Here is a 53,443-nt window from a genome sequence, read left to right as displayed (position 1 = left end):
CGCTGTACAAGGGGCGATGGCATGTCGAGTTGGACTTGCGAAATCTCAAGGCCACACTGGGCCTTGGAAGGTTGAGCTGCAAAACCCCGGGCATGGCGGTCAAGGAGTTATGGGTCTATCTGTTGGCCCACAATCTGATCCGAATGCTCATGACCCAATCGGCTCTGTTAGCGGACTGCTTGCCTCGCGAACTGAGCTTCAAACACAGCCTTCAGCTATGGCTGGCGCTACGACAATATGGGAGTCCTGAAGACGAGGATGGTCTGGCGAACTTACTGATGCTGATAGCGCAAAGACGCGTTGGAAATCGACCTGGTCGTATCGAACCGCGAGCCATAAAACGAAGACCTCAGGCCTACCCCTTGCTGACCAAGTCACGTCGGTCAGCAAGGGCTGAGGTCAGGAAAAACGGGCATGCTAAACATGTTAAGTAAGTGCCATTCGGGACTGAATTATTTCATTCAGTCCCCTTTGTTTCTTAACCCGCGTCGCCGCTATCTGGCGCTGAAGGCGCATCCGGACATTCATCAGCCCATCGCGTTACCGTCATGTCTTTGAGCTGCTCACCCATGATGTCGACGCGCAAGCAGGCACCTTTCTTCGAATAGAACAGGATGCAGCGCGAGCTATCAAAAGAGCAGGTATCGAGTTCCAGGAAATTGTGAGCGGCCAGCTCGCGCTCGATACCACTGTATTCGTAGCCATCGCTGGTGTGCATCCGGGTTGGCTTCCATCCTTGTTTGATCAGCTTGGATCTGGCCGACACCAAGGGCTCATCGACGGCGATGCCTACTGGCCCGTGCTTGACGTTTATCGCTTGCGAGCCGCTGGCAAACGCAAAGCTTGTAACTGTGCAATACATTGCGAGGAGCAGGAGGATCGGGGTCTTCATTTGATCGTTCCACAAAAAAGGAACAGATTTCTGTTCCCTTTGGTTTCTGGCTTCAATCCTTTTCGGGACATTTGAGGTTCCAGGAATAAATCTTCATGTCTTTGATTTCTTCTCCGACAGTTCCTACACCTAAACAATCTCCGTTCTTGATGTAGTTGAAGCTGCAGTAACGGACGCCTTCCGTGCAAGACTCGATTTCACTGAAGCCTTTTCTTTGGATGACGCTTTCAACTCCGAACTCACCTGAGTAGGTCGGATTCGGCTTCCAGCCATTTTTGAGCAAGGCTTTTCGGGCTTTCGAAAATGGCATTCCTTCTTCGATAGGAAGGTCTGCTGCGTTGGAAAACAAACTGACGCAACATAAAAGGCTGATGGCTAATGTTTTTAGTTTCATTTAACAGAGCCGCTGACAATAGGATTTTTGCCGTGCCCCGAAAGCGGGCAACTGGTGGGATCTGTCACTCGGGCTGCAGGTTTGCCACTCATGGAAAATTCCTTTTCAAAGATTCAGTTGTCCTTGGCCTGATTGGATTAGAAATTCCGGCCACTGAGATAGTGCGGTCATCAAACGTTTGACAGAGCAGGAAAGAGTGCTTTGGTGGAACTCTGCCACCCATGTATGTTTGCGTCGCACAGGATGCCTGAGGCAAATGTGGCGCTCAACATTTCTTGCAATTATTCGGTTGGCGGGCTGTGAATGATCTTGAAACGACTAGTCCCTAACGCCCTCGCGTTCGGATCGATTGAACTTTTGGTACAGAGAAAAACGCATTTGGGGGTAGGTCTTCGCATGGCCACCATAAGACAAATGCCGAAAGGGTATCTGCGGATGTAAAAAGAAGGTCGTTTATCACTAATCCCTGATAGCTAGACGTTAATAAGGGTCGTGTGCGTTATTTCATATGGATCTAAAAACCTGTAACTTCTGACAGGTTCGTTTTTTTTAAAATAGTGGAATTATTCCTTTTCCTTAAGTCAATGTGATCCAGGAAAAATTATGGGAACTCAAACAGAAGTGGTGATCGAGAATATTCCACCGTCGATGACCGATAACGCCATTAAAGCCGCGGTGGCCAAGACCTTCAAAGGTGTTGAGATTATTTCGTTGGTTAGAAACGGTCCGTATGCAAACATAGTCTTCGGAGTGTCAATAGCTCGAGGCCCTGAAGGCAGGATGAAATGGACCGATTTCTCAGGATGAGCATATATGGAGAAGCGATTATGTATTTCGCTACTTGCCCCCCCTTTATCAAACGATAAAAAGGATTTGCACCTATTAGCTGGTCTTGAGCCAAGGTTAATGGTTGTTCTTTTTTGAATGAGGTTGTCAGTCACACCTGACAACCTCGGCCATTTTCTTTCCGGCTATTGAGCGACAGCAATCAGTCGCTTACGCCTTCACCTCAATATGATCCAAAGCCTGATTCACCGCCAGCTCACTCAACATCACCAACTGCGCAATCCCGATCGCAGTCTTGCGATGGGCAGGCTCCAGCGTGGCCGCAAAGTTATTGAGCATTTCGCTCGCCGATCCCAATGATTCGCTGGCGTTAGCCAAGAGGGATTCAGTGTTGTATGCCGGGTTGGCCATGTACATGGGATCGTGTTTGTGATGGCTGCCCATGATGCGTTGTTGGGGAGTGAGGTAGTGGTCGAGGGCGCGTTCGGCGGCTTCGTTCAGGGTTCGGGAGTCGGGGAATTTGTAGGGGGAAACTGGGTCGGTTTCTGGTGGGTTTGGTGTTGGTTTGAACATAGATGTAGCTCCATATGGGACTTAAGGAGCCATCACTCTCGCTACCAAACGAGTGGTGGTGGCCATACGAAGGTTGGTAGACCGGCCCATATGGAAAATCCGGCGCGCCCGAGGGCGCCCTGCGCATGGCCACCATAAGACAAATGCCGAAATGGCATCTGCGCTAGGTGACGTTATGCGTCATATGGGAGGTCGGGCTACCAAACCCGATCACTGTTTTTCAGTGACCCGGAAACGATAAGACCCGCACTCCAGACGCACAAGCCGGCGGATTCTGGCGTAGTCGTAGGCAATGACGCAAGGCGTTGTAGCCTTGAGGAGGTAACGGTGGGTGTCTTTAAACAGAGTTCAGGCAGTCAGTTAAACGGGTGGGTCAAAAGCGGCCCTCGCCCTGGCCCTCCCGATACGTCGGACCGCCCGGAGGGAGAGGGGACTGACCGGGTTGGCTGGCGCCATACATCGACCTGAACGTCCGAGGCTGCTATGGATTCAGAGGCAAGCTCTCTAGTTGTTGGATCACGCCCCATCCCATAGGACATCGGCGTCGTGGCGTGACCGAAACAAATATGCATAAATGCATTGACTAAGTATGCGCTAATGCATATTTTTACCTCCAGCCGGCTTCACAAGCCGTCAAAAAACGAATCTCTCCAACCCATCGCAACTCGTCCTCAACACCTCAGGTTGCCAACGAGGTCCCGCCAGGCACGGGAGTTTTTCCCACACAAAAGGATTTATGCCCAATGACAGAAAACATCACAAACAGCGTCGCCCAGATTGATTGCATGACGGTCGATATCCTCGAAGATCTACGCGCCGTTAGTTCGGCCACGTACAAGAAGGTTTCAACGCTTGGTTTTTATGCCCGCGGAGATGGAGGGCATGCCGAGTACGTTTTGGACACAACAGGCACGACGACCGACGAGGCGATCCCCATGGTCATCAAGGCGTACGACGGTGGCCAATGGAGGTTGATGCACGACGGTGATGTCACCGCTGAGCAGTGTGGATTCAGGCGAGATGGCGTTCTGAATGAGCAAAAGAAGCTGAACCGGGCGATTGCGGCAGTCACTGCCGCAGGCGCGAGAATCGTGTGGGGTTACGGCACTTACGTCTGTGAGTTCATCCAGATCATTCCTAACATGTCTTGGGTTGGCAAAGGGCAGTTCTTTACCATTCTCAAGGCCAATGGTGGCTTGAACACGGATTTCATTTCTTCGAATTTCAACGTCAACACGAACAACGTTTCGATTGTCGGTATGCAGTTCGACGGCAACCGGGCCAACAACACCAGCGGAAACACCTTTGCCCTCAAAGGCGCCAAGCAGAGCCTGCGACAGGTCACGATAACGCAGTCTGCCTACCATGGGTTGGTTACTGATTTCGACATCATTGACGGTGAGCGCAAGCTCGGTTTTGAAAGCACGTATGAAGACATTCTGATTGACACGACGGGTCGCCATGGCTGGTTGTACAACGGTCCGACCGACTCCTCGATGACTAACGTCACGTTGCTGGACTGTGGAGTTTCCGCGGATAACTCCTTTTTTGGGTTGTACGCGAGCAGGAACTTCAGAGCGGATAACCTGCATCCCTGGAACCGGTCTTCCACCAGCAATGTTCCAGCGGCGTCGGTTTATATCGAGGACACTGCACCAGGTTGTACGGCCGTCAATTCACACTTTGAGGGAGGTCACTGCCCACTCAAGATTCGCAGCAATCAGAACTCATTCAGCGACTGTGACTACTACGCGACCCGTGGCACCTACTGTATTGAAAACTATGGAACGGCGAACAAGATCAGCGGTGTGCTTGGCGCGACAGCAGCGGCGGTGAACCCTAATTACCGGGGTATTCTGATGAATGGCGCAGGTAACATGGTCGATCTCACTGACGGTGGATGTGTGAACGGCGCGATCAACTTCAAAGGCAGCAAGGGCGGCAACTTTGTCAGGATTTCCGGCTATAGAAGTACGGGTGTTCCGTATGTCGAAAATCCTCACCCAGCAGACGACGTGCTTCTGGTCATTCTCGGTGCAGGCGGCGGGGTGCTTTCAAAACCCTACTCGGCTTGATCCATTGGGCCGAGGTTGTCAGCTAGATCTGGCGACCTCGGCCATTCAGTCCTGCGGCCGGTTCAACAACGTCTCCAACCGAGCCAACGCCGGCGCTTCCTTGCTGCGATCAAAAACCTGCACCCCCACCTTCAACAACCGCCCATTCTCAGCACCCCCAATCACCTGCTCACACCGCAACAACAACCTCCCCTGATCACACTCCATCGCCTTGACCCCCATCGGTAATCTCCCTTCCAACCGAAGTTCAGCCATCCGACTCTGCGCCGCAATCATCGCAATCGAGCGATCCCGCAAAACCCCGCTGCTCTGCGTCATCAACCCCGCCACGCGCACAGCGGCGGACATGGCCACGGCGATGATCGCCAGCGCGACGAGTACTTCAATCAGGGTGAATCCGGCTTGCGGGGAGGAGGTGCGCATCGGGGGCTCGGGCAGTCGGGCAGCCCTTGACGCTAACGCCCGTGCTTGACGGCTTGACGACGAAAACACCCGAGGATTTTCAACATCCCTGACATATCTTCTTGCAACACTGCGCGTCGAATCGAATCAAGCCAGGGAATGACGAGATGGATATCGCGCAGTTCAAACAGCCCAATCGACCGAGCCGGATGCCCCGTGGGCAGCAGGGTTTCACGCTGATCGAGATCATGGTGGTCGTGGTGATTCTCGGGATTCTGGCGGCGATGGTGGTGCCCAAAGTGCTCGACCGGCCGGATCAGGCGCGGGCCACGGCGGCGAAGCAGGACATTGGTGGGTTGATGCAGGCGCTGAAGTTGTATCGCCTCGATCACGGCACTTACCCGAGCCAGAGCCAGGGCCTGAAGGTGCTGGTGGAGCGGCCGGCCGATGCAAAGAACACCAACTGGCGCTCGTACCTGGAGCGCCTGCCGAATGACCCGTGGGGTCGTCCTTATCAGTACCTCAATCCCGGTGCCAACGGCGAGATCGACATCTTTTCCCTCGGCGCCGACGGCCAGCCTGACGGCGACGGCGTGAATGCCGACATCGGTTCCTGGCAGTTGTAAGGCCGGTCATGAACAGCCAATCGAACCAGCAGGGGATGGCGATCATCAGTGCGCTGCTGATCGCGGCGGTGGTCGCGGTGATCGCCGCCGGCATGCTGACCCGCCAGAGCGTTTCGACCCGGGCGCTGGAAGCCGAACAATTGCGCGTGCAGGGCCGTTGGGTGTTGCACGGCGGGTTGGAGATCAGCCGGCAATTGTTGTGGGACGCCCGGCAGCGCGATCCGCTGACCCGACTCGATCAGCCGTGGGCGCAGCGCTTGAACACTCAGGGTTTCGAGGGGCGGCTGGAGGACGAGCAGGGCAAGTTCAACCTGCGCAATCTGGTGGCCAACGAGCGGATCGATGATGCGCAGGTGCAGGCGTTCGAGCGCTTGTGCGAGTTGATTGGTGTCAGCAGCGGCTTGAGCCGGCGCATCAGTCAGCGGGTGATCGGCTCTTATCCGCACCTGTTGAATGCCCAAGTGGTGGACAAGCCTGTGGCGAAAAACACCTTCGACAGCGGGCGCGCGACGTCGCCGTCCGCGTCGCGCAAACCGCAATCGCCGACCTTGCCGATGCTGCGCACGCTTGACGATCTGCGCAGTGTCGACGGGGTCAACGATGCGCTGTTGGCGAAACTGGCGCCGTACCTGACGGTGATTCCGGCGACCACTTGGCTCAACGGCAACACGGCCACCGCGCCAGTGCTGGCGGCTTATGTGCCGGGGTTGTCGCTGGAGCGGGCGCAGGCGTTGATCAATGAGCGTGACGCCGGGCGCTGGTTTATCAATCGTGGGGATTTCGTCAATCGCCTGCGCCTGCCGCAACTGGAGATCACCAGCGTCAAGGTCGGCATCACCAGCGACTGGTTCCGGCTGCGCGGGCAGGCGCGGCGCGATCAGCGGCGGGTCAGCCTCGATGCGTTGCTGCATCGCAGTCAGGATCGGTTGCCACAAGTGATCTGGTCGCGGGTGGGCGTATGAGCCCGTTGCGCGTGAGTTTGCCGCCGCTGGCGGAGCTGAGTCTCGACAGTGACGTGGATTGTGCGTGGCTGGATCGTCAGGGGCAGGTCACCCGCCAGGAGCGCGTGCGGCTCGGCGCGCTGCCGAAGCAACCGCTGGTGTGCTTTCTGCACCCGTCGGACAGCCTGCTGGCGAGCATCGATCTGCCGCCGCTGCCTGCGAACAAAACCGCTGCAGCTGTGCAATGTGCGGCGCAGGCCTTGATGCTCGGTGACAGCGCCGAGATGCACATCGCCCACAGTGCCCGCAATGAAAGCGGCCAGGTGCAGATTGCCTGGGTAGCCCGCAAGGATTTGCAGCACCTCGGGCAATTCGGTTTGAACCTCAAAGGCCTGTACCCGGCGGCCTACAGCTTGCCGGTGATGGCCGGCGGTGTCGGCTGCTTGCACGACGATCATCTGTTGCTGCGCCACGGCCTGAATGCGGCGCAGGTGCAGCCGATGATCGACGAAGCGTGGCTGCTGGAAACCGGTCTGCCGGCGCACTGGATCGGTGACGGCGCGCCGGAAGCGGTGCAATCGACATTGGCCGACACGCAACGCTGCTCCGGCCCGTTGCCGAATTGGGGCCTGCACGGCGGCCTCCAGCAACCGGGCACCGAACATCGCGGTTGGGGCAGGGCGCTCGGCTGCTGTGCGCTGGCATTGGCGGTGTGGGTGATCGGTTTGAACCTGTACGCCGCCCGCGAGGCCGGGCAGGGCCAGCAGCTCAAGGCGCAGATGGCGCAGAGGGTGAAGCAGGCGTTCCCCGAGTTGCCGGTGATCCTCAATCCGCTACAACAGGCGCGTCAGCAAATCGCGGCGCGCCAGCAGGGCGCGGTGGATGCACCGGGTCAGGATTTCACGCGGCTGGTGTCGCAGGCCGGCAGTGGCATGCCGTCCATGGCGGGCACGGTGCAGCGGCTGGAGTTTGTCGACGGTGCGTTGCAATTGAGCCTGCTGCCCGAGGCCCGGCGTTCGGGCAACGACAAGGACTGGCAAGGCACGCTGGTCCAGGCCGGCATCAGCATCAGCCCGAATGACGACGGCTGGGTCCTGCGCCCGGCCGGCGAGGCGACCGCCGCCACCGATAACGACGACAGCAGCGGAGCCGAAGATGAATAGCCCATCGCTTGCGAAATACCGCGCCGGTTGGCAGCGCTTCAATGCTCAGTTGCACGCCCGTTGGCAGCCGTTGGCGCTGCGGGAAAAACGCATGGTCGGCGGGATGGCAGCGCTGTTGCTCGGGCTGTTTGTGTGGGTGGCGTTGGTTCAGCCGCCGCTGAAGAAGATCGCCGCATCGCAAGTCGAAACGCCAAAACTGCGCGCCCAGGCCGAAGCGCTGGAAGTGCTGTTGCGCGACGTCAGCGTGCGCCCCGACGGGCAAAACCTGGAGCAGTCGCTGCAACAAACCTTGCAGGCCAGCGGACTGGGCGGCCATTACCAATTGGCGGCCGCGTCCGCCGGTTGGCAGTTGACCTTCGATGCGGCACCGGCCGACGCCGTGCTCGACTGGCTGCTGAGCCAACCCCGGAATTTTTCACTGCAAGTGGTCGAGGCCCGTCTGCAACGCGCAGACGACGCCGCGACCGATGACACCGCCGGCACTCTGTCGGGCACCGTACGCATGGATCAGGCGCTGGGCGCTAAGGAAGCTTCATGAAGGGGTCAGGATCCAAACGCATGGCGTTGCCGATGCTGTTGATGGCATTGAGCGCGTGCAGCAACACCACGCCACCGAATCAACCGCCGCTGCTGGTGGACAGCGAACTCGGCCGGCCGCTGGCCAGCACTCAGCGCAGTGGCGACGCGGTGCTCGACCGCGAGCGCGCGCAGGCTCAGGTAAAACCGGCGCCGAAGCAATTGCACAACATCACCGAACGCGCTCGCAGTGGCGGCTCGGCGCGGGGCGCGACATTGCCGGCCAACCCGTTGGGCGATCAACCGGTGACGCTGAATTTCGTCGATGCCGATATTCAAGCGGTAGTGCGGGCGTTGTCGCGCTCGACCGGTCAGCAGTTTCTGGTGGATCCTCGGGTCAAGGGCAATTTGACGCTGGTCTCCGAAGGCCAGGTGCCGGCGCATCAGGCTTACGACATGCTGCTGGCGGCGCTGCGCATGCAGGGTTTCAGCGTGGTGGATGTCGGCGGCGTGGCGCAGGTGGTGCCGGAGGCCGACGCCAAGTTGCTCGGCGGGCCGATCTACAGTGCCGACAAACCGGCCGGCAACGGCATGCTCACCCGCACGTTCCGCCTGCAATACGAGAACGCGGTGAACCTGATCCCGGTGCTGCGCCCGATCGTGTCGCCGAACAACCCGATCAACGCTTATCCCGGCAACAACACCATCGTCGTCACCGACTACGCGGAGAACCTGACGCGGGTCGCGCAACTGATTCAGGGCATCGACACCCCGAGCGCCATCGACACTGACGTGGTGCAGATCCAGAACGGCATCGCCGCCGACATCGCGCCAATGGTCGCCGACCTGCTCGACGCACCGGGCAATGACCCGACGCAGAAAATCGCAGTGATCGGCGACCCGCGCTCCAACACCATCATCATCCGCGCCGGCAGCCCCGAGCGCACGGAGCTGGCGCGCAACCTGATCTACAAACTCGACAACGCCCAGAGCAATCCGAGCAATCTGCACGTGGTTTATCTGCGTAACGCTCAGGCCGGCAAACTGGCCCAGGCACTGCGCGGATTGTTGACCGGCGAGAGCGACAGCGGCACCAGCGACAATGCGCGTTCGGTGCTCAGCAACATGGGCAGCTCCACCAACTCGGGCGGTGGGCAGAACGGCCAGAGCGGTACGCAAACCAACGGCAGCACGTCGACCACCAACAGCGGCAGCACCGGCGGCGGCTACGCCCAGGGCAGCAGCGCCACCAGCGGCAGCAGCAACGCGCAAAGCAGTGAACAGAACGTGGCCTTCAGCGCCGGCGGCGTGACTATTCAGGCCGACGCGACCACCAACACCTTGCTGATTTCCGCGCCGGAGCCGCTGTATCGCAACCTGCGCGAAGTCATTGATCTGCTCGACCAGCGCCGCGCACAAGTGGTGATCGAAAGCTTGATCGTCGAAGTCGGCGAGGACGACGCCAGCGAATTCGGCGTGCAATGGCAGACCGGCAATCTCGGCGGCAAAGGCGTGATCGGCGGCGCCAACCTTGGCGGTTCGGGGATCAACGTCAACGGCAAGACCAGCCTCGATGTGCTACCGCAAGGCCTGAACCTCGGCTACGTCAACGGCACCGTCGATATCCCCGGCATCGGCAAGATCCTCGACCTGAAAGTGCTGGCCCGGGCGCTGAAGAGCAAGGGCGGCACCAACGTGCTGTCGACGCCGAACCTGCTGACCCTGGACAACGAAGCGGCGAGCATTTTCGTCGGCCAGACCATCCCGTTTGTCAGCGGCAGCTACGTCACCGGCGGCGGGGGCACCAGCAACAACCCGTTCCAGACCGTGACCCGTGAAGAGGTCGGTTTGAAGCTTAACGTGCGGCCGCAGATTTCCGAGGGCGGTACGGTGAAGCTCGACATCTATCAGGAAGTCAGCAGCATCGATGAGCGCGCCTCGGCAGCAGCCAATTCGGCGGGGATCGTCACCAGCAAACGTGCGCTCGACACCAGCATCCTGCTCGACGACGGCCAGATCATGGTGCTAGGCGGTCTGCTGCAGGATGGCTACAGCCAGAGCAATGACGCGGTGCCGTGGTTGTCGAGCATTCCGGGGATTGGCGCACTGTTTCGCAACGAACGCCGCTCGATCACCAAGACCAATCTGATGGTGTTCCTGCGCCCGTACATCATCCGCGACAGCGCGGCGGGGCGCAGCATCACGCTGAACCGCTACGATTTCATGCGCCGTGCTCAGGGCGGTCTGCAACCTGAGCGCAGTTGGGCAATGCCGGACATGCAGGCGCCGCAGTTACCGGCCACTGCCCAAGGCGTGCCGGCACCGGTGTCCGGCCCCCGCGCGACGATCAAAGCGGTGCCGCTGCAATGAGCGCATTGCCTTACGCCTGGGCCAAGGCGCAGCGGATTCTGCTGCGCGACGGCGTGCTGACGGTATGCCCGTCGACGCCGGGCTGGTCGATCAGCGAGGTGCGCCGGCAGTTCGGCGCGACCAGGCTTGAGCGGGTACGCGACGACGAACTCGACGGCTTGCTGGCCACTGCCTATGCCGATACCGGCAGCGCGGCGGCGGTGGTCGGCGCGGCGGAAAACGAAGTCGACCTTGACCGCCTGATGCAGGACATGCCGGAAATCACCGACCTGCTCGACACCCAGGACGGCGCACCGGTGATCCGCATGATCAACGCCTTGCTCACCCAAGCGGCGCGGGACGAAGCCAGCGACATTCACATCGAACCGTTCGAAACCCATTCGGTGGTGCGCTACCGGGTCGATGGCACCCTGCGTGATGTGGTCTCGCCGCGCAAGGCGTTGCACGGTGCGCTGGTGTCGCGGATCAAGATCATGGCGCAGCTCGATATCGCCGAAAAACGCCTGCCGCAGGATGGCCGCATTGCGTTGCGTGTGGCCGGGCGGCCGATCGATATTCGCGTCTCCACCGTGCCCACCGGCCATGGCGAGCGGGTGGTGATGCGTTTGCTCGACAAGCAGGCCGGGCGTCTGCATCTCGAAACGTTGGGCATGGACGCGCAGGTGCTGGCCAAACTCGATCACCTGATCCGCCAGCCCCACGGCATCGTGCTGGTCACCGGCCCGACCGGTAGCGGCAAAACCACCAGCCTGTATGCGGCACTGGCGCGGCTGGATGCGAGCACCAGCAACATCCTCACCGTGGAAGATCCGGTGGAATACGACCTGCCGGGCATCAGCCAGATTCAGGTCAACGCCAAGATCGACATGACCTTCGCCCTGGCCTTGCGCGCGATTCTGCGGCAAGACCCCGACATCATCATGATCGGCGAGATCCGCGACCTCGAAACCGCGCAGATCGCGGTGCAGGCTTCGTTGACCGGTCACCTGGTGCTCGCGACCCTGCACACCAACGACGCGGTGTCGGCGGTCAACCGCTTGGTCGACATGGGCGTCGAGCCGTTTCTGCTGGCCTCGTCGATGCTCGGAGTTCTAGCGCAGCGGCTGGTGCGGCGCTTGTGCAATCAGTGCAAACAGGAAGACCCGGCTACGCCCGGCACCTGGCGCCCGGTCGGTTGTGCGGCGTGCAATCACACCGGTTACAGCGGCCGGACCGGCATTCACGAGTTGTTCTGCATCGACGACGACATTCGCACCCTGATTCACCAAGGGGCAGGGGAGCAGGCGTTGCGCGCGGCGGCGAGCAAGGCCGGAATGTTCAGTCTGCGCGAGGACGGTGAACGCTGGATCCGCAGCGGTGCCACGGCGCCGGAAGAAATCCTTCGTGTGACACGGGACGCTTGATGAATCGCTATCGTTTTGAAGCCGCCGATGCCAGCGGCAAGATCGAATCCGGGCATCTGGAGGCGGACAGTCAGGGCGCTGCGTTTGGCGTGCTGCGCGGTCGCGGTTTGACGGCGCTGTCGGTGGAGAAGGAAAGCAACGTCTCCCAGCACGGCGGCGGTGGAATGTTCAGCGCCAGGATGTCGGATAACGATCTGGCCTGGGCCACACGGCAACTGTCGAGCCTGCTCGGCGCCAGTCTGCCGCTGGAAGCTGCACTGAGCGCCACCGTCGAACAGGCCGAGAAAAAACACATCGCCCACACCCTCAGCGCCGTGCGCGCGGATGTGCGCAGCGGCATGCGCCTGGCGGAAGCGCTGGCGGCGCGGCCACGGGATTTTCCGGAGATTTACCGGGCGCTGATTGCGGCGGGCGAGGAGTCCGGCGATCTGGCGCAAGTGATGGAGCGGCTGGCGGATTACATCGAGGAACGCAACAACCTGCGCGGCAAGATTCTCACCGCGTTCATCTATCCGGGCGTGGTCGGGCTGGTGTCGATCGGCATCGTGATTTTCCTGCTCAGCTACGTGGTGCCGCAGGTAGTCAGCGCGTTTTCCCAGGCGCGGCAGGATCTGCCGGGGCTGACGCTGGCGATGCTCAATGCCAGTGATTTCATCCGGGCCTGGGGCTGGTTGTGCGCGGGCGTCATGGCCGGTGCGTTCTGGAGCTGGCGCCTGTATCTGCGCAATCCGGCGGCGCGCTTGAACTGGCATCATCGGGTGCTGAAGTTGCCGCTGATCGGGCGGTTTGTGCTGGGGCTGAATACCGCACGGTTCGCCTCGACCCTGGCGATTCTCGGCGGCGCCGGGGTGCCGTTGTTGCGCGCGCTGGAGGCGGCGCGGCAGACCTTGTCCAATGATCGCTTGAGCCTGAGCGTCAATGAGGCTACCGCCAAGGTGCGAGAGGGCGTCAACCTGGCGGCCGCGCTGAAAGTGGAGAACGTGTTCCCACCGGTGCTGATTCACCTGATCGCCAGCGGCGAGAAAACCGGCGCTCTGCCGCCGATGCTGGAACGTGCGGCGCAAACCCTGTCCCGCGATATTGAGCGCCGGGCGATGGGTATGACGGCACTGCTTGAGCCGCTGATGATTGTGGTGATGGGCGGGGTGGTGCTGGTGATTGTGATGGCGGTGCTGTTGCCGATCATCGAGATCAATCAGTTGGTGCAGTAGTGCTGTGCCTGATGTCTGGAGGTTGCCTGTTCCGGCCTCTTCGCGGGCAAGCCCGCTCCCACAGTGGTCGGTGTTGTTAATGCAATTTTCTTCCCAACACAAAAAACTGTGGGAGCTGCGGTGCGACGATTCGACTTGCCAGCGATAGGGCCAGTCAGAGCAATAAATAATTCAGCATTTTTGCAAAGGATTCTCCATCACCCGAGCCTCGATCCAGCCATCCTCGGGTTCTCCTTTCTGTCATCTGCAACGGCCCTTCAAGGGCTGTGGCCGATTCCCCCGAAAAGCTTGCCGTAGACACTCCGCATAACCCTGAAAACACCCGAGAAAATCCCTCGAAAATCAGCCTGCACCTCCCGAGGTTTTTTCCTTTATCTGTCACCGGAAACTGCGAATTTCTCAGTGCGACTTAACCACGGACCCCGCAATGCGAAGGTCGGCGGTGAGTCTTCCCAGTGTCATGCAAGACCCCTGAAAACCTGTGTTCACACCCAACGTTGAAAAGGAGATTCTTCATGTTCAAGCGCACTCTGATCGCAGCTTCCCTGACCGTCGCTGCCCTGGCTTCCGCCCAGGCCATGGCCGCCAACGTAACCGGTGGTGGCGCGACTCTGCCTGCCGCTCTGTACAAAGGCTCTAGCAACAGCATCCTGCCAGCCAACTTCAGCTACCTGGGTACCGGGAGCGGTACCGGCAAGACCGCTTTCCTGACCAACAACTCGGCACTGTTCAGCACCACCGGTTCGGTTCACTTCGCCGGTAGCGACTCGATCCTCAGCGCTTCGGAAATCAGCACCTACAACACCAACTTCGGCGCTTCGTACGGCCCGCTGATCCAGCTGCCTTCGGTGGCCACTTCGGTTGCCATTCCGTACAAGAAATCCGGCCAGACCGCTCTGAACCTGACCAGCGCTCAGCTGTGCGATGCTTTCTCCGGCGCCAAAACCACTTGGGGCGATCTGCTGGGCACTTCCGACACCACGCCGATCCGCGTTGTTTATCGCAACGTTTCCAGCGGTACTTCGGAAATCCTGACCCGTCACCTGAACGCGATCTGCCCGACCAAATTCGCCACCAACTCCACCTTCACCAATGCGCGTCTGCCAGCCGGTTCGACCCTGCCTTCGAACTGGGTAGGCGTGGCCGGTACTGCTGACGTGGCCACTCAGGTCAACGCCGTTGACGGCTCCATCGGTTACGTCGGTCCGGACGGTGTGAACGCCGCCAGCAACGCAGTGGTTGCTCGCGTCAACGGCGTACAGCCAACCACCGCCAACGTTTCGCTGGCACTGGGTTCGGCGGCTCTGCCAACCACCCCTTCGAACCCTTCGCAGTGGGTTCCGGTTGTTCCTAACCCAGCCAGCGGTTACCCGATCGTGGCTTACACCAACTTCATCTTCGGCCAGTGCTACAAGGACGCCAGCGTGGCCGCGGATGTCAAAGCCTTCCTGACCACTCACTACAGCAACCCGGGCAACAACGCTGCCACCATCGCTCACAGCTTCACTCCGGTTCCAACCAACTGGAAAGCGGCTGTGACTGCCAACTTCGTCACCAACACCTCGGGCAACAACCTGGACATCAACAACGCCAGCGTCTGCAACGCTATCGGCCGTCCTTTGTAAGCCTCGCTTCACGGCAATGAAATGGCAGCAGCCTTCGGGCTGCTGCCATTTTTTTTGGCCGATCTACACCTCGTTCATGAAGTTTGTGTGACATCCGTTCGGTCGCGGCCCCCGCCAACCGCCTATGTCGTAACAGCAGGGGCAAGCCGACCTGCGGCCTCATGTGGCAAACAAAAAGGATCTCGTAGTGATGCTCGCTCGCCCATCCCGTCGCAGTACCCGTGTTCAGCCTCAGCAGCGCATGGCCGCCGATCCGGCGCTGTGGTTGCTCAAGCCCCTGGCGCAGGCGATTGCCTTGTGCCTGGTGGCGGGCAGTGCCGAGGCGGCGACCACTTTCAGTTCGGGATGGTTCGCCGCCAAGGGCGCGGCGCAACAGGCCGCCGCAGCACGCCCGAGCGTGGGCGGATTGCCGGGGATGACGCCACCGCTGGCGCAGCAGCAAAAGGCCAATCAGCAGCTGCAACGCTCGATTCAGACCCTGAACAACACCGTGGCTGCGATTGCGGCGCAACAGGCGGCGCAGGCGGCCGGTCGTGCGACGGCGCTGGGCACGGTGCAGTTTGTGCCTGACGGTCTGGGCGAAGGCGGTCTGAAGGTCGATAACAGCCTCACGCAAGGTTGGCAGAACGCCAAGGGCCCGCAGCAGACTCAGGTTGATGGCAAGACCACGGTGAAGATCGAGCAGACCGCCGACAAGGCGATCCTCAATTGGGAGACCTTCAACGTCGGGCGCAACACCACTGTCGAGTTCGCCCAGCAGTCGAACTGGGCGGTGCTCAACCGGGTCAACGATCCGAATGCGCGGGCCAGCCAGATTCAGGGCCAGATCAAGGGTGACGGCACGGTGATGCTGATCAACCGCAACGGCATCGTGTTCAGCGGCACCAGCCAGGTCAACGTGCGCAACCTGGTGGCGGCGGCGGCCAACATCACTGACATTCAGTTCCGCGACCGCGGCCTGTATTTCGACAGCACCGGCAGCCAACCGACCTTCACAGAGGCGGCCGGCAAAGTGCTGGTGGAGCGCGGCGCGTCCATCGAGACCGCGCGGCCGGCCAAATCGACCGATGCCGGCGGCTATGCCTTGCTGCTCGGCGGCGAAGTGCGGAACGACGGCAGCATCAACACCGCCAAGGGCCAGACCGTGCTCGGCGCGGGAGATCGCTTTTACATTCGCAAAGGCTCGGGCACTGAAGGCAATGCCTTCTCCACGACGTTCGGCAACGAAGTCACGCCGGGCTTCAAGGTCGGCAGCACCGCCGGCAAGGTCAGCAACAACGGCCTGATTCAGGCCGCGACCGGCGACATCACCCTGACCGGCCATGAGGTCGTGCAAAACGGCGTGTTGCTGGCCAGCACCTCGGTCGCCACTCGCGGCACGATTCATTTGCTCAATCCGGCCACCGACACCCAGGGCAGCGTGACGCTGGGCCAGGGCAGCGCGACGGCGATCCTGCTCGACAGCAGCGATCTGACCGCCCTCGACAGTCAGCATCAGGCCGCCCTGACCGGCGTTACCCCGAACAACCGGATTCGCAGCGACCAGTCGCGCATCGATATCCAGAGCGGCGGCAGCGTCGAGTTTCAGAGCGGTTCGATCACCCTGGCCACCGGCGGGCAAGTGGCGGTGGCGGCGCAGCGTCGCAGTCTGGTGCGTGACGGCGCATTGATCGATGTCTCCGGTGCCATCGGCGTGAAAGTCGCGATGGAATCCAACAGCATCAAGATCAACGTCCAGGGCAACGAGCAGCGCGATGCTTCGGTCAATCGCGATAAAGGTGCGCTCAACAGCAATGACATCTGGGTCGATGTGCGCGAACTGGTCTACGTCCCGGCCGGCACCAACGGCTACGCCACGGATCGCTGGTACACCGCTGGTGGTCTGCTGGAGGTCGGCGGTTACCTCGGCACCCAGGGCCACAGCGTCGGCGAGTGGATGGCTCAGGGCGGCATGGTCAGTTTTGCCGGCAATGACGTGGTGACCGAGAAGGGCTCGCTGATCAACCTGTCCGGCGGCACGCTGGACGTACAAAGCGGCGAGATTCGCCAGAGCTGGCTGCGCGGGGCCGACGGGCGCCTGTATGAAGTCTCAAAGGCGCCGGGGGATCTGCTCTACACCGGGCTGTACAAGGGCTATGAAGACAGCAGTGAGCGCTGGGGCCAGACGAGTTATTACTACAACCCGTTGATTGCACCGTCCAGGCGTCAGGAGTCGGGTTACACCGTGGGTCGTGATGCCGGGCAACTGGTGATCGGTACCCGCAACGCCGTGCTTGAAGGTCAGCTGCTCGGCGAGGTTTATCAAGGCGAGCGCCAGACCCAGGCCCCGCGTGCGGTGCTCGATGGCTATGCGCAGAGTCAGACGGCGCTGGCGCGGCGCGGGCAGTTGATTGTCGGCAGTTATGACCCGGCGTACGTGGCGGCTTCCGGTGGTTTGCTCTACGGCCTTAACCCGTTGTTCGATCAGGTGCAGATCGGCGGCGAAAGTCCGCTGGCCGGCGATGATCGGGATCTGACCGGCGCTGTGTCCGATGCACGCAGCGGCAAGCTGTTTCTGGATGCCGGGCAACTCAGCGACTGGCAATTGGGCGCACTGAAAGTGGCAGCCAAAGAACGGATCGACGTGCAAGGTGCCGTCAGCGTCGACCATGGTGGCGACATCACCCTTTACGGGCCGCAGGTGCAGGTCAACGCGAACCTGACCGCGCGCGGCGGCAGCCTGCACCTGGGCAACGTGCTCAATCAGCTCAACACCGATCGCCTCAACGACACCCGACTCGTCGCGCCGACCGGCAAGGCCACCCGCGTGAGCGTGGCTGAAGGGGCGCAGTTGGATACGCGCGGTCTGTGGAGCAACCTGCGCACCAACCCGGATGATGCCGCGAGCCTGGCGTATCTGGACGGTGGCGTGGTGTCGATCCGCAGCAGCGGCGATATCGAAATCGGTGCCGGCAGTCTGCTGGACGTGTCTTCCGGCGGAGCGATTCTGGCCAACGGCAAGACGCGCGGTGGCAAGGGCGGTGATGTGACGCTGGAGTCCAGCGCCTTGTCTGCGCCGGGTGACAGCCACCTGACCCTGGACGGTCAACTGCGGGGCTACGGTGTGTCGGGTGGTGGCCGACTGCTGATTCAGGCGCGCGACATCCTCATCGGCCAGTCCGGTAAACCCCTCGCCGACAGCACATTGCAAGTGCAACCGGAGCTGTTCGACAAAGGCTTCTCTGCCTACAGCCTTATAGGCCTCAATCGCCTCGATGTGGCGGACAACACCCGCGTTGACGTGTTGATGCCGGTCTACCGTTTTGGTGACGCAGCTGCGAATCAGGTCAGTGGCACCGCGCCGGGGCAGGCGCTGGAATTGTGGACGCCGACGCTTTATCAGGAAAACCCGCTCAAGGCGCAACTGACCCAGCGTGCCGGCGCCAGCCTGGCTTTGCAGGCCGGTTCCAGCGAGGTCGCTCTGGTCGATCCGACCCGCAACTCTCTGACCCTCGGGCAGGGCTCGCGCATCAGTGTCGACCCGGGGCAACGCATCAATCTGCGCAGCGCCGGTCAGCTCACGGTCGATGGCCAGTTGAATGCGTGGGGCGGCACGATCGATATCCGTCAGCAGCAATTCGGCTCGCTCGATGTCGCTGATTCCTCGCAAACGGCAGACAGGCAAACCCACAACCGCTCGATCTGGATCGGCGAGCACGCGGTGCTGGATGTGGCCGGTCGCGTGGCCACCGGCATCGATGCGCTGGGAAGAACGTATGGCCAGGTCGGCAAGGGCGGCTCGATCATCATTGGCGGCGAAACCGATGCGAAGAAGGCCACGGCCACGTCGGCCGACGCCTATGTGATCGTGCGAAACGGTGCGCGACTGGAAGCCTCCGGCGCACAAGCGATGCTGGATATCGCCGGACAGGGACCGACGATGGTTGCCACGGATGGCGGGCGAATTTCGCTGAGTTCCTACAACGGCCTGTTCATCGACGGCGACCTGCATGCGGCGGCCGGTGGTGCCGGGGCGGCGGGTGGGCGACTGGACATTGCGCTGGAGACACCGATTTATCTGAGCAGCGATGCGAGCAACGCTGTTCGCGTGCCGCGCGAAATCGTCATCGGCCAGGACGTCGGCCCGTCGCTGTTGCCGACGGGTCTGCAAGCGGGCGAAGCTGCGCCTGCGTTGCAATACGGGCGTGCCCGGCTGGGCGCCGATCAGTTGATGTCCGGCGGGTTCGATAACCTGAGTGTGCTGAGCAACGGTCTGCTGTCGTTCGACGGCAACGTCGATCTGCACATGAATCAACGCCTGAGCCTGTATGCCGGGGCCTTGTCGCTGGCCGACGGCGCGCCAGACAACGTACGGATCAACCTGTCTGCGCCTTACGTGCGTCTGTCGGGTACTGGCAAATATTTCGAGGCTCCCGGCAACAACCGGCCACGAGTGATGAACAATCCGACCACCGAAGTGGCGCCGGCACACTTCACCGCCACGGCAGACCTGCTGGATCTGGGCAACAGTCTGTCGTTCGGCACGGCCGGGTCAATCGTGCAACTGAGCGGCCCGGCAGTGGAGGTCGGGCGGCGAGGTTTTGAACAGGTCACGCTCGACAGTCGGGGCGATCTGCGCTTTCTGGCGCCCACCGGCAACGTCGAGAAAACCGAACTCTGGACGCCGGGCGACCTGAACCTGCGTGCCGCGCAGATCTACCCCGCCAGTGATGTCACCGCCGAGGTGCGCGTGGGTTATCAGAGTGTCCAGCGTGACGCCAATCCTGAGCGGACCCTGCGAATCAGCAGTTCCGGGGCCGCGCCTGCCGCGTTGCCTTACTCGGTCTTCGGCAACCTGACGCTCGCCGCCGCGCATATCGAGCAGGGCGGGGTGATCCGCGCGCCGCTGGGCATGATCAATCTGGGTGACAGCCTGGTCCTCAACACCCGGACACTGCATCTGATGCCCGGCAGCCTTACGTCGGCCAGCGCCGCCGGGCTGGTCATGCCTTACGGCGGCACCACCGACGGCATCGACTATCGCTACAACGGCAAGTCCGTGCTGCTTCGAGGGATCACCGCCGAAACCGCTGGCGTGACGCTCACCTCGCAGTACGTCGATGTGCAAAGTGGCGCGTTGATCGACCTGTCGGGCGGTGGTGATCTGCGCGGTGCCGGTTTCGTTTCCGGCCGTGGCGGTTCCACCGATGCCCGCTACAACCCGCTGGTGCGCAATGCCAGTGACGGCACCTTCAGCCTGCCGGGCCTGGCCAGCAACCCGGTGTACGCCATCGTGCCGGGGAATCAGAGTGCTTATGCGCCGATGCTCGCCGAGACGGGGGCGGTCGATCCGCGCATCGGCCAGCAGGTCACCATCGGGGCGGGCGTGCCGGGGCTGGCGGCGGGCACCTATACGCTGCTGCCCTCGACCTTTGCGCTGTTGCCGGGGGCCTTCCGGGTCGAGGTCAACGGCCAGGCGGCAGCGGGCGCAACCAACGCTGCGTTGCCACTGCGCAATGGTTCATGGACGAGTTCGGGGCGAATGTCGATTGCCAATACCGGCCTGCGTGACAGCCTGGCAAGCCAGGTCATCCTGACATCCGCCGACGTGCTGCGCCGTTATTCGCAGTACAACGAGACCTCTTTCAGTCAGTTCATCCAGAGCGATGCGACGCGCCGGGGCGTGCCTCGGGCCCTGGCGCCCATGGACGGCAAATCCCTGAGACTGAATCTGACCCAGGGCGCCGCACCGGGTAACGCGCTGGATTTCAACGGTCAGGCGCTGTTCCAGCCCGCCACGGGAGGCGTCGTCGGGACAGCGGTGGTGCAAGGCGCATCGAATTTCGAAATTCTCGGTGCGGGGCATTCGAGCACTGAAGGATTTGCGGGTGTGTCGCTGTATGCCGACAGCCTCAATGCGCTCGGCGCTGGCCGCTTGACCATCGGCGCGCAACCGACGGTCGATTACAACACGTCGGGCAACATCATCGCGTTCAGCGGTGATACCTCAACGATTACGCTGCGTGACGGCGCCGTGTTGTCGGCTCCCGAAGTGCTGCTGCGTACCACCCGGGCCAATGGCGGAATTACCCTCGAAGCTGGCTCGGGCATCAACACCCTGGGGCGCGGCAATGCACCTTATGATTCCAGCACCGGTTTCATCTACAAACCGGGTGCGGCGGGATTGCTGGTGGTGTCGAACGGCTGGACCAATGTGCTGGCGCCAGAAGTGTCGGTCGGGACATCCGGCGCGGGTAACATTCTGATTGGCCGTTGCCCGACGACAACGTGCAACAACCCGACGCTGCTCTATTCCAACGGCAGCATAACCGCCGCCACTGACAAGCAATTCGAACTCGACGAATCGGTACGCTTCGGCACCCGCCATCTGACGCTGGCCGTAGGCTCGGTCAATGCCGGCAGTGCCGAGGCCTTGAGTGCCGCCGGCAACCGGGTGCCGACCGGTCTGACCCTGAACCAGAATGTCTTGAATCGCCTGTTGCGGGGCGATACCCAGTTCGGCGCGCCGGCGCTGGAAACCCTGAGCCTGACCAGTCGCGATGCATTCAATTTCTACGGCAGTGTCAGCCTCGATACCCTGGATCCGCAGACTGGCGTCAGCAAACTGCAAAACCTGATCCTCAGCACCCCGGCCATTTACGGCCTGGGTGAAAGCGGCGACGTGGCAGCCATTCGCACCGCCAATCTGATCTGGAACGGTGCGCCTCAGGATCCAGGCGCGGTGATCACGGGCGGCGCGGGCACCGGTCGCGGCGCGCTTGATATTCAGGCGCAACGGATCGAGTTCGGCTACGGCCCTAATCCGCAGGCCAATGGCCTGGATGTGAACAAACGGTTGGTGCTGGGTTTTGCCGACGTCAATCTCACCTCCAGCGATCGCATCACCGCCAACCACAAGGGCAGTCTTGAGGTGTATCAGGCGCAGGGCGCTTTCGATCCGGTCACCGGTTATGCCTACAGCGGCGGCAATCTCACATTGCGTACGCCGTTGCTGACGGGAGAGGCGGGCTCGGTCAACCTGCTCAAGGCCGGTAATAACCTGACCCTGATGGGGGCCGGCACAGCGACTGCCGCCAATGCACTGGGGGCGCAATTGACCCTTGATGCGCGCAACGTCTTGCTGGACAGCCGCATCGCCCTGGCCAGCGGCAAACTGGTGGTCAAGTCCGAGGACGATCTGACGCTCACCAGTGGCGCGTATCTGGACATGGCCGGTCGCACGTTGCCGTTCAACGATGTGAACAAGTACAGCTGGGGCGGTGATGTGGCGCTGTACAGCCGCGACGGCAATATCCGCCAGGCGGCGGGCTCGCGAATCGATCTGTCGGCGCAGAACCATCAGGCCGGTAACCTGAGTGCTGTCGCGCTGGCCGCCAATGCGGGCATGGTCGATCTGCAAGGCGATATCCTCGGTGCCAGCAGCGGCTATTACGATGCCGGCGGCACACCGGTGCCGTACAAGGCCGGTGGCGTGGATATCCGCGCGCAGCACCTCAATGGCGATCCGAGCCAGCAATTCGCGGCCCTCAATCAGCGCTTGAATGCGGGGCAGGTTTTCGGCAGCCGCAGCTTGCAGCTCAAGCAAGGCGATCTGTTGATCGGCGACGGGCTCAAGGCTGGCGAGGTCAATGTGTCGGTGGACAACGGTCGGCTGACGGTGGCTGGCCTGATCGATGCCAGTGGCGAGCGGGTCGGCAGTATCCGCCTGTCGGCGCAAAACGGCCTGACCCTGGCGGGCAATGCGGTGCTTGACGCCCATGGCCGTGTGTTGCGGGTCGACAGCTACGGCAAGATCATCGACGCCCCGAACCGGGCGATGGTCGAGCTCAACGCCGGGCAAGGCGTGCTGACCCTCGGCAGCGGTGCGCGCATCGATTTGCGCCATGGCACCGACGCCGTTCTCGGCACTCTGCCGGGGCAGTCCGACGGGTTGCTGCGCGGCACGCTGGAACTGAGCGCGCCGCGTCTGGGGGCGGATGACATTGCGATCGAGGCCGGCGGCGCACTGAGCATTCAGGGCGCCCGCTCGATTGGCCTCAACGCCACGCGCCGCTATACCGATGCCAGCGATGGCACGGACCCGGCTGCCAGTGGACGGCCGTATCAGGTGATCGATCAGGCGTACCTCGATCGCATTCACGGCGACAGCACGGCGTTCATCAATGCGGCGCTGGCCAACGGCAACCTGCTGAACAACAAACTCGCCGGCCTGAACAACGCCACTTATGCCGATGCCTTCCATCTGCGGCCCGGGGTCGAGATCGCCAGTAAAACCGCCGACGGTGATCTGGTGGTGCAGGGTGATGTGGACCTGTCCGGTTACCGTTACGCCAGCCTGAATCCGCACACGCAGAAGACTTCGGTCTACGGCTCGGGCGAGGCGGGTAACCTGGTGATTCGCGCGGGCGGCAACCTCGATATCCACGGCAGCCTCAACGACGGTTTCGCGCCGCCACCGGAGACTGTGGACGATGCGGGCTGGAAATTACTGCCGGGGATTCAGCCGTTCGGCGGCGATCTGATCGTACCGGGAGCGGGCGTTACGCTCGCGGACGGTACGGTGTTCCCGGTCGGCGCCACGTTGAACTACGACCTCCCGTTGCAAGCGATGACGCTGGCCAGCGGCACGCTGCTGCCGACCGAGGCAACGCTGGCGGCGCCTTACACCTTCGGCGCCGGCACGGTGCTCGCCGGCTCGGTTCGCGATGCTTCGGGCAACGTGCTGTATGCCGCCGGTACGCTGCTCGCCGACAGCGTGACGTTGCCCGCGGGCAGCCGGCTGGGAGCGGGTATCCGCTTGAATGACGCAACGGCGCTGCAAGCCTTGCGCTGGCCGAAGGGCGTGCCGCTGCCGGGCAGCGTCGAGGCCGGCGACAACGGGGTCAAGGGTGTGCGCCTGAGCGGTTCGCTGGCTCTGTTGCGCGGCTCGCTGATTCCGTCGATGACCGATGTCGTGCTGGCGGACGGTACGCCGTTCATCGAGTTGCGGCCATTGACCGGTACGACCCAGGGGCGCAATTGGGCGGTCGCCAGCCTGTTGCCGGCCGGCAGTGCGTCATGGTCGATGCGCGTGGTGGCGGGAGCCGATCTGGGCGCCGCAGACAGCCGGGCGATCAAACCGGTGTCCAGCGATGGTCACCTGCGCCTGGCCGACACCCATTACGGTCTGACCGTGACAGAAAAACCACCGACCCTGGTCTGGGGCGAGGGCAACCTGGGCGGCTTCACGCCGGGCGACCCTGTCCCCGAGGATCAAATGATGTGGTGCGACTGGGCGCCGAACTCCTGTGTGCCGGCACCGCGCTGGGTATGGGCACCGGACAACTGGATGGGCATGCCGCCTGGCTCGCCGATGACCGACGATGAAGTGCTGTCCTGGTGTGGCGCATTCCCGGAACTGTGCGTGGAAAACAAACCAGGTACCACCGTAAAAACCCACACCCAGATGTTCAGCGTGCTGCGGACCGGCACCGGTGATCTGGACGTGCTCGCCGCCGGCGATCTGAGCATGGATTCACCGTATGGCGTCTACACCGCCGGCACTCAGTCGCAAGACATCGATCCGCGCTTCAACCAGCCTCGCGGACGGCTGTCGGACAACGGCTCGGTGCTGGGCAGTGCGGGCGGGGCCTACGAAAAATGGGTCAGTGGCAGCGACAGCCTGTATCAGGCCTGGTACCCGCAAATGGGCGGCAACCTGACCATCAATGCCGGTGGCTCGATTTCAGGTGATGTACTGGGCCGTCGCGCCTTGTCGCAAACCATGGACACCCGTGAGCAGGTGCCGAGTGTGGCCGTGGGCAACTGGCTCTGGCGTCAGGGCACCGGCAACAGTGAGGTGCCGACGGCGTGGTGGATCAACTTCGGCAGCTATGCGACCCAACCATTGCCGGATCAAAGTGTTGATACCGGCCCGTACCTGGTCGGTTTCACCGGTTTCGGCACCTTGGGCGGCGGCAATATCAGCCTGCGTGCCGGGGGCGATGCCGGCATGCTCAAGGCGATGGGCGACGGTAACAAGACCAACCTTTATCCGCGCGGGCAGGGGCTGGTCGTGGCGGTCGGCAGCACCGGGCGCGTGGGCAGCGATGGCAGCCTGCAATTGACCGGTGGCGGCGACATGGACATCCGCATTGGCGGGGCGGTCAATCCTTCATTGCAGGCCCGGGCCGGAGAGAACGGCATCGGTGTCGCGCAACACGATCTGCAAGGCGCGTTGATCAACCTGCGCGGTGCTGCGCGACTGGCCAGCGGCGCGCTCGGCGGGATCAATCTGCAATATGGCGCCGAAGCCTCGACCCAGGATCCTCGCGAAGTTCGTCCGTTCGACCCGTTCACGTCCACGATGAGCAGCGCCTCCGGAGGGCTGGTGCTGATTCCGGGGGATTCGGGTATGAGTCTCAGCACGCGCGGCGATCTGGTGTTGGGCGGCGCGGCGGACCCGGGTCGGGTGCGCCTGCAGAACTCCACGCCGTTCACTACGCAAGACGGTGTCGCCCATGAGGGCGGCGGCTTGACGGGCTTCTCGTTGTGGACCGATCACACCGCCATTGACCTGTTTTCGGCAGGGGGCAATCTCACACCGAGCACTCAACTGGGCGAAGTCACAGGTCAGGGTCCTGTCACAGGGCGCAATACGTCGCCGACCGACGGACGCTTCGTGTACCCGTCGATCCTGCGGGCGGTGGCGGCGCAAGGTTCGATTTATGCCGGACCTTCTGCGGTCTACAGCCAGGGCAGTGGCACGGTGCCGGCAACCGGGTATTCGCTGCTGCTGGCACCCTCCAGCACCGGGCAACTCGAGTTGCTGGCGCAGGACTCGATCTACGCCGGCGGCTATGCGATCAATCAGTCGGGCGCCAGTCCGCTGTCCATCGCTACGCCGTTCGCGCCGGCCTTCAACGGTTACGGCAACTATACGTCGGCCACGCCGATCATGAGCAATCGCAACAGCGACGGGGTGTCGCCGGACAAGAATCTGCGCTATCCGTTATTCGCTTTTGGCGCCAACAGCTACTCGGGCTTGAGCGACGTCCAGGCACCGGCGCGGATCTATGCCTTGAACGGTGATCTGGTGGGGGTTCGCAGCGGTGAAACGCTGACGTTCAGCTTGTCGAAACGTACCTGGTACGAAGCAGCAGGTCCTGTCTGGATGCTGGCCGGGCGCGATGTCGTGGCGTCCGGCACTTTCCTGGGCAACCCCACGACCGTCTCTGCTGCCGAGATGGGCGTACCGACGTCCGAAACCATCACCTCGACCGGCAACCTGTTCGTGCATGACGACCCTCGGGACGTTTCACGGGTATCGGCAGGGCGCGACATCCTCTACAGCAGCTTCGATATCGCGGGCCCCGGCGTCCTGGACATCAATGCCGGGCGCAATATCCTGATGGAAAACCGCGCCAGCATCACCAGCCTCGGCTCGTTGGTCGCCGGTGATCAGCGACCGGGCGCCAGTGTGGTGTTGCAGGCCGGTGTGGGCGCGCAAGGGCCGGATTATTCGCGGTTCATCGCCCGTTACCTGAACCCGCAGAACCTGGCCGACCCGAACGCATCGCTCAACGGGCAACCGGGCAAAGTGGTCAAGACCTACCTCGACGAGTTGCAGAGCTGGCTGACCCTCGGTTACGGCTTCAGCGGCAACGCAGAACAGGCACAAGCCTTCTTCGCCGCGTTGCCAAGTGCCGAACAGGCGATCTTCGCCCGTCAGGTGTACTTCGCCGAACTGCGTGCCGGTGGCCTCGAATACAACGATGTCGACGGCCCGCGCAAAGGCAGTTACCTGCGCGGTCGCAACGCCATTGCTTCGCTGTTCCCGACCACCGATGTGGCCGGCAATCCGATCCGTTATGACGGCGACATCACCCTATACGGCGGTGCCGGGATCAAGACGCTGTTCGGTGGCGATATCCAGATGCTCACGCCGGGCGGCGGTCAGGTGTTCGGCATCGAAGGCGCCGCGCCGCCATCGACGGCGGGGATCATCACCCAGGGTTCGGGCAATATTCAGCTCTACTCCCAGGGCAGCATTTTGCTGGGGCAGAGCCGGATCATGACCACGTTTGGCGGCTCGATCCTGGGCTGGTCTGCCGAGGGCGACATCAACGCCGGTCGCGGCTCGAAAACCACCGTGGTCTACACCCCGCCCAAACGCGTGTACGACACCTGGGGCAACGTGACCCTGTCGCCATCGGTGCCGAGCACCGGCGCCGGTATCGCCACGCTCAACCCGATTGCCGAGGTGGCACCGGGGGACATCGACCTGATCGCGCCGCTGGGCACCATCGATGCGGGCGAGGCGGGCATTCGCGTGTCGGGCAACGTCAACATTGCCGCGCTGACGGTGGTCAACGCCGCCAACATCTCGGTGCAGGGCAAGGCGACCGGCGTGCCGGTGGTCTCGGCGGTCAACACCGGCGCGATCACTTCGGCCAGTTCCGCTGCGTCGTCGGCAACCCAGGCGGCGGAAGACGTCGCCCGTCAACAACAAGCCGCCTCGCGCCAGAACCAGGCCTCGGTGTTCACCGTGCAGGTGCTCAGCTTCGGCAACGAACAACTGGCCCCGACCCGCGACGGTGCCAGCCGCGCACCGACGCCGGGTTACAACCCGAACAGCCCGGTGCAGGTGCTGGGCGCCGGGGCGCTGGATGAACAGGCGAAACAGCAGCTGACCGAAGAGGAGCGGGGACAGCTGACGTTGTAAAGGACTCTCGTGTAGTACGCTTCGGGCGGCCGTTTGGCCGCCCTTTTTTTGCGGTTCTTTTATTTAAAAAGCATACGGAATACTCACCTTCGCCCACAGCATTTCCCCCTCTGGCCGGTTCTCCACGTCGAATTCCTTGGCCCAGCGGATCTCGGCGCTGGCGTACTTGAGGAAGGTGAAGTGCAGCGCCGGGCCGATGGCGAAGACCTTGCCGCGCACGCCGTCGTTCACGTCTTCGCCGGCGAATTGCACGGTGTGGCCGAACTGTTTGTCGTCGGTGGTCTGCTTGAGGTAGTAGCCGTTGATGCCGAGCATCAGGTCGTCGGTGATCTTGTAGCTGGCCGAGTAATCGAAGTGGAATATCTGCCCGGACTTGTAGTCGGTGTCCTTGTTCTTCTCGTTGAAGCTGTAGGTGGTTTTCATCGACACCTCGGTGCGCTCGGTCGGCAGCCAGGTGAAGGAGAACAGCGGTTTGTAGGTGTAGAAGTTGTTGCTGGTGTTGGCCAGCCGATCGACGCTGTATTCGCCGGTGGGCACGGTGATTTCCACCGCGGCGCCGAGGGTCAGATCCTTGCCCATGTCCCAAAGAATGATCGGCGCGATGGTGGTATCGCCCATGCCTTCACGGGTGTCGCTCAGGCCGAACACCGAGACTTCCTGCTTGAGCCACGGCTGGGCGATGTAACCGGCCAGACGCCCGCCGAAAATCCGCACCGGGCTCAGGTAATCGAGACGCGGGATGACGGCAGTGGATTCGATCTCGACATTCGGCACCTTGCCGCCGAGCGAACTGATGTTGAGCTTTCGTGACTTGTAATGGTTGTAGTAGAGGTTGAAGGCGACCATGTTCTCCGGAAGGCTGTCGACCTCCAGCGGCAGCATGAAGAAGCCGTCGGTGCCGGGGCCGATGTTGTCGACGCCGGCTTCGGTGGCCAGCACCGGCAGGGTCGCGGCGCAGCCGAGCAGGCTCAGCGCCAGTCGCACAGGGAATGTCGCGCGGTTCGGGGTCATGTCCGTCCTCATTATTATTGTGTTTTGGGCGCAACGCCGGCACGCAGGGTGCCCGGCCACGATAGAAATAAGCCCTTGGCGCACAACAGGGCAGGGTATTGGCGGACACGGAAGGGGGCTTCTGCGGACAGTCCGCCAACCCTGTGCTAACTTCCTTCGACATAACCGGTTACAAAAATAACAATTCAGCGTGATCCGGGATGTCAGCCTCCATGAACGTAAAAGTCCAAGACCCCACCTTCGAACTGGCGCTGGTGTCGCCATTTCTCCTGCAAACCCTGGCCGAAGTCGCCGCCAACAAGGGCGTCGAGCCGCAGAGTCTGTGCCGTGGCCTGGGTTTTGATTTCGAAGACTTGCAGGACCCTTCGCAGCGGATTTCCTATCGCCAGGCCGTGGCAATGATCCAGCGTGCGCTCAAGGCTTTGCCCAATCAGGGGCTGGGGCTGTGGGTCGGCGCGCAGAACGTGCTCGGTACGCTGGGTCTGCTCGGGCACGTGCTGTCGCTGTGCAAGACCTTGCGCGACGCGTTCGAAATCGGGGTCCGGCATCAGCACACGTCTGGCGGGATCGTGGTTTCCAGCGTTGATGTGGTGGGCGATCAGGTCTATGTCGATGTTGAGTGCAGGCTGCCGTTTGCCGAGGTGCAGGTGTTTGCCGTTGAAGAGTTTTTCGCCAGCCTGCTGGTCTATGGCCGGGCGCTGGTGGGCGAGACGTTCAAGCCGATAGCCGTGGAGTTCATGCACGCCGCGCCGGATTACGTCGATGAATACCGGCGGCTGCTGGGGCCGGAGGTGCGCTTCGGGTGCCTGCACAACCGCATGTTGATCGACGTGCAATGGCTGGATGTGAACCTGCCCAATCATCATTCGCTGGCGCTGCGTCAGGCAGTCAAGTTGCTGGAGCTGGAGGCGGCGCAGGTTCACCAGAAACTCGATCTGATCCAGGCGGTGGAGCGGGCGATTGCCCGTGACTTGAGCCGGGGCAGCCATATTGAAAAGATTGCCGGCGACTTGAACATCAGCAGCCGCACTTTGCGCCGGCGGCTGACTGAACACTCACTGACGTTCGAAGCATTGCTGGAGCAAGTGCGTCAGGCGCGCACCATGAGTTTGCTGGCTAATCCGAACATGCCGATCGAGCGGATTACCGAGGAAGTCGGCTACAGCGACGTGCGCAGCTTTCGCCGGGCGTTCAAGCGCTGGACGGGGAAGAGTCCGAGTGCTTGGCGCAGCGAGTGCGTCATCTGATCCCCCACAAACCCTCCGGCTACAGTTAAACTCCGCGCTCTTTCCAAGGAGTCGACATGAGTTACTACCAGCCGGGCATCCTCGCCACCCCAGTTCCGCCGCAAGCACGTCATCTGTTTTTCGCCCTTGAGTCGGTTGAAGCGCTGCCGCAGGCGATCGACAACCTGCTGAACCTGGTGGACGGCAAGTCGGCGGTGGTCGGTTTCGGTGAGTCCCTGGCCAAGGCCCTGAATGTGCACATCGACGGCCTGCGCAGCTTCCCCGCGCTGACTGGCGTTGGCGTGGAAAACCCGTCGACCCAGCACGCCCTGTGGGTCTGGCTGCACGGCGTCGACCGTGGCGATCTGCTCAACCGCAGCACCGCCCTTGAGGCCGCACTGGCCCCGGCGCTGCGTCTGGTGCAGATCCAGGAAGCCTTTCGCCACAAGGACGGCCATGATCTCACCGGTTATGAAGACGGCACCGAAAACCCGCATGACGAAGCCGCCATCGCCGCCGCACTGCAAAGTGACGGCGCGGACGGTCTGGTCGGTGGCAGCTTCGCCGCGATCCAGCAATGGCAGCACGACCTCAAGGGTTTCCATGCGTTGTCCGCCGAGGACAAGGACAACATCATGGGCCGTCGCCTGAGCGACAACGAAGAGATCGACGACGCTCCGGTGTCCGCCCACGTCAAACGCACCGCCCAGGAAAGCTTCGCCCCGGAAGCCTTCGTCGTGCGTCGTTCGATGCCGTGGATCGAAGGCGACCGCGCCGGCCTGATGTTCCTCGCGTTCGGTTTCTCCCTTGACGCCTTTGAAGCGCAACTGCGCCGCATGAGCGGTCTGGAAGACGGCATCACCGACGGTCTCTATCGCATCAGCCGGCCGATCACCGGCGGCTACTACTGGTGCCCGCCGCTCAAGGACGGCCACCTAGACCTGCGCGCCTTGCGCATCGGCTAAGACACAAGGAAGGGCGATGAACGTGGTGCGTTGGGGCATGATCGGTTGCGGCAGCGTTGCCGAACGCAAGAGTGGGCCGGCCTTCTACAAGGCGCCCGGCTCGGCGTTGGTGGCGGTGATGGGGCGACGTCTCGAAGCCGTGACCGATTACGCCACGCGCCACGGCATCGCCCGGACGTACACCGACGTCGACGCCCTGATCAACGACCCCGAGGTGGACGCGGTGTACATCGCCACGCCACCCGACAGTCACCACGCCTACAGCCTGAAAGTCGCCGCCGCCGGCAAGCATTGCTGCGTGGAAAAACCCATGGCGCTCAATGCCGGGCAAAGTCGCGAAATGCAGCAGGCGTTCGCCGAGGCTGGTTTGCACCTGTTCGTCTCCTATTACCGGCGTTCGTTACCGCGTTTCCAGCAGGTTCGGCAGTGGCTGGAGCAGGGCCGCATCGGCCAGGTGCGGCACCTGAGCTGGACGCTGACCAAGGCACCGTCGGCCAAGGATCTGGACGGCAGCGCAAACTGGCGCACCGATCCGGCGGTCGCCGGGGGCGGGTATTTTGCGGATCTGGCCAGCCATGGTTTTGACCTGTTCCAGTACCTGCTCGGCGACATCGTCGAAGTCGCCGGTTTCACCGCGCGTCAGGCCGGGTTGTACGCGGCGGAGGATGCGGTCAGCGCCAGTTGGCGATTCGCCTCGGGCGCGCTGGGCATGGGCTGCTGGAGCTTTGTTGCGGATCGCCGCGAGGATCGGGTCGAGATCATCGGCAGCCAAGGGAGGATCGGTTTTTCGGTGTTCGACGAGCATCCGGTCGAGCTGCATGCCGACGAGGACATCAGCCTGGAAATCCCCCATCACGAACACATCCAGTGGCATCACGTACTCGGCATGAACGCGCAGATTCGCGGTGAGTCCCGGCACCCGGCAATCGCCGCCGAAGCCCTGAAGACTGATTGGGTCATGGATCAGATCCTCAAGCGCCACTGAAGGCGCATCTAACCTTATGCTCATTCGGTATTTCTCAAGCTTGTCATAACGTCTCTAAGATCATGTCATAACTCGTTATAACAAGTGATCCCGTGATGACCGATAACGTTCTCTCTCTTGGCAGCGTCCCGCTGCACACCCAACTGCGCGACGTACTGCGCGCCCGGATTCTCGACGGCGAATACCCGCAGGACAGCCAGATGCCTTCCGAAAGCGAGCTTGGCACGCTGTTCAAGGTCAGCCGCATCACCGTGCGCCAGGCCCTGGGCGATCTGCAGAAAGAAGGGCTGATCTTCAAGATCCACGGCAAAGGCACCTTCGTCGCCAAACCCAAGACCTTTCAAAACGTCAGCACCCTGCAAGGCCTCGCCGAGTCCATGACCGGCCGTGGCTACGAGGTGATCAACCGTCTGCGCAGCTTCAAATTCATCGCCGCCGACAAACTGGTCGCCGAGCGTTTGCAGGTTGCCGAAGGCGAAATCGTCGCGCAGATCAAACGCGTACGGCTGATCAACCGCGAGCCGATTTCGCTGGAAATCACCTACCTGCCCAAAGCCGTCGGCGAGCGGCTGGAGAAGGCCGATCTGGTCACCCGCGACATCTTCCTGATCCTCGAAAACGACTGCGGCATCGCCCTCGGCCATGCCGATCTGGCCATCGACGCGGTGCTGGCCGACAGCGACCTGACCCAGGCACTGAACGTCGAGGCCGGCTCGCCGATCATGCGCATCGAGCGTCTGACCCACGACGCCAACGGCCAGCCGCTGGACTTCGAACACCTTTACTACCGTGGCGATGCGTTCCAGTACCGCCTGCGGATCGATCGGCAAAAAGGGGCCTGAACATGACCCGCAATACTCTCGAACAGGAATACGACATCGTCGTGATCGGCGGCGGCACCGCCGGCCCGATGGCCGCGATCAAGGCCAAGGAAAAGAACAAAGAGCTGCGCGTGTTGTTGGTGGACAAGGCCAACGTCAAGCGCAGCGGCGCGATCAGCATGGGCATGGACGGCCTGAACAACGCGATCATCCCCGGCCACTCGACCCCCGAGCAGTACACCAAGGAAATCACCATCGCCAACGACGGCATCGTCAATCAGGCGGCGGTGTACGCCTACGCGACGCACAGTTTTGAAACCATCGAGCAACTCGACCGCTGGGGCGTGAAGTTCGAGAAGGACGAAACCGGCGATTACGCGGTGAAGAAAGTCCACCACATGGGTGCGTATGTGCTGCCGATGCCGGAAGGGCACGACATCAAGAAAGTCCTGTATCGCCAGTTGAAGCGTGCTCGGGTGAGCATCACCAACCGACTGGTCTGCACCCGTTTGCTGACCGACGAGGAGGGCGCGGTCAACGGCGTGATGGGTTTTGACTGCCGCACCGCCGACTTCCATGTGATCAAGGCCAAGGCTGTGATTCTTGCTTGCGGCGCTGCCGGGCGACTCGGTCTGCCGTCCTCGGGTTACCTGATGGGCACCTACGAAAACCCGACCAACGCTGGCGACGGTTATGCGATGGCGTATCACGCCGGGGCCGAACTGGCGAACCTCGAGTGCTTCCAGATCAACCCGCTGATCAAGGACTACAACGGCCCGGCCTGCGCCTACGTCACCGGCCCGCTCGGTGGCTACACCGCCAACAACAAGGGCGAACGCTTCATCGAGTGTGACTACTGGAGCGGGCAGATGATGTGGGAGTTCCACCAGGAACTGGAGAGCGGCAACGGTCCGGTGTTCCTCAAGCTCGATCACCTGGCCGAGGAAACCATCCAGAACATCGAGGAAATCCTGCACAGCAACGAGCGCCCGAGTCGCGGCCAGTTCCACGCCAATCGCGGCACCGACTACCGCACGCAGATGGTCGAGATGCACATCTCGGAAATCGGTTTTTGCAGCGGCCACTCGGCGTCCGGCGTGTGGGTCAATGAGCGCGCCGAAACCTCGGTGAAAGGTTTGTACTCGGCCGGTGACATGGCCGCCGTGCCGCACAACTACATGCTTGGCGCGTTCACCTACGGCTGGTTCGCGGGTCACAACGCGGCAGAGTTTGTCGCCGGGCGCGAGTTCTCTGCGCTGGATGCCGAGCAGATCGCGAAGGAAAAAGCTCGGGTCTACGCACCGCTGGATCGCGAACACGGTCTGCCGCCGGCGCAGGTCGAGTACAAGCTGCGGCGCTTCGTCAACGACTACCTGCAACCGCCGAAAGTGACCAAGAAGATGGAAATCGGCCTGCAACGCTTCAGCGACATCGAACGCGATCTCGACGAAATGAAGGCCAACAACGCCCACGAACTGATGCGCGCCATGGAAACCAGCGTGATCCGCGACTGCGCCGAAATGGCCGCCCGCGCTTCGCTGTTCCGCGCCGAAAGTCGCTGGGGCCTGTACCACTACCGCGTCGATCACCCGCAACGGGACGACCGCGAATGGTTCTGCCACTGCCATCTGAAGAAGGGTGAGGACGGGCGCATGACCAGTTTCAAGAAAGCCGTCGAGCCTTACATCATCCCCCTCGATGCCGAGGAAATGCAGGCCTACGACCGTTTGCGGGTCGGTGCTTTCGCCGCTTGAGGCATCACTAGAGAGAGTCCGAACCATGGCCTACCAAGCCCAGGAAATTTTCTTCCGTTCCAATGCTCCCGTCACTGTGGACGAGGACAAGTGCATCGCCGAAAAGGGCTGCACCGTGTGCGTCGACGTCTGCCCGATGGACCTGCTGGCGATCAACCCGGCCACGCAAAAGGCTTACATGGCGTTCGACGAATGCTGGTACTGCATGCCGTGCGAAAAGGACTGCCCGACCGGCGCCGTCAAAGTGGACATCCCTTACTTACTGCGTTGACTGAATGGACGCCATCGCTGGCAAGCCAGCTCCCACAAATTCGTGGGTGTTCGCTAAATCTTTGTCCCACTGAAAATCCCTGTGGGAGCTGCGGTGCGACGATTCGACTTGCCAGCGATGAGGCCACCCCAGACAGCACAAAAGCCATCCGTAAACCCCGGACGCTGGATTCACCCAATACCCCTCGTTTCCCACCGCGCCCTGATCGCGGCGGAGACGAACATCCTGTAAATGATTCGAGGGGATTCAACCATGTTGCGTGCAGCAATCGCCGGTCTGGTACTGGCTTCGTTCACCCTGTCGGCCTCGGCCGAAACCATCCGCATCGCCATTGGCACCCAGGACACCACCATCAACTGCGCCGCCGGCGGCCTGTTGATCCGCGAGCTGGGTCTGCTCGACAAATACCTGCCTCACGACGGTGCCTACAAAGACGCCAAATATGACGTGCAGTGGAAAAACTTCACCAGCGGCGCACCGCTGACCAACGAGATGGTCGCCGGCAAACTCGACTTCGGCGCCATGGCCGATTTCCCCGGTGCGTTCAACGGCGTGGCGTTTGAAACCGCCGGCAAACACAGCCTGTTCATCAGCGTGCTGTCGGGCAGCATCAAGGGCAGCGGCAACGGCATCGTGGTGCCGAGCGCGTCCGGCGTGCAGTCGCTGAGCGAGCTCAAGGGCAAAACCATTTCCGTGCCGTTCGCCTCCACCGCCCACGGCATGTTGCTGCGCGCGGTGGCGGAGCAAGGATGGGATCCGCTGAAGGATGTGAACATCATTGCCCAGCCGCCAGAGGTTGCGGGCTCGGCCTTGCAGGCCGGCAAGATCGATGCTCACGCCGACTTCGTGCCGTTCGCCGAACTGTTCCCGAGCCGTGGCTTCGCCCGCAAGATCTACGACGGCGCCCAGGCCAATGCGCCGACCTTCCACGGTGCGCTGGTGGATCAGGCCTACGCGAAAAAGTACCCGGAAATCGTCGTCGCTTACCTGCGCGCCAGCATCGAGGCCAATCAACTGCTGGCCGCCGAACCGGAGAAATACAGCGAACTGATCGCCAAGGTCACCGGCGTCGATGCCGAGGTCAACTACCTGTTCCACGGCCCGCTCGGCGTGCAGACCCGCGACCTGAGCTGGAAACCGGAGTATCGCCAGGCCGTGGGCACTGCCATCGATACGCTGAAGTTGCTGAAGAAGGCCGATCGCGGGCTCGACCTGAACACCTTCATCGACGATCAGTACATCCGCGCGGCGTTCAAGGCTTCGAATCTGGATTACACGGCGCAACTGGCCAACTACGCGCAGACGCCGTTGAAGTCTGTCGACGCGGTGACCGGGAAAGCGATTTCGGACTTCAGTCATGTCGCGGAAATCTGGGTGCGCGGTGAGGACAAGGTCCGGCGCTATGCCTCGGCTGAGGAGGCGTTTACCGCGTTGGCCGGTCTGAAATCGGAAGGCAAAAACATCCGGGCGGTGTATGCCCAGGCGAGTGACAGCGGGATCAAGTTGCTGGCGGAGCAGGCGTGGTTTGCCAGTGATGCGAAGGGGCGCCTCAGCGCGTTCCTGCTAAAAGGCCAGGCCCAGCAATTCGCCACGGCTCAGGGCGGCAAAGTCCTCGACTTTACCGACGCTACCACCCAGGCCGTGGCCACCCGCTAACAGCAGATCAAAAGCCCCTCACCCTAACCCTCCCGAAACGTCGGACCGCCCGGAGGGAGAGGGGACTGACCGAGGTGTTTGGTAGAGGTACGCCGACCTGTAAATCTGAGGTCGAACTCGGGTTTGAAAACAGCCGAGATCTGCTCCCTTTCCCCCTCGCCCCCTTGGGGGCGGTCCGACGTTTCGGGAGGGCTGGGGTGAGGGGGGGCGATCTCAGCCATCACACCGCTCCAAAACTGGAAACCCGATCCATGAAAATCCCGAAAGCCCGCTGGACCACCAGAGCAACCTCCATAGCGTTCTGCCTACTCTTCTGGCAACTAGCCGCCAGCCACCACTGGAATCTCGGCCTCGTGACCTTCGCCAACGTCCCCACCCCGTTGGCCGTGATCGAAGCCGCTCTGGGCCTCGGCGACTCCGGCAAGCTCATCCAGCACCTGAGCGCCAGCCTCGGCCGGGTGTTCGCCGGCTACCTCGGCGCACTCGTAATCGGCATCGCCCTGGGCCTGGCCATCGGCCGTTCGAAATGGGCCGAAGACCTGCTGCTGCCACCGCTGGAAGTGCTGCGCCCGATTCCCGCCGTGGCATGGATTCCACTCGCCATCCTGATGTTCCCGTCGTCGGAACTGTCGATGGTGTTCATCACCTTCACCGGCGCGCTGTTCCCGATCCTGCTCAACACCGTGCACGGCGTCGAAGGCGTCGACCCGCGGCTGATCGCCTCGGCCAAAAGCCTCGGGGCAGGGCGTCGGGCGATCCTGCTGGAAGTGATCCTGCCGGGTGCCGCACCGAGCATCATCACCGGCCTCGCCATCGGCATGGGCACGTCGTGGTTCTGTCTGGTGACCGCCGAAATGATCTCCGGCCAGTTCGGCATCGGTTACTACACTTGGGAGTCTTACACCATCCAGAACTATGCGGACATCGTGGTCGGCATGTTGCTGATCGGCGTGTTGGGCATGGGCAGCAGCCTGCTGATCAAACGCCTGGGCGGGCTGTTCACGCCCTGGCACCGACCACGAGGAAAAGCCTGATGAGCGTGATGCAAACCCCGGAAGGGCGGATCGATATCCGCCAGTTGTCCATCGTCCTCGGCGAAGGCCGGCAAGCGTTTGAAGCGGTGCAGGGCCTGGACTGCCAGATCGAGCCGGGCCAGTTCGTGTGCATTCTCGGCCCCTCCGGTTGCGGCAAGTCGACTTTGCTCGGCGCATTGGCCGGGCATCTTCAGCCCCATGGCGGGCAGTTGAAAGTCGACGGCGCCGATGTGTCCGGCCCGTCGCCACAGCGCGGCATGGTGTTCCAGCATCACACGTTGTTTCCGTGGCGCACGGTGCGCGACAACGTTGCCTTCGGCCTGAAGATGCGCGGCATCGGCAAAGCCGAGCGCCATCGCGCTGCCGATGAAATCCTCAAACTGGTCGGCCTCGAAGGTTTCGCCGAACGCTGGCCGGATCAACTGTCCGGCGGCATGCAGCAACGGGTTGAGATCGCCCGGGTGCTGGTCAATCGGCCACGGCTGTTGCTGATGGACGAGCCCTTCGGCGCACTGGACGCATTGACCCGGCTGAACATGCAGGAACTGCTGCTGGACATCTGGGCGCGGATTCGCACCACCGTGGTGTTCGTCACCCATGACATCGACGAAGCGTTGTTCCTCGCCGATCGCTTGCTGGTGATGAGCGCGCGGCCGGGGCGGATCATCGAAGACTTGCGCCTGGATTTCCCCCGGCCACGCACCACCGAACTGGTGACCAGCCACGAACTCTCGCGCCTCAAGCGCCACTGCCTCGACCTGCTGCGCCACGACAACGACCGACCGCTGCCGCGCCTCAATCCGCTCGGTTTGCCTCCTGAAAACTCCTTGCCGAGATTTGCCCTGTGACCTCATTTTTTGCTGTGACCGATAACGACGACATTCTCGCCCTGCAACCGCGCCTGACCGCCGATGACGCCGGTGTACGGCGGATTGCCCTGATCGACCTGGCTGACCTCGAAGAACCGGACGGTCTGCTCTGGCTGGTCGAGCGCCTGGCCGAAGACCCCGCCGAAGAAGTGCGTGCCGAAGCGGCACGTTTGCTGGAGGCCTGGGAAGACGAGCCGGTGGTTGAAGCGCTGTGCCAGGCGCTGACGGATCCGTCGCCGGCAGTGCAAGCCGCTGCGGCGCAGAGCCTGAGCCTGCTCAAGACCGAAGCGGCGGGCAGGGTGATTCTGCCGTGGACCGCCCATGCCGAAACCGGCGTGCGGATTGCCGCGTTCCGGGCCTTGCGCGAGTTGCGTTTCCCCGGCGCAGCGCCGGCCGCGATTCAGGCGCTGTACGATGCCGACGCCAGTGTCCGTCGCGAAGCCGTCGGCGTGCTTGGCTGGCTCAAGCAACTCGACGCGTTGCCAGCCTTGGCCCGCCTGGCGAGTGATGACCCGGACACCGAAGTACGCCGTGCCGCCACCGGCGCCCTGGGTCTGGCGAGTGACGCCGAAGTGCTGCCCGCGTTGCGTCAAGCCTTGCAGGATCAGGCCTGGCAAGTGCGCGAAGAAGCCGCGACCACCCTTGGCAAGGTCGGCCATACCGACGCGGGCCCGGCGCTGATCGAAGCCTTGGCCGACGACTACTGGCAAGTACGCCTGCGCGCGACCCGCAGCCTCGGGCGACTCAAGTACGTCGCAGCCCTCGACGCCCTGATCGACACCCTCGGCCATCGCATCAGCAACCTGCGCAAGGAAGCCGCGCTGGCCCTCGGCGAACTGAACGATCGCGGGGCCGTGGCCGCGTTGCAGGCCGCGCAGGACGACGGCGACCCGGAAGTGCGCAAAGCCGTGCGGATTGCCTTGAGTCAGCTGCAATGAATCCGCTGTCGGTCGGTAATTCTCAAACTGAGCACCGGTTGCGGCTGAGCTGGCCGGATGGCCGCGAGCAGCTTCTTGACCATGCCGAACTGCGCCGCCAATGCCCGTGCTCGCAATGCCGGGCGTTTCGCCTGCGGGGCTCGCCGCCAATGGTTGACCCGCGTGTGCGGGTCACCGAATTGAACGCTCAGGGCTACGGCCTGCAACTGGTGTTCAGCGACGGCCACCAGCGCGGGATCTATCCGTGGCAATACCTGGCGCAGCTCAGTTCTTGAGAATATCGCTTCCCCTGTGGGAGCTTCGATGTCTGAATTATTGCCCGGCAGTCATCGCCGGCCGACAACCATGGAAAATATCCAGCCCCGGCTGATACAGCGACGTCCTGACTTCGAACAACCCGAGCACCGAATGGAACAGGTTGTCGTGGCTCAGATCCGGCTGGCTGCTTTTGCCTTGCAGGCAGCCACGGTCGATGCCCAGTTGCGCCAGGGTGTTGTTGCCGAACCACATCACCATCGGCACATGGGTCTGGGCTTCCGGCGCCAGCGCATAGGGCGCGGCGTGCAGGTACAGTCCGTTCTCGCCCAGCGATTCGCCATGGTCGGACACGTACAGCATCGACGTATCGAGATGGTCCTGATTGCGCTTGAGCAGCTCGATCACCTTGGCGAGGAAATGGTCGGTGTAGAGGATCGTGTTGTCGTAGACGTTGACCAGTTCGTCACGGCTGCAGCTGCCCAGTTGATTGGTGTGGCAGATCGGTTTGAAGCGCTCCATGTCCTTGGGATAGCGCTCGTAGTATTCCGGGCCGTGGCTGCCGTCGGCGTGCAGGACGATGATCGCGTTGCCCTTGAGGCTGTCGATGTAGCCTTGCAGGTCGGCCAAAAGCGCTTCGTCGAGGCAGTTGTTGCCGTCGCAGAACGGCCCCGGCTGGTTCTTCGAGATGTCGCGGTTCGGCACCCGCAGGCAAGTGCCCTTGCAGTCGCTGTTGTTGTCCAGCCACAGCACTTGCACGCCGGCCCGTTGCAGGATGTCCAGCAGGCCTTCGTAGGTTTTGCCTTTCTTGTCGCTGTAGTCCTCGCGCGGGAACATCGAGAACATGCACGGCACCGACACCGCCGTCGAAGTGCCACAGGAATGCACTTGGGTGAAATTGAGGATGTCGAGTTTGCTCAGCTCGGGGTTGGTCTCGCGCTCATAGCCGTTGAGCGAGAAATGGTCGGCCCGTGCGGTTTCGCCGACCACGAACACCATCAGCGATTTCTTCTCGCGACCGGCCGCCTTGGCGCTCATCACCGCGTCTTCGCCGATGGCCTGCACCACGAAATGCTTTTTGATCCCCAGCCGCTGCTTGGTGTATTTGCTGATCGCGTAGATGTAGTTGGTCGGGTTGATGAAGTGGGTGAGCTTGTCTTCCTCGCGAAAGATCGGTGCGTAGGTCGAATAGAACGCGCCCACCGAAGCGCCGATCACCAGCACACAGGCCACAATCACCAGCACCTTGTTCAGCAAGCCCCGAAAGAACGGCCGATACACCACCGGCCAGCGCCAGATCAGCATGGCCGGCAACACACCGAGCAACAGCACGTAAGCCAGCAGTTTGCCGCTGAACAGCGCCGTGGCTTCCCCGGGATTGGTTTCGAACACGTTCTGGATCATCACCGTGTCGATGGTGATGCCGTACTCGTTCATGAAATACGCGGCGCAGGCCGAGAGCAGGGCCACCAGGGTCAACGCCGGTTTCAGCGTCCAGCGAAACGACACCAGGGTCAGCAGCAGGGTGATCGCTGCCCAGAGAAACAGCCCGAAAGACGCGAAAAACGCAAGTTTGTGCGCACCTTGCAAGGTGATCAGCGTTCCCAGTGCTTTCCAGGTCGCCAGGTTGTACAGCGCCACCAGTGCCAGGGAAAACAGCAGCACCAGGCGGGTCGGAGTGATGACTGGCAAGCGCAGTCCTTTGCCCAAAGCCATTTGAATCGTTCCTCTACAGATAGAAAACACATACGGATGTGCTCCTAACTGTAGAAGAAGATTGGTAAAAATTTTGTAAACATCCGGTAATGATTTTTCAGCAATTCCTGGCGTAGCTCAGGTGGCCGTTGAACGACTCCGACAGAGATAAGGCGAGGTAATCAACGTTTTGTCATCGACGTTGAGCACCGCGTGATGAAGTCGGACCGAGCTGACTGGCGGTGCTTGTCAGGAAATTCCCATAGGAGTACAAATGTACTCCATGACGACTCTGACTCCCCGCCGTACCGCCATCCTGACCTTTATCCGCGAACGCATCGCCGAACACGGTCAGCCTCCAAGCCTCGCTGAAATCAGCGAGGCTTTTGGTTTTGCCTCCCGCAGCGTGGCGCGCAAGCATGTGCTGGCGCTCACCGAAGCCGGGTTTATCGAGGTCAACCCGCATCAGGCCCGGGGCATTCGCCTGCTCGGGCAGCCGGCGCGGCCGGAATTGCGCGAAGTCCCGGTGCTCGGCCGGGTGGCCGCCGGTGCGCCCATCGGCGCCGATGCCGACCTGCACAATCGGCTGATGCTCGATCCCGCGCTGTTCTCCCGCACGCCCGACTACATGCTGCGGGTGCAGGGCGATTCGATGATCGAGGACGGCATTCTCGACGGCGATCTGGTCGGCGTGCGACGCAACCCCGAAGCGCTCAACGGCCAGATCGTGGTGGCGCGGCTCGACGGCGAGGTCACGATCAAACGCTTCGAGCGGGTCGGCGATGAGGTTCGCCTGTTGCCGCGCAACCCGGCGTACCAGCCGATTGTGGTGCGGGCCGATCAGGACCTGGCCATCGAAGGGGTGTTCTGCGGTCTGGTGAGGCAAGGCTGATGGGTGCCGTCGTTGCGCTGGATACGCTGTTCAATGGCGGCCAGGTCTGGAAGGGCCGGCCTGCGCCACCGGCCACCAGCCCGCAACCCACCGGGCACGCGGCGCTGGATGCGGCCTTGCCCAGTGGCGGCTGGCCGGAAGCGGCACTGAGCGAAATCCTCCTGGCCGGGCCCGGTGTCGGCGAACTGCAACTGGTGTGGCCGACGTTGGCGCGGCTGTCGGCGGCGGGGGAGCGCATCGTGCTGGTGGCGCCGCCGTTTGTGCCGTACCCGCAGGCCTGGGCCAATGCCGGGGTCGATCTGCGGCAGTTGTCGGTGATCCAGGCCAGCGAGCGCGATGCGTTGTGGGCGGCGGAACAATGCCTGCGCTCGGGCAGTTGCGGCGCGGTGCTGTGCTGGCCGCACAAGGCCGATGACCGCGCCTTGCGCCGTTTGCAGGTGGCGGCGGAAACCGGCCAGACCCTGGCGTTCGCGTGGCGGCCCTTGAGCGAAGCGGTCAACCCGTCGCCAGCCGCGTTGCGCATCGCCATTGATGCCCGCCCGGCGCAATTGCGCGTGCTCAAGTGCCGGGGTGGTCTGGCGCGCAGCGCACCGATTGCCTTCACCGTGGGGCATTGAGGTCGCCATGCGCTGGGTTTGTATTCTGTTCCCGCAATTGGCCCTCGACGCCGTGCTGCGCCAGCGCCCCGATCCCGAGCAGCCCTTGGCGCTGCTCAGCGGCCCGGCCCAACGCCGGGTGCTGCAAGCGGTCAACCCGGCGGCGCGGGCCCTGGGCTTGCGTCCGGGGCAGTCGATGACCGCCGCGCAGGCCATGAGCAAAGGGTTCGCCACCGTCGATTACGATTCGGCCGAGGTCGAGCACTGGCAGCAGTTTCTCGCCGCCTGGGCCTATCGTTTCAGCGCCCAGGTCAGCGTGCATTATCCGCGCACCGTGGTGTTCGAGATCGAATCGAGCCTCGGGCTGTTCGGTTCCTGGGCGCAGTTCGAGGCGCGATTGCGCACGGAGCTGACGGAGCTGGGTTTTCGGCACCGCATCGTCGCCGCGCCCAACCCGGTGGCGGCGCGGGTGTTGGCCAACGCCTACGACGGACTGGTGGTGCCCGACGGTGAAGCCCTGCGCTATCACCTCGGCCAACTGCCGGTCGATCGCATCGGCCTTGAACCGAGCGTGGCCACGGCGCTGTCGCGCATGGGCCTGCGTAACCTGCATCAGGTGCAGAACCTGCCGCGTCAGGCCCTGGCCCGGCGTTTCGAGGCACCGATGCTCAAGCACTTGGACACGCTGTTCGGCGCACGGCCGCTGGCGCTGGCGTTCTACCTGCCGCCGGATCGTTTCGACGTGCGCATCGAACTCAATTTCGACGTGCAGTCCCATCAGGCGCTGCTGTTCCCCTTGCGCCGCCTGACGTCCGATCTGGCGGCTTTTTTGTGCGGGCGCGACAGCGGCGTGCAGCGCTTCGATCTGCACCTGGAACATGCGGGGTTGCCGGACACGCTGATCAAGGTCGGCCTGCTCAGCGCCGAACGCGATCCGGCGATGCTCTTTGAACTGGCCCGTGGCCGACTGGAGCAGGTGCAGGTTGAAGCCCCGGTGCGCGGCTTTCGTCTGCGCGCCGAGGATCTGCCGAGTTTCGTGCCGCAGTTTCAGGAACTGTTCGACGACCGTCCGCAGCAGACCTTGCCCTGGGAGCAATTGCGCGAACGCCTGCGTGCGCGGCTGGGGGATGAGGCGGTGCAGGGCCTGCGCTTTCAGGCCGATCATCGTCCGGAGTGCACGTGGCAGAACGCCGATGACAAGCAGCGTTGCCCTGCATTGCCGGGTGTGCAGCGTCCGGGCTGGTTGTTGGGCGAACCGCAATCCGTGCCCGAAGGTTCGGCGCGCATCCTCATGGGCCCGGAACGCATCGAGTCCGGCTGGTGGGACGGTGACGACGTGCGCCGCGACTATTACCTGATCCAGAACCGCGCCGGCCAGCAAGGCTGGGCGTACCGCGCTGTGGGTGAGGACGGTCCGTTGTGGCTGCAGGGCTGGTTCGCATGAACCAGGGTTATGCCGAGCTGCACTGCCTGTCGAACTTCAGTTTCCAGCGCGGTGCGTCCAGTGCGCTGGAGCTGTTTCAGCGCGCGAAAAAGCACGGCTATCAGGCGCTGGCGATTACCGATGAATGCACCCTCGCCGGGATCGTCCGTGCCTGGCAAGCGGCGAAGTCCGTGGAGCTGCCGCTGATCATCGGCAGCGAAATCCGCATCGAGAACGGCCCGAAACTGGTGTTGCTGGTGGAGAGCATCGAGGGTTATCAGGCGCTGTGCGGCTTGATCACCCAGGCTCGGCGGCGTACCCGGAAAGGTCAGTATCAAATACTGCGCGAGGACTTCAGCGAACCGTTGCCGGGATTGCTGGTGCTGTGGGTGCCGGAGGCGGTCGATGACGTGGAAGAGGGCCGTTGGCTGAAGCAGACCTTCGGCGAGCGGCTGTGGCTGGCGGTGCAGTTGCATCGCGGGCAGAACGATCGGCAACGGCTGGCCGCGCTGTTGAGTCTGACGGATGAACTGCAGATTCCAGCGGTGGCCAGCGGCGATGTGCACATGCACGCCCGTGGCCGGCGAGCCCTGCAGGACACCATGACCGCGATCCGCCATCACGTCCCGGTGGCCGAGGCCGGATTGCGCCTGCACCCCAACGGCGAGCGGCATTTGCGCAGCCTCGATGTGTTGCGCGAGTTGTATCCGCAGACCTTGCTGGACGAATCGGTAAAGCTGGCCCGGCGCTGCACCTTTGATCTGGGCGAGTTGCGCTATCAATACCCCAAAGAGCTGGTGCCCGAGGAACACAGCGCCAGTTCCTGGCTGCGCCACCTGACCGAACAAGGCATCGCCTGGCGCTGGCCGAAAGGCGCACAGCCCAAGGTGCTCAAGCAGATCGACGATGAGCTGAAGCTGATCGCCGAACTCGGCTACGAAAGCTATTTCCTCACCGTGCACGACGTGGTGCGCTTCGCCCGTGAGCAGAAAATTCTCTGTCAGGGCCGAGGTTCGGCGGCCAACTCGGCGGTGTGTTTTGCCCTGGGCATCACCGAAATCGACCCGGACCGCACCACGCTGCTGTTCGAGCGTTTCATGTCGAGGGAGCGCAACGAACCGCCGGACATCGACGTGGATTTCGAGCACGAACGCCGGGAAGAAGTCCTGCAATATGTGTTTCGTCGTTATGGTCGCCGTCGTGCGGCGCTGACTGCGGTGGTCAGCACCTACCACGCCTCCGGTGCGATCCGCGATGTGGCCAAGGCGCTGGGCTTGCCGCCAGACCAGATCAATGCGCTGGCCGACTGCTGCGGTCACTGGAGCGATGAAACGCCACCCGTGGAGCGCGTGCGCGAAGGCGGTTTCGACCCCGAAAGCCCGCTGCTGCACCGGGTGCTGAGCCTGACCGGGCAACTGATCGGCTTCCCCCGGCACCTGTCGCAGCACCCCGGTGGTTTCGTGATATCCGAGCAACCGCTGGACACGCTGGTGCCGGTGGAAAACGCCGCCATGGCCGATCGCACGATCATTCAGTGGGACAAGGACGATCTCGATGCGGTCGGCCTGCTTAAGGTGGATATCCTCGCCCTCGGCATGCTCAGCGCGATCCGCCGCTGTTTCGACCTGCTGCGCCGTCATCGCCATCAGGACCTGAGCCTGGCCACCATCCCGCCTGAGGATCGCCCGACCTACGACATGATCAGCCGCGCCGACACCATCGGCGTGTTCCAGATCGAATCCCGTGCGCAGATGTCGATGCTGCCGCGTTTGCGCCCGCAAACCTTCTACGACCTGGTGATCGAGGTGGCCATCGTCCGGCCGGGGCCGATCCAGGGCGGGATGGTTCATCCGTACCTGCGCCGTCGGAATCAGGAGGAAGAGGAAACCTATCCGTCACCGGAGCTGGAAGTGGTGCTCAAGCGCACCCTCGGGGTGCCGCTGTTTCAGGAACAGGTGATGCAGATCGCCATCGTTGCCGCCGACTACAGCCCCGGCGAGGCTGACCAGTTGCGCCGCTCCATGGCCGCGTGGAAACGCCACGGCGGACTGGAACCGCACAAGGAACGGCTGGCCGCCGGCATGAAGAAAAACGGCTACAGCCCGGAATTCGCCGCGCAGATCTTCGAGCAGATCAAGGGCTTCGGCAGTTACGGTTTCCCTGAATCCCACGCTGCCAGTTTTGCCTTGCTGACCTATGCCAGTTGCTGGCTCAAGTGCCATGAACCGGCGGCGTTCGCCTGTGCGCTGATCAACAGCTGGCCGATGGGTTTCTACAGTCCGGATCAGATTCTTCAGGATGCGCGCCGGCATCATTTGCAGATCCGTCCGGTGGACGTGCGCGCCAGTGACTGGGATTGCAGCCTGGAGCCGATTGCCGGCGAGCAACCGGCCATCCGCATGGGCCTGCGGATGATCAAGGGCTTTCGCGAGGAAGATGCGCGCAGCATTGAAAGCGCTCGGGCGAGGGGGGCGTTTGCCGATGTCGCCGATCTGGGCGAACGGGCCGGGCTCGACAGTCGGACCCAGGCACTGCTGGCGGACGCCGGAGCGCTACGCGGTCTGGCCGGTCATCGTCATCGGGCACGCTGGGAAGTGGCCGGGGTGCAGAAGCAGCTCGGGTTGTTTGCCGGCTTGCCGAGTCAGGAGGAGCCGGATGTGTTGCTGCCGACGCCGAGTGTCAGCGAAGACCTGTTTACCGACTACGTCACCCTTGGCACCACGCTGGGGCCGCACCCGCTGACGTTGTTGCGCAACGAATTGCGGGCGCGGCGCTGCCGCAGTTCCCGGGAGTTGCTGGAGGTCGAGCACGGCCGGCCGGTCAGCGTGGCGGGGCTGGTGACCGGTCGCCAGCGGCCGGGCACTGCCAGTGGCGTGACCTTTGTGACCCTGGAAGACGAGTTCGGCAACGTCAACGTGGTGGTCTGGCGCGATCTGGCCGAGCGCCAGCGCCAGGTGCTGGTGGGCTCGCAACTGCTCAAGGTCGATGGCCGTTGGGAGCGGGAAGGCGAGGTGCGGCATCTGATTGCCGGACGCTTGAGCGATCTGACTCCGCTGCTCAACGGCATCCGCGTACAGAGCCGCGACTTCCACTGACAACCCGAACTGATCGTTCCCACGCAGAGCGTGAGAACGATCAAACCTTCAGCGCTGTGGCCAAAACCGCTCGCCACCCCCCGGTGCCTCCGTCCACGCTTGCAACGAGCGGGTCGGCAGGTCGAAGTAGTCCCGGGTCCGCGCATAACCATGCCCACCCATGCGCCCGATCGCATCCAGCCCCAATTGATCGATGTACAGGGTTTTCGGGTCGATCAACTCGTCGCGCACATGCGCCATCAACACCTCGCCAAAAATGATCTCCCGCGACTGACCGATGTTCAGCGCCATCATCCGCCGGCACTCCAGCGCCACCGGTGCTTCGCCGATTCGCGGGCATTTGACCGAGGTGCCGGGAATCGCTGTCAGGCCGGCAGCGGTCAATTCATCGAAACCCGGCGCAAACGGCACGGCGCAGACGTTCATGGCCTCCACCAAGGCGTCACTGACGATGTTGACGGTGAACTCTTGATTCATCTGGATATTGCGCGTGGTGTCCTTCGGGCTCTGGTCGTCGTAGTTCTCCACGCCGAGCGCGAGAATGGGCGGATCCGCCGACAGCGCATTGAAGAAACTGAACGGCGCGGCATTGACCCGGCCTTCGCCGTCGATGGTGGTGACCAGCGCAATCGGGCGCGGCACCACGCTGCCGATCAGAATCTTGTACTTTTCCCGTGGGCTCAGTTGGCTGAAATCGAAGCTGTGCATGGCAGTGTTCTCTAAAGAAGTGGATCGATGGCGCTCAACGGCGCCTCGGCGCTGTAGTCGTCGGCGAACGCAATGGCCGGCTGGAACAGGGTTTTCCAGTCTGGTCGGCCAAAGGCCCGGTCGCTGTGGCTGCGCATCAGTTTTTCGTATTGGCGCTGGGCCTGACGTTGCAGAGTGGGATAGTCGACGCCGATGACCTGACCGTCGTGCATCACGCAGCGACCGTCGATGTAACTGGCGATGCAGTCGTCGCCGCGCCCGGCCAGCAGCAGGTTTTTCAGTGGATCGAACAGCGGGCCCAGGTGCAGGCCGCGCAGGCTGAACACGGTGATATCCGCCTTGGCGCCGGGTGCCAGGCGACCGAGGTCGTCACGGCCCAACGCCTTGGCGCCGCCGAGGGTGGCGGCGTTGTACAGGTCGAGGCTGCTGGTCAGCGATGGACCACCTTCCATGAGCCGGGCGATGTTCAAACCGTGGCGCATGTTTTCCAACAAGTCCGCCGGCCAGGTGTCGGTGCCGAGGGCGAAGTTGATGCCTTTGGCCCGATAACGGCCGAACGAATTCAATGCCTCGCCGTCACGGGCGAACACCAGCGGGCAGTGCACCAGACTGGCACCGCCGTCGATGAGCCGTTGCAGATCGTCATCTCCCGAGGTGTAGATGCCGTGGGGCAGCAGGCTGCGCGGGGTGAGCAGGTGGAGTTGCTGCAACCAGCCCAGCGGCGATGTACCGCGCAGCTGTTCGACCATCGCCACTTCACTTGGCGCCTGACAGCAATGCAGACGCATCGGTGCGTTCAGTTCGCGGCTCAGGGCGGATGTGCGTTGTAGCAGCGCCGGCGTGCAAGTCTGGATGCGATCCGGCAGCAGCGCACCGCGAATCAGCCCAGCATGCGCACCATCGAAATCCTTGAAGAACCGTTCGGCCGCGTCCAGCCCGGCCAGACCCCGAGCTTCATCCCAGTGATGGGCGAGGGTACCGTCGGCGCGCCAGTAACTCATGCCGCTCATGTAGCAGGGGCCGAGGTACGTGCGCAGCCCCAGTTCGCCCGCCACGTCGGCGACAGCGGCGAACTCGTCGTAGGTCTCCGCCCATTCGCGGTAGTACATCGAGGTGATCGGCATCGCCGTGGTGATGCCATTGCGGATCAACTGAGTGAAGGCGTAGCGGTATTTGAAGACCTCTTCGTCCGGGCTGAACGACTCGTGCGGGCCGGCCGCCAGATACTCCGCCGACCACATCCGGCCCATCGCGCGTTCGTCGCCGTTGTCCAGAGTCAGCACGGTAGAGTCGAGATCGCCGAGGGCATCCAGGTCAATGAAACCGGGGCCGATCAGCGCATTGCCGTAGTCGATCCATTGATCCACCGGCCCTTGGTATCCGCGCCCGACAAACTCGATACGCGATCCGCTGAATACCACTTCACCATCGCGCCACAGCACATGTTGCGTGCCGTCGAAACCGACCACGCAACTGGCCTTCAGGCCGATCCGTTTCACAGGCGGCTGCCCAGCAGACGACCGCCACTGGCGATCAGTTCACCGCCGCGATAGACCTGACGTACCGGTCGCGCGACCACGGCTTCACCGAGGGTTTCGACCGGCATCAGCAGAAAATCCGCCGGCCGGCCGATTCCAAAACCATACTCTTCAACACCCAATGCGCGAGCACCGTTCACGGTCGCCGCGTCGAACGCCGCCGCCAGTTCATCGTCCTTGCCCAGGTCGAAACGGAACGCCAGCAGCATCGCCCGTTCCAGCATGTCGCCGTTGCCCATCGGTGACCACGCGTCACGAATGCCGTCGGAACCGAGGCAGACGTTGACGCCTGCCTCGCGCAGCGTCAGAAACGGCGGAACCGCGCAATCGGCCGGCGCCGAACTCATCAGCGAAATCCCCAGCGCCGCGAGGCGTTCGGCGACGGGTTTGACCTGGCTCCACGGCAGCATGCCGAGGCAATAGGCGTGGCTGATCATCACCCGGTTTTGCAGGTTGAAACGCTCGGTGTAATCGGCGATCCGGGCGATCTGCCACAGGCCCAGTTCACCCTTGTCGTGCAGGTGAATATCCACGCCGCGCTGAAATTCGCTCGCCAGTTTGAACACGAAATCCAGTTGCGCGATCGGGTCGTTGTCGATGCCGCAGGGGTCGAGGCCGCCGACGTTCTCCACGCCCAGGGCCATGGCTTCGCGCATCAGTTCGGCGGTGCCGGGTCGGCTGATCAGGCCGGTTTGCGGGAACACCACCAGTTGCAGGTCGATCAGGTCGCTGTAGGTTTCGCGCAGGTGTTGCATGGCCTCGACGTGGCGCAGGCCGAATTCCGGGTCGATGTCGACGTGGCAACGCATGGTCAGCGAACCCCGGGCGATGCAGTTTTCCAGCAGCGCGCCGGCGCGTTCAGCGATCGGCGCTTTTACTTCGCGCAATACGCGGCGCTCGTTGCTGATGTAGTCCTTGAGCGTCGGGCCGGCGCTGTTCGGGCGCCAGGGTTGGCCGTACAAGGTCTTGTCGAGGTGGACGTGGCTTTCCACCAGTGGTGCGGTGAGCAACTGGTTCTGGCCGTCGATGTCGGTGGCGGCCAGTGGGGTGCTGGAGGCCGGGCGGCGTTGGGTGAATTTGCCGTTTTCGATCAGCAGGTCTTCGGCGGGAGCGCCGTAGGGGCGGATGTTTCTGAGCCAGCGGGGGTGGGACATTTCATACCTCTGTTTCTATGGTGTCTGGGCGGGCCTCATCGCTGGCAAGCCAGCTCCCACAGGGATTGGTGTCGCTCACAGATCCAGTGTGGGATTTGGCTTGCCAACGATGGCCGCAACTCGGTCTTGAGTCAGGTGATCAACCCTTGAGCTTCGACCAGATCCGATCCTGCAGCTCCCGCGCCTTGTTGCTGCATTCCTTCTCCGGCCGCAGTCGCGAGGCGTATTCCTCGGGCATGTTGATCGCGTCCATGACCTTCCATTTCGCATCCAGCAACTGATCGCTCTGAATGCCGTTGGCATAGGCAATCGCGTTGGACACGGCCGCCGCGTTTTCCGGTTTCATCATCCAGTCGATGAAAATCTTCGCGTTGCCTGGATGCGGAGCGCTTTTCGGTACGGCGAAGTTGTCCTGGAACATCGCCAGGCCTTCTTTCGGATACACGTACTTAATCGTGCTCTTCTGCAACGTGGCGCGGGCCGTCGAGCCGTTCCAGTTCTGCATCATGATCACTTCGCCCGAGGCCATGCGGTCGACGGTGTTGTCGGAGCTGTACATCTTCAAAAACGGCTTTTGCTTTTGCAGCAGTTCGAGGATGCGTTTGGCGTCCTGCGGGTTTTCCGTGCATTCGTCGACATTCAGGTAATGACTGGCGGCGTTGATCACGCTGCTGGAGGTATCGAGGGCGGCGAGCTGGCCTTGCAGTTCCTTGCGCGGCTCGAAGAATTCTTTCCACGAATCGTCGAGCTTGCCGCCCGGCACCCGGGCGCTGTCGTAGGAGAACCCGGTGGTGCCCCACAGGTACGGCGCCGAAAACTTGCGGCCCGGGTCGAAGCTCGGGTCGCGGAACGGGCCTTTGACGTACTGGAAGTTGCTCAGGGTCGGGGCGTCGATTTCCAACAGCAGGTCCTGCTTGATCAGCGTCTGCATGATCGACTGCGACGGCACGATCACGTCATACGCCGCGCCGCCGGCCTGCAACTTGGCGAGCAGGGTTTCGTTGCTGTCGTAGCCGTCCATGGTGACCTTGATTCCGGTCTCCTTTTCGAACTTGGCCAGCAGGTCCACCGGGTAGTAGTCGGTCCAGTTGTAGAAGAACAATTGCTTGGGCTCGGCGGCGTGGGCGCCGAACGCGGTGAAACAACTCAGGGCCAGACCGGATACTGCCAGACGCATGTTTTTCACTTTCATGAGCACGCTCCAGGTTTATTGTTGTTTGCCGCGTTGGCCGAGCCAGAAGGCCAGCACCACGAGAACGATGGAAATCACCAGCATCAGGGTCGAAATCGCGTTGATCTCGGGCGTTACCCCGGCCTTGATCGCCGAGAAGATGTACACCGGCAAGGTGGTTGAACCGGGCCCGGCGACGAAGAAGGTCATGATGAAATCGTCGAGGCTGACCACGAACGCCAGCACCGAACCGGACAACACCGCCGGCCACAGCAGCGGCAGGGTCACGCGGCGGAACACCTGCCAAGGGTTGGCGTACAGATCGTTGGCGGCCTCCAGCAGACTCTTGTCCAGATCGTTGAGCCGTGCGCGGATCGGCAGGTAGGCGAACGGAATGCAGAAGCCGATGTGTGCGACGATCACCGTCATCAGCCCAAGCTTGATCCCCAGGGCCATGAACAGCAGCAGGGTGGCTACGGCGGTGACGATCTCCGGCAGGATCAGCGGCAGGTTGATCCCGCCCTCGACCATTTTCTGTCCGTAGAACGGCCGGTAAGTCGCCAGCGCCGCCAGCAGTGCAATCGCCGTGGCGCAGACCGTGGCGATGGTCGCGACGATGATCGAGTTCAGCGCCGCCGTCTGGATCGACGGGTTGGCCAGGATCCGTCCGTACCAGGCGAATGAGAACTCGGTCCACACCGTCGCCGAGCGGTTGGCGTTGAAGCTGTAGGCGATCAACACCAGGATCGGCACGTATAGATAGGCGAGGATCAGCAGGCTGATTTCCCGGGTTGCGGGGAGTTTTTTCAGGTGCAGAGAAATCATGCTTTCACTCCCCGGTTCAGGGTTTTCGCCGCGCTGCGGCTGTAGAGGGCGTAGAGCACCAGTGACAACAGCAGAATCCCCAGCAGCAGGAACGACAGCGAACTGCCGAGCGGCCAGTTGCGTGCGGTGCCGAATTGCTGCTGGATCAGGTTGCCGATCATCAAAGTCTTGCCGCCGCCGAGGATCGCCGGGGTGATGAAGGCGCCGAGGCTCGGCACGAACACCAGCAACGCGCCGGCAATCACGCCGGGCATCGACAGCGGCAGGATGATCCGGCGCAGCGCGTGCCAGCGGTTGGCGCCCAGGTCATAGGCGGCTTCCACCAGGCGCCAGTCGAGTTTTTCCAGGGTCGAGTAGATCGGCAGAATCATGAACGGCAGGAAGCTGTAGACCAGACCGACGCTGACCGCGAAATCGTTGTAGAGCAGGGTGATGCCGCCTGCACTCGGGAACAGCGCGTTGAGCGTCTGGGCGACCCAGCCCTGTTCGCGCAGGATGATCAGCCACGCGTAGTTGCGGATCAGCAGATTGGTCCAGAACGGAATGGTGATGAGCAACACCATCAGGTTGCGCCGGCGCGGGGTCAGGCTCGACATCCACAATGCCACCGGAAACCCGAACAGAAAGCACAACACCGTGGTGCCACCGGCCTGGAACACCGAGCGCAACAGCGCCTGGGCGTAGACCCAGTTCAGCTCCAGTTCGCCGTCGAAGCCTTCCTGGAAAAACAGCTGAACGTAACTCTGCAGTTGCCACTGGGCCTGCCAGTCGACGCCGCCGTAGGTGTTGCGCGGCAACAGGCTGATGTAACCCATGATCCCCAGCGGAATGGCGATCAGGGCGAGCAGGGTCAACACCACCGGGCTGAGCAACAGCGCGCG

General features: G+C 62.5%; 39 protein-coding genes and 1 pseudogene (1 of these 40 running past the window's edge). 27 read left to right on the top strand and 13 right to left on the bottom strand.

The genetic code is table 11. The annotated features are described in order from the left end of the window. Positions 1 to 434 (top strand): transposase (locus tag QLG12_RS10795; protein ID WP_282474472.1); only part of this gene is annotated, 434 nt, incomplete at its 5' end. Between the two features lie 44 nt (positions 435 to 478). Here QLG12_RS10795 and QLG12_RS10790 read toward each other — a convergent pair. The 3 genes and pseudogenes from QLG12_RS10790 to QLG12_RS10780 all read right to left on the bottom strand — a co-directional run. Continuing rightward, complete coding sequence (locus QLG12_RS10790; RefSeq protein WP_197868014.1) at positions 479 to 892, bottom strand: hypothetical protein; 414 nt, start codon at positions 890 to 892, stop codon at positions 479 to 481. Between the two features lie 52 nt (positions 893 to 944). After that, the gene (locus QLG12_RS10785; RefSeq protein WP_197868013.1) at positions 945 to 1,286 is read right to left on the bottom strand and encodes a hypothetical protein; all 342 of its coding nucleotides are present in this window, start codon (positions 1,284 to 1,286) and stop codon (positions 945 to 947) included. Positions 1,287 to 1,291: 5 nt separating this feature from the next. Continuing rightward, positions 1,292 to 1,378 (bottom strand): annotated as a pseudogene (locus QLG12_RS10780) (Rhs element Vgr protein); the annotation flags it as partial. Between the two features lie 511 nt (positions 1,379 to 1,889). Here QLG12_RS10780 and QLG12_RS10775 point away from each other — a divergent pair. Next, complete coding sequence (locus QLG12_RS10775; RefSeq protein WP_197868012.1) at positions 1,890 to 2,093, top strand: hypothetical protein; 204 nt, start codon at positions 1,890 to 1,892, stop codon at positions 2,091 to 2,093. A 189-nt stretch (positions 2,094 to 2,282) separates the two neighbouring features. On the opposite strand, the gene QLG12_RS10770 is transcribed toward QLG12_RS10775, so the two are convergent. After that, complete coding sequence (locus QLG12_RS10770) at positions 2,283 to 2,645, bottom strand: hypothetical protein (RefSeq protein WP_282474471.1); 363 nt, start codon at positions 2,643 to 2,645, stop codon at positions 2,283 to 2,285. A 743-nt stretch (positions 2,646 to 3,388) separates the two neighbouring features. Here QLG12_RS10770 and QLG12_RS10765 point away from each other — a divergent pair. Further along, positions 3,389 to 4,720: a hypothetical protein gene (locus QLG12_RS10765; protein WP_282474470.1), complete on the top strand. Its 1,332-nt coding sequence runs from the start codon at positions 3,389 to 3,391 to the stop codon at positions 4,718 to 4,720. A gap of 45 nt (positions 4,721 to 4,765) precedes the next feature. Here the strand turns inward: QLG12_RS10765 and gspI are convergent, their stop codons facing one another. Continuing rightward, positions 4,766 to 5,143: a type II secretion system minor pseudopilin GspI gene (gene gspI / locus QLG12_RS10760; RefSeq protein ID WP_282474469.1), complete on the bottom strand. Its 378-nt coding sequence runs from the start codon at positions 5,141 to 5,143 to the stop codon at positions 4,766 to 4,768. A gap of 146 nt (positions 5,144 to 5,289) precedes the next feature. Here gspI and gspG point away from each other — a divergent pair, with 146 nt between their 5' ends. From gspG to QLG12_RS10715, 9 genes are all read left to right on the top strand, one after another. Beyond that, complete coding sequence (gene gspG, locus QLG12_RS10755) at positions 5,290 to 5,748, top strand: type II secretion system major pseudopilin GspG (protein WP_007959380.1); 459 nt, start codon at positions 5,290 to 5,292, stop codon at positions 5,746 to 5,748. A gap of 8 nt (positions 5,749 to 5,756) precedes the next feature. Continuing rightward, positions 5,757 to 6,710, top strand: coding sequence for a type II secretion system minor pseudopilin GspK (gene gspK, locus QLG12_RS10750; RefSeq protein ID WP_197868009.1), 954 nt, complete (start codon positions 5,757 to 5,759; stop codon positions 6,708 to 6,710). Continuing rightward, positions 6,707 to 7,852, top strand: a complete 1,146-nt coding sequence (gspL, locus tag QLG12_RS10745; protein WP_282474468.1) for a type II secretion system protein GspL — start codon at positions 6,707 to 6,709, stop codon at positions 7,850 to 7,852. Before gspK ends, gspL begins: the two co-directional genes overlap by 4 nt. Then, complete coding sequence (gene gspM, locus QLG12_RS10740; RefSeq protein WP_282474467.1) at positions 7,845 to 8,390, top strand: type II secretion system protein GspM; 546 nt, start codon at positions 7,845 to 7,847, stop codon at positions 8,388 to 8,390. The genes gspL and gspM overlap by 8 nt, the downstream gene beginning before the upstream one ends. After that, a complete protein-coding gene (gene gspD / locus QLG12_RS10735; RefSeq protein ID WP_282474466.1) occupies positions 8,387 to 10,738 on the top strand; it encodes a type II secretion system secretin GspD in 2,352 nt (783 codons plus the stop codon). Before gspM ends, gspD begins: the two co-directional genes overlap by 4 nt. Then, entirely contained in the window at positions 10,735 to 12,141 is a 1,407-nt protein-coding gene (gene gspE, locus QLG12_RS10730) for a type II secretion system ATPase GspE (RefSeq protein ID WP_102621805.1), read from the top strand. Before gspD ends, gspE begins: the two co-directional genes overlap by 4 nt. Then, positions 12,141 to 13,352, top strand: coding sequence for a type II secretion system inner membrane protein GspF (gene gspF, locus QLG12_RS10725; RefSeq protein ID WP_282474465.1), 1,212 nt, complete (start codon positions 12,141 to 12,143; stop codon positions 13,350 to 13,352). Before gspE ends, gspF begins: the two co-directional genes overlap by 1 nt. Before the next feature lie 515 nt (positions 13,353 to 13,867). Next, positions 13,868 to 14,977: a substrate-binding domain-containing protein gene (locus QLG12_RS10720; RefSeq protein ID WP_085654185.1), complete on the top strand. Its 1,110-nt coding sequence runs from the start codon at positions 13,868 to 13,870 to the stop codon at positions 14,975 to 14,977. Between the two features lie 190 nt (positions 14,978 to 15,167). After that, positions 15,168 to 27,680, top strand: a complete 12,513-nt coding sequence (locus QLG12_RS10715; protein WP_282474464.1) for a filamentous haemagglutinin family protein — start codon at positions 15,168 to 15,170, stop codon at positions 27,678 to 27,680. Positions 27,681 to 27,743: 63 nt separating this feature from the next. On the opposite strand, the gene QLG12_RS10710 is transcribed toward QLG12_RS10715, so the two are convergent. After that, positions 27,744 to 28,691 (bottom strand): transporter, encoded by a 948-nt coding sequence (locus QLG12_RS10710; RefSeq protein WP_282474463.1) that lies wholly within the window; start codon positions 28,689 to 28,691, stop codon positions 27,744 to 27,746. A gap of 212 nt (positions 28,692 to 28,903) precedes the next feature. On the opposite strand from QLG12_RS10710, the gene QLG12_RS10705 reads away from it, so the two are divergent. The 11 genes from QLG12_RS10705 to QLG12_RS10655 all read left to right on the top strand — a co-directional run bounded on the left by QLG12_RS10705 (position 28,904) and on the right by QLG12_RS10655 (position 39,485). Beyond that, positions 28,904 to 29,938, top strand: a complete 1,035-nt coding sequence (locus QLG12_RS10705; protein ID WP_282474462.1) for an AraC family transcriptional regulator — start codon at positions 28,904 to 28,906, stop codon at positions 29,936 to 29,938. Between the two features lie 56 nt (positions 29,939 to 29,994). Next, complete coding sequence (locus tag QLG12_RS10700) at positions 29,995 to 30,882, top strand: Dyp-type peroxidase (RefSeq protein ID WP_282474461.1); 888 nt, start codon at positions 29,995 to 29,997, stop codon at positions 30,880 to 30,882. A 16-nt stretch (positions 30,883 to 30,898) separates the two neighbouring features. Next, positions 30,899 to 31,867: a Gfo/Idh/MocA family oxidoreductase gene (locus tag QLG12_RS10695; protein WP_282474460.1), complete on the top strand. Its 969-nt coding sequence runs from the start codon at positions 30,899 to 30,901 to the stop codon at positions 31,865 to 31,867. A gap of 95 nt (positions 31,868 to 31,962) precedes the next feature. Beyond that, complete coding sequence (locus QLG12_RS10690) at positions 31,963 to 32,709, top strand: GntR family transcriptional regulator (protein ID WP_085603142.1); 747 nt, start codon at positions 31,963 to 31,965, stop codon at positions 32,707 to 32,709. 2 nt (positions 32,710 to 32,711) lie between these two features. Continuing rightward, positions 32,712 to 34,442: a fumarate reductase/succinate dehydrogenase flavoprotein subunit gene (locus QLG12_RS10685; protein ID WP_282474459.1), complete on the top strand. Its 1,731-nt coding sequence runs from the start codon at positions 32,712 to 32,714 to the stop codon at positions 34,440 to 34,442. Positions 34,443 to 34,467: 25 nt separating this feature from the next. Beyond that, positions 34,468 to 34,713 (top strand): ferredoxin family protein, encoded by a 246-nt coding sequence (locus tag QLG12_RS10680; protein WP_003225615.1) that lies wholly within the window; start codon positions 34,468 to 34,470, stop codon positions 34,711 to 34,713. Between the two features lie 252 nt (positions 34,714 to 34,965). Next, complete coding sequence (locus tag QLG12_RS10675; protein ID WP_282474458.1) at positions 34,966 to 36,369, top strand: ABC transporter substrate-binding protein; 1,404 nt, start codon at positions 34,966 to 34,968, stop codon at positions 36,367 to 36,369. Positions 36,370 to 36,620: 251 nt separating this feature from the next. Beyond that, the gene (locus QLG12_RS10670) at positions 36,621 to 37,403 is read left to right on the top strand and encodes an ABC transporter permease (protein ID WP_197867998.1); all 783 of its coding nucleotides are present in this window, start codon (positions 36,621 to 36,623) and stop codon (positions 37,401 to 37,403) included. Then, positions 37,403 to 38,251: an ABC transporter ATP-binding protein gene (locus tag QLG12_RS10665; RefSeq protein WP_282474457.1), complete on the top strand. Its 849-nt coding sequence runs from the start codon at positions 37,403 to 37,405 to the stop codon at positions 38,249 to 38,251. The genes QLG12_RS10670 and QLG12_RS10665 overlap by 1 nt, the downstream gene beginning before the upstream one ends. Next, the gene (locus QLG12_RS10660) at positions 38,248 to 39,210 is read left to right on the top strand and encodes a HEAT repeat domain-containing protein (protein ID WP_236192682.1); all 963 of its coding nucleotides are present in this window, start codon (positions 38,248 to 38,250) and stop codon (positions 39,208 to 39,210) included. Before QLG12_RS10665 ends, QLG12_RS10660 begins: the two co-directional genes overlap by 4 nt. Then, positions 39,207 to 39,485, top strand: coding sequence for a DUF971 domain-containing protein (locus QLG12_RS10655; protein ID WP_197867995.1), 279 nt, complete (start codon positions 39,207 to 39,209; stop codon positions 39,483 to 39,485). Before QLG12_RS10660 ends, QLG12_RS10655 begins: the two co-directional genes overlap by 4 nt. Positions 39,486 to 39,522: 37 nt before the next feature. On the opposite strand, the gene QLG12_RS10650 is transcribed toward QLG12_RS10655, so the two are convergent. Next, the gene (locus QLG12_RS10650) at positions 39,523 to 41,181 is read right to left on the bottom strand and encodes a phosphoethanolamine--lipid A transferase (RefSeq protein WP_282474456.1); all 1,659 of its coding nucleotides are present in this window, start codon (positions 41,179 to 41,181) and stop codon (positions 39,523 to 39,525) included. 253 nt (positions 41,182 to 41,434) lie between these two features. Between QLG12_RS10650 and lexA the strand changes: the two genes are divergently transcribed. The 4 genes from lexA to QLG12_RS10630 are packed head-to-tail and all read left to right on the top strand — an operon-like array spanning position 41,435 to position 47,166. Further along, entirely contained in the window at positions 41,435 to 42,052 is a 618-nt protein-coding gene (gene lexA / locus QLG12_RS10645; RefSeq protein ID WP_197867993.1) for a transcriptional repressor LexA, read from the top strand. Next, positions 42,052 to 42,669, top strand: coding sequence for a translesion DNA synthesis-associated protein ImuA (gene imuA / locus QLG12_RS10640; protein WP_197867992.1), 618 nt, complete (start codon positions 42,052 to 42,054; stop codon positions 42,667 to 42,669). Before lexA ends, imuA begins: the two co-directional genes overlap by 1 nt. A gap of 7 nt (positions 42,670 to 42,676) precedes the next feature. After that, positions 42,677 to 44,092: a DNA polymerase Y family protein gene (locus QLG12_RS10635; RefSeq protein ID WP_282474455.1), complete on the top strand. Its 1,416-nt coding sequence runs from the start codon at positions 42,677 to 42,679 to the stop codon at positions 44,090 to 44,092. Continuing rightward, a complete protein-coding gene (locus QLG12_RS10630; protein ID WP_282474454.1) occupies positions 44,089 to 47,166 on the top strand; it encodes an error-prone DNA polymerase in 3,078 nt (1,025 codons plus the stop codon). The genes QLG12_RS10635 and QLG12_RS10630 overlap by 4 nt, the downstream gene beginning before the upstream one ends. Positions 47,167 to 47,214: 48 nt before the next feature. Here the strand turns inward: QLG12_RS10630 and QLG12_RS10625 are convergent, their stop codons facing one another. The 6 genes from QLG12_RS10625 to QLG12_RS10600 form a co-directional block, all read right to left on the bottom strand. Beyond that, positions 47,215 to 47,874 carry a flavin reductase family protein gene (locus tag QLG12_RS10625; protein WP_282474453.1) on the bottom strand — a complete coding sequence of 220 codons (660 nt, stop codon included), beginning with the start codon at positions 47,872 to 47,874 and terminating at the stop codon, positions 47,215 to 47,217. Positions 47,875 to 47,885: 11 nt separating this feature from the next. Then, entirely contained in the window at positions 47,886 to 49,373 is a 1,488-nt protein-coding gene (locus QLG12_RS10620) for an amidohydrolase family protein (protein ID WP_282474452.1), read from the bottom strand. Beyond that, a complete protein-coding gene (locus QLG12_RS10615) occupies positions 49,370 to 50,566 on the bottom strand; it encodes an amidohydrolase family protein (protein ID WP_282474451.1) in 1,197 nt (398 codons plus the stop codon). The genes QLG12_RS10620 and QLG12_RS10615 overlap by 4 nt, the downstream gene beginning before the upstream one ends. A gap of 139 nt (positions 50,567 to 50,705) precedes the next feature. Continuing rightward, positions 50,706 to 51,758: an extracellular solute-binding protein gene (locus QLG12_RS10610; protein WP_064597104.1), complete on the bottom strand. Its 1,053-nt coding sequence runs from the start codon at positions 51,756 to 51,758 to the stop codon at positions 50,706 to 50,708. A gap of 15 nt (positions 51,759 to 51,773) precedes the next feature. Then, positions 51,774 to 52,562 (bottom strand): ABC transporter permease, encoded by a 789-nt coding sequence (locus QLG12_RS10605; RefSeq protein ID WP_064597101.1) that lies wholly within the window; start codon positions 52,560 to 52,562, stop codon positions 51,774 to 51,776. After that, positions 52,559 to 53,443, bottom strand: partial view of an ABC transporter permease gene (locus QLG12_RS10600; RefSeq protein WP_236192690.1) — the 3' portion only. The gene runs 33 nt beyond the window's last position; only the last 885 of its 918 coding nucleotides appear in the window; its start codon lies off the right edge, out of view — the gene reads right to left on this strand; it ends in the stop codon at positions 52,559 to 52,561. The genes QLG12_RS10605 and QLG12_RS10600 overlap by 4 nt, the downstream gene beginning before the upstream one ends.

The sequence above is a fragment of the Pseudomonas sp. V88_4 genome, from assembly GCF_029967985.1.
GTDB lineage: Bacteria > Pseudomonadota > Gammaproteobacteria > Pseudomonadales > Pseudomonadaceae > Aquipseudomonas > Aquipseudomonas glycinae.
The sequence above is the reverse complement of the archived record's forward strand: the minus strand, read 5'-3'. Positions and strand labels throughout refer to the sequence as shown.

Coding starts and splice junctions, on each gene's coding strand:
- QLG12_RS10680 (WP_003225615.1), top strand. CDS start 34,468: ATGGCCTACCAAGCCCAGGAAATTTTCTTCCGTTCCAATGCTCCCGTC.
- QLG12_RS10655 (WP_197867995.1), top strand. CDS start 39,207: ATGAATCCGCTGTCGGTCGGTAATTCTCAAACTGAGCACCGGTTGCGG.
- lexA (WP_197867993.1), top strand. CDS start 41,435: ATGTACTCCATGACGACTCTGACTCCCCGCCGTACCGCCATCCTGACC.
- gspG (WP_007959380.1), top strand. CDS start 5,290: ATGGATATCGCGCAGTTCAAACAGCCCAATCGACCGAGCCGGATGCCC.
- QLG12_RS10710 (WP_282474463.1), bottom strand. CDS start 28,691: ATGACCCCGAACCGCGCGACATTCCCTGTGCGACTGGCGCTGAGCCTG.
- QLG12_RS10635 (WP_282474455.1), top strand. CDS start 42,677: ATGCGCTGGGTTTGTATTCTGTTCCCGCAATTGGCCCTCGACGCCGTG.
- QLG12_RS10650 (WP_282474456.1), bottom strand. CDS start 41,181: ATGGCTTTGGGCAAAGGACTGCGCTTGCCAGTCATCACTCCGACCCGC.
- QLG12_RS10670 (WP_197867998.1), top strand. CDS start 36,621: ATGAAAATCCCGAAAGCCCGCTGGACCACCAGAGCAACCTCCATAGCG.
- gspF (WP_282474465.1), top strand. CDS start 12,141: ATGAATCGCTATCGTTTTGAAGCCGCCGATGCCAGCGGCAAGATCGAA.
- QLG12_RS10665 (WP_282474457.1), top strand. CDS start 37,403: ATGAGCGTGATGCAAACCCCGGAAGGGCGGATCGATATCCGCCAGTTG.
- QLG12_RS10790 (WP_197868014.1), bottom strand. CDS start 892: ATGAAGACCCCGATCCTCCTGCTCCTCGCAATGTATTGCACAGTTACA.
- QLG12_RS10605 (WP_064597101.1), bottom strand. CDS start 52,562: ATGATTTCTCTGCACCTGAAAAAACTCCCCGCAACCCGGGAAATCAGC.
- QLG12_RS10690 (WP_085603142.1), top strand. CDS start 31,963: ATGACCGATAACGTTCTCTCTCTTGGCAGCGTCCCGCTGCACACCCAA.
- QLG12_RS10715 (WP_282474464.1), top strand. CDS start 15,168: ATGCTCGCTCGCCCATCCCGTCGCAGTACCCGTGTTCAGCCTCAGCAG.
- QLG12_RS10610 (WP_064597104.1), bottom strand. CDS start 51,758: ATGAAAGTGAAAAACATGCGTCTGGCAGTATCCGGTCTGGCCCTGAGT.
- gspM (WP_282474467.1), top strand. CDS start 7,845: ATGAATAGCCCATCGCTTGCGAAATACCGCGCCGGTTGGCAGCGCTTC.
- QLG12_RS10785 (WP_197868013.1), bottom strand. CDS start 1,286: ATGAAACTAAAAACATTAGCCATCAGCCTTTTATGTTGCGTCAGTTTG.
- QLG12_RS10625 (WP_282474453.1), bottom strand. CDS start 47,874: ATGCACAGCTTCGATTTCAGCCAACTGAGCCCACGGGAAAAGTACAAG.
- gspD (WP_282474466.1), top strand. CDS start 8,387: ATGAAGGGGTCAGGATCCAAACGCATGGCGTTGCCGATGCTGTTGATG.
- QLG12_RS10770 (WP_282474471.1), bottom strand. CDS start 2,645: ATGTTCAAACCAACACCAAACCCACCAGAAACCGACCCAGTTTCCCCC.
- QLG12_RS10775 (WP_197868012.1), top strand. CDS start 1,890: ATGGGAACTCAAACAGAAGTGGTGATCGAGAATATTCCACCGTCGATG.
- QLG12_RS10700 (WP_282474461.1), top strand. CDS start 29,995: ATGAGTTACTACCAGCCGGGCATCCTCGCCACCCCAGTTCCGCCGCAA.
- gspI (WP_282474469.1), bottom strand. CDS start 5,143: ATGCGCACCTCCTCCCCGCAAGCCGGATTCACCCTGATTGAAGTACTC.
- QLG12_RS10765 (WP_282474470.1), top strand. CDS start 3,389: ATGACAGAAAACATCACAAACAGCGTCGCCCAGATTGATTGCATGACG.
- QLG12_RS10695 (WP_282474460.1), top strand. CDS start 30,899: ATGAACGTGGTGCGTTGGGGCATGATCGGTTGCGGCAGCGTTGCCGAA.
- QLG12_RS10720 (WP_085654185.1), top strand. CDS start 13,868: ATGTTCAAGCGCACTCTGATCGCAGCTTCCCTGACCGTCGCTGCCCTG.
- QLG12_RS10675 (WP_282474458.1), top strand. CDS start 34,966: ATGTTGCGTGCAGCAATCGCCGGTCTGGTACTGGCTTCGTTCACCCTG.
- gspE (WP_102621805.1), top strand. CDS start 10,735: ATGAGCGCATTGCCTTACGCCTGGGCCAAGGCGCAGCGGATTCTGCTG.
- QLG12_RS10615 (WP_282474451.1), bottom strand. CDS start 50,566: ATGTCCCACCCCCGCTGGCTCAGAAACATCCGCCCCTACGGCGCTCCC.
- gspK (WP_197868009.1), top strand. CDS start 5,757: ATGAACAGCCAATCGAACCAGCAGGGGATGGCGATCATCAGTGCGCTG.
- QLG12_RS10630 (WP_282474454.1), top strand. CDS start 44,089: ATGAACCAGGGTTATGCCGAGCTGCACTGCCTGTCGAACTTCAGTTTC.
- QLG12_RS10685 (WP_282474459.1), top strand. CDS start 32,712: ATGACCCGCAATACTCTCGAACAGGAATACGACATCGTCGTGATCGGC.
- imuA (WP_197867992.1), top strand. CDS start 42,052: ATGGGTGCCGTCGTTGCGCTGGATACGCTGTTCAATGGCGGCCAGGTC.
- gspL (WP_282474468.1), top strand. CDS start 6,707: ATGAGCCCGTTGCGCGTGAGTTTGCCGCCGCTGGCGGAGCTGAGTCTC.
- QLG12_RS10705 (WP_282474462.1), top strand. CDS start 28,904: ATGAACGTAAAAGTCCAAGACCCCACCTTCGAACTGGCGCTGGTGTCG.